The sequence below is a fragment of the Mycobacterium sp. IS-1742 genome (assembly GCF_001500125.1).
GTDB lineage: Bacteria > Actinomycetota > Actinomycetes > Mycobacteriales > Mycobacteriaceae > Mycobacterium.
On sequence record NZ_LQIV01000013.1, the window covers coordinates 56,735 to 106,433 of the forward strand.

46 protein-coding genes, 1 other RNA gene and 2 pseudogenes (1 of these 49 only partly in view) are annotated in these 49,699 nt (G+C 70.4%); 22 read left to right on the forward strand and 27 right to left on the reverse strand.

From position 1 onward, the window contains the following. A protein-coding gene (locus AU196_RS10555) for a zinc ribbon domain-containing protein (RefSeq protein ID WP_059095020.1) crosses the window boundary here: on the forward strand, positions 1 to 692 show its 3' portion. Its footprint begins 46 nt before the window's first position; the window shows 692 of its 738 coding nt (coding positions 47-738); its start codon lies beyond the left edge, outside the window; its stop codon occupies positions 690 to 692. After that, positions 689 to 1,786, forward strand: a complete 1,098-nt coding sequence (locus tag AU196_RS10560) for a bifunctional RNase H/acid phosphatase (protein ID WP_059095021.1) — start codon at positions 689 to 691, stop codon at positions 1,784 to 1,786. The genes AU196_RS10555 and AU196_RS10560 overlap by 4 nt, the downstream gene beginning before the upstream one ends. On the opposite strand, the gene AU196_RS10565 is transcribed toward AU196_RS10560, so the two are convergent. Further along, a complete protein-coding gene (locus AU196_RS10565; RefSeq protein WP_059095022.1) occupies positions 1,783 to 2,364 on the reverse strand; it encodes a helix-turn-helix domain-containing protein in 582 nt (193 codons plus the stop codon). The two genes, AU196_RS10560 and AU196_RS10565, sit on opposite strands and share 4 nt — an antisense overlap. 47 nt (positions 2,365 to 2,411) lie before the next feature. Between AU196_RS10565 and AU196_RS10570 the strand changes: the two genes are divergently transcribed. Both AU196_RS10570 and AU196_RS10575 read left to right on the forward strand, forming a co-directional pair. Next, entirely contained in the window at positions 2,412 to 3,350 is a 939-nt protein-coding gene (locus AU196_RS10570; RefSeq protein ID WP_059095023.1) for an NAD(P)/FAD-dependent oxidoreductase, read from the forward strand. Further along, a complete protein-coding gene (locus AU196_RS10575; RefSeq protein ID WP_059095024.1) occupies positions 3,343 to 3,960 on the forward strand; it encodes an SAM-dependent methyltransferase in 618 nt (205 codons plus the stop codon). Before AU196_RS10570 ends, AU196_RS10575 begins: the two co-directional genes overlap by 8 nt. Here the strand turns inward: AU196_RS10575 and AU196_RS10580 are convergent. The 3 genes from AU196_RS10580 to AU196_RS10590 form a co-directional block, all read right to left on the reverse strand. Next, on the reverse strand, positions 3,938 to 4,603 hold the full coding sequence (locus tag AU196_RS10580; RefSeq protein WP_197415752.1) for a dihydrofolate reductase family protein: 666 nt from the start codon (positions 4,601 to 4,603) through the stop codon (positions 3,938 to 3,940). The two genes, AU196_RS10575 and AU196_RS10580, sit on opposite strands and share 23 nt — an antisense overlap. Positions 4,604 to 4,713: 110 nt before the next feature. Then, positions 4,714 to 5,142 carry a VOC family protein gene (locus tag AU196_RS10585; protein ID WP_082695671.1) on the reverse strand — a complete coding sequence of 143 codons (429 nt, stop codon included), beginning with the start codon at positions 5,140 to 5,142 and terminating at the stop codon, positions 4,714 to 4,716. Between the two features lie 10 nt (positions 5,143 to 5,152). Further along, positions 5,153 to 5,605: a helix-turn-helix domain-containing protein gene (locus tag AU196_RS10590; protein ID WP_059095026.1), complete on the reverse strand. Its 453-nt coding sequence runs from the start codon at positions 5,603 to 5,605 to the stop codon at positions 5,153 to 5,155. Positions 5,606 to 5,634: 29 nt separating this feature from the next. Here AU196_RS10590 and rnpB point away from each other — a divergent pair. Beyond that, positions 5,635 to 6,038: RNase P RNA component class A (rnpB, locus tag AU196_RS10795), an RNA gene on the forward strand. Positions 6,039 to 6,042: 4 nt separating this feature from the next. Here the strand turns inward: rnpB and AU196_RS10595 are convergent. Continuing rightward, positions 6,043 to 7,536: a CYTH and CHAD domain-containing protein gene (locus tag AU196_RS10595; protein WP_059095069.1), complete on the reverse strand. Its 1,494-nt coding sequence runs from the start codon at positions 7,534 to 7,536 to the stop codon at positions 6,043 to 6,045. Between the two features lie 85 nt (positions 7,537 to 7,621). On the opposite strand from AU196_RS10595, the gene AU196_RS10600 reads away from it, so the two are divergent. Beyond that, positions 7,622 to 8,401: an enoyl-CoA hydratase/isomerase family protein gene (locus AU196_RS10600; RefSeq protein WP_059095027.1), complete on the forward strand. Its 780-nt coding sequence runs from the start codon at positions 7,622 to 7,624 to the stop codon at positions 8,399 to 8,401. Positions 8,402 to 8,404: 3 nt separating this feature from the next. On the opposite strand, the gene panB is transcribed toward AU196_RS10600, so the two are convergent. Continuing rightward, positions 8,405 to 9,253, reverse strand: a complete 849-nt coding sequence (panB, locus tag AU196_RS10605; RefSeq protein WP_059095028.1) for a 3-methyl-2-oxobutanoate hydroxymethyltransferase — start codon at positions 9,251 to 9,253, stop codon at positions 8,405 to 8,407. Positions 9,254 to 9,407: 154 nt separating this feature from the next. Between panB and AU196_RS10610 the strand changes: the two genes are divergently transcribed. The 6 genes from AU196_RS10610 to AU196_RS10635 all read left to right on the forward strand — a co-directional run bounded on the left by AU196_RS10610 (position 9,408) and on the right by AU196_RS10635 (position 19,227). Then, positions 9,408 to 10,799, forward strand: coding sequence for a WS/DGAT/MGAT family O-acyltransferase (locus tag AU196_RS10610; RefSeq protein ID WP_059095029.1), 1,392 nt, complete (start codon positions 9,408 to 9,410; stop codon positions 10,797 to 10,799). Positions 10,800 to 10,848: 49 nt separating this feature from the next. Continuing rightward, positions 10,849 to 12,366: an alpha/beta hydrolase gene (locus AU196_RS10615; RefSeq protein WP_197415753.1), complete on the forward strand. Its 1,518-nt coding sequence runs from the start codon at positions 10,849 to 10,851 to the stop codon at positions 12,364 to 12,366. Positions 12,367 to 12,431: 65 nt separating this feature from the next. Next, positions 12,432 to 13,958, forward strand: coding sequence for an alpha/beta hydrolase (locus AU196_RS10620; RefSeq protein WP_059095070.1), 1,527 nt, complete (start codon positions 12,432 to 12,434; stop codon positions 13,956 to 13,958). A gap of 64 nt (positions 13,959 to 14,022) precedes the next feature. After that, the gene (gene glnA / locus AU196_RS10625) at positions 14,023 to 15,363 is read left to right on the forward strand and encodes a type I glutamate--ammonia ligase (RefSeq protein WP_059095031.1); all 1,341 of its coding nucleotides are present in this window, start codon (positions 14,023 to 14,025) and stop codon (positions 15,361 to 15,363) included. Between the two features lie 24 nt (positions 15,364 to 15,387). After that, a complete protein-coding gene (locus tag AU196_RS10630) occupies positions 15,388 to 18,360 on the forward strand; it encodes a bifunctional [glutamine synthetase] adenylyltransferase/[glutamine synthetase]-adenylyl-L-tyrosine phosphorylase (RefSeq protein ID WP_059095032.1) in 2,973 nt (990 codons plus the stop codon). A 6-nt stretch (positions 18,361 to 18,366) separates the two neighbouring features. After that, on the forward strand, positions 18,367 to 19,227 hold the full coding sequence (locus AU196_RS10635; RefSeq protein WP_059095033.1) for a TIGR03619 family F420-dependent LLM class oxidoreductase: 861 nt from the start codon (positions 18,367 to 18,369) through the stop codon (positions 19,225 to 19,227). An 11-nt stretch (positions 19,228 to 19,238) separates the two neighbouring features. On the opposite strand, the gene AU196_RS10640 is transcribed toward AU196_RS10635, so the two are convergent. The 6 genes from AU196_RS10640 to glnA (AU196_RS10665) form a co-directional block, all read right to left on the reverse strand. Next, on the reverse strand, positions 19,239 to 19,619 hold the full coding sequence (locus AU196_RS10640; RefSeq protein ID WP_059095034.1) for an STAS domain-containing protein: 381 nt from the start codon (positions 19,617 to 19,619) through the stop codon (positions 19,239 to 19,241). Next, entirely contained in the window at positions 19,616 to 20,677 is a 1,062-nt protein-coding gene (locus tag AU196_RS10645; protein ID WP_059095035.1) for a cobalamin B12-binding domain-containing protein, read from the reverse strand. The genes AU196_RS10640 and AU196_RS10645 overlap by 4 nt, the downstream gene beginning before the upstream one ends. Beyond that, positions 20,674 to 22,320, reverse strand: a complete 1,647-nt coding sequence (locus AU196_RS10650; protein WP_059095036.1) for a PP2C family protein-serine/threonine phosphatase — start codon at positions 22,318 to 22,320, stop codon at positions 20,674 to 20,676. Before AU196_RS10650 ends, AU196_RS10645 begins: the two co-directional genes overlap by 4 nt. A gap of 102 nt (positions 22,321 to 22,422) precedes the next feature. Beyond that, entirely contained in the window at positions 22,423 to 22,992 is a 570-nt protein-coding gene (locus AU196_RS10655) for a DoxX family protein (RefSeq protein ID WP_059095037.1), read from the reverse strand. A gap of 32 nt (positions 22,993 to 23,024) precedes the next feature. After that, the gene (dtd, locus tag AU196_RS10660; protein ID WP_059095038.1) at positions 23,025 to 23,456 is read right to left on the reverse strand and encodes a D-aminoacyl-tRNA deacylase; all 432 of its coding nucleotides are present in this window, start codon (positions 23,454 to 23,456) and stop codon (positions 23,025 to 23,027) included. 65 nt (positions 23,457 to 23,521) lie between these two features. Next, positions 23,522 to 24,958, reverse strand: coding sequence for a type I glutamate--ammonia ligase (glnA, locus tag AU196_RS10665; protein ID WP_059095039.1), 1,437 nt, complete (start codon positions 24,956 to 24,958; stop codon positions 23,522 to 23,524). 148 nt (positions 24,959 to 25,106) lie between these two features. Between glnA (AU196_RS10665) and AU196_RS10670 the strand changes: the two genes are divergently transcribed. Further along, the gene (locus AU196_RS10670) at positions 25,107 to 25,589 is read left to right on the forward strand and encodes an RDD family protein (protein ID WP_059095040.1); all 483 of its coding nucleotides are present in this window, start codon (positions 25,107 to 25,109) and stop codon (positions 25,587 to 25,589) included. Between the two features lie 39 nt (positions 25,590 to 25,628). Here AU196_RS10670 and AU196_RS10675 read toward each other — a convergent pair. The 7 genes and pseudogenes from AU196_RS10675 to sucB all read right to left on the reverse strand — a co-directional run bounded on the left by AU196_RS10675 (position 25,629) and on the right by sucB (position 33,653). After that, positions 25,629 to 26,481: pseudogene (locus AU196_RS10675) on the reverse strand (putative endonuclease domain-containing protein). Positions 26,482 to 26,581: 100 nt separating this feature from the next. Next, positions 26,582 to 28,393, reverse strand: a complete 1,812-nt coding sequence (locus AU196_RS10680) for an amidohydrolase (protein WP_197415754.1) — start codon at positions 28,391 to 28,393, stop codon at positions 26,582 to 26,584. 52 nt (positions 28,394 to 28,445) lie between these two features. Next, on the reverse strand, positions 28,446 to 29,198 hold the full coding sequence (locus AU196_RS10685; RefSeq protein WP_059095042.1) for a DUF4191 domain-containing protein: 753 nt from the start codon (positions 29,196 to 29,198) through the stop codon (positions 28,446 to 28,448). Between the two features lie 4 nt (positions 29,199 to 29,202). Then, entirely contained in the window at positions 29,203 to 30,120 is a 918-nt protein-coding gene (gene lipA / locus AU196_RS10690) for a lipoyl synthase (protein WP_502687250.1), read from the reverse strand. 23 nt (positions 30,121 to 30,143) lie between these two features. After that, the gene (gene lipB, locus AU196_RS10695; RefSeq protein WP_059095044.1) at positions 30,144 to 30,827 is read right to left on the reverse strand and encodes a lipoyl(octanoyl) transferase LipB; all 684 of its coding nucleotides are present in this window, start codon (positions 30,825 to 30,827) and stop codon (positions 30,144 to 30,146) included. A 17-nt stretch (positions 30,828 to 30,844) separates the two neighbouring features. Further along, positions 30,845 to 31,753 carry a TIGR01777 family oxidoreductase gene (locus AU196_RS10700; protein WP_059095045.1) on the reverse strand — a complete coding sequence of 303 codons (909 nt, stop codon included), beginning with the start codon at positions 31,751 to 31,753 and terminating at the stop codon, positions 30,845 to 30,847. A gap of 4 nt (positions 31,754 to 31,757) precedes the next feature. Beyond that, positions 31,758 to 33,653, reverse strand: a complete 1,896-nt coding sequence (gene sucB, locus AU196_RS10705) for a 2-oxoglutarate dehydrogenase, E2 component, dihydrolipoamide succinyltransferase (protein ID WP_059095046.1) — start codon at positions 33,651 to 33,653, stop codon at positions 31,758 to 31,760. 148 nt (positions 33,654 to 33,801) lie between these two features. Here sucB and AU196_RS10710 point away from each other — a divergent pair, with 148 nt between their 5' ends. Together AU196_RS10710 and AU196_RS10715 are read left to right on the forward strand one after the other, a co-directional pair. Continuing rightward, positions 33,802 to 34,152 (forward strand): hypothetical protein, encoded by a 351-nt coding sequence (locus AU196_RS10710; protein WP_059095047.1) that lies wholly within the window; start codon positions 33,802 to 33,804, stop codon positions 34,150 to 34,152. 7 nt (positions 34,153 to 34,159) lie between these two features. Then, positions 34,160 to 35,938: an SDR family oxidoreductase gene (locus AU196_RS10715; RefSeq protein ID WP_059095048.1), complete on the forward strand. Its 1,779-nt coding sequence runs from the start codon at positions 34,160 to 34,162 to the stop codon at positions 35,936 to 35,938. Positions 35,939 to 35,957: 19 nt separating this feature from the next. Here the strand turns inward: AU196_RS10715 and AU196_RS10720 are convergent, their stop codons facing one another. Continuing rightward, positions 35,958 to 37,475 carry a leucyl aminopeptidase gene (locus AU196_RS10720; RefSeq protein ID WP_059095049.1) on the reverse strand — a complete coding sequence of 506 codons (1,518 nt, stop codon included), beginning with the start codon at positions 37,473 to 37,475 and terminating at the stop codon, positions 35,958 to 35,960. Positions 37,476 to 37,500: 25 nt separating this feature from the next. On the opposite strand from AU196_RS10720, the gene gcvT reads away from it, so the two are divergent. Together gcvT and AU196_RS10730 are read left to right on the forward strand one after the other, a co-directional pair. Then, entirely contained in the window at positions 37,501 to 38,595 is a 1,095-nt protein-coding gene (gene gcvT / locus AU196_RS10725) for a glycine cleavage system aminomethyltransferase GcvT (RefSeq protein WP_059095050.1), read from the forward strand. A gap of 23 nt (positions 38,596 to 38,618) precedes the next feature. Further along, positions 38,619 to 39,725 carry a branched-chain amino acid aminotransferase gene (locus AU196_RS10730; protein ID WP_059095051.1) on the forward strand — a complete coding sequence of 369 codons (1,107 nt, stop codon included), beginning with the start codon at positions 38,619 to 38,621 and terminating at the stop codon, positions 39,723 to 39,725. On the opposite strand, the gene AU196_RS10735 is transcribed toward AU196_RS10730, so the two are convergent. From AU196_RS10735 to AU196_RS10755, 5 genes are all read right to left on the reverse strand, one after another. Further along, a complete protein-coding gene (locus AU196_RS10735; RefSeq protein WP_059095052.1) occupies positions 39,722 to 40,009 on the reverse strand; it encodes a CDGP domain-containing protein in 288 nt (95 codons plus the stop codon). The two genes, AU196_RS10730 and AU196_RS10735, sit on opposite strands and share 4 nt — an antisense overlap. Positions 40,010 to 40,106: 97 nt before the next feature. Next, positions 40,107 to 40,853, reverse strand: coding sequence for an adenosylcobinamide-GDP ribazoletransferase (locus AU196_RS10740; RefSeq protein ID WP_059095053.1), 747 nt, complete (start codon positions 40,851 to 40,853; stop codon positions 40,107 to 40,109). Beyond that, positions 40,850 to 41,902 carry a nicotinate-nucleotide--dimethylbenzimidazole phosphoribosyltransferase gene (gene cobT, locus AU196_RS10745; protein ID WP_059095054.1) on the reverse strand — a complete coding sequence of 351 codons (1,053 nt, stop codon included), beginning with the start codon at positions 41,900 to 41,902 and terminating at the stop codon, positions 40,850 to 40,852. The genes AU196_RS10740 and cobT overlap by 4 nt, the downstream gene beginning before the upstream one ends. Further along, positions 41,899 to 42,429: a bifunctional adenosylcobinamide kinase/adenosylcobinamide-phosphate guanylyltransferase gene (locus AU196_RS10750; protein WP_059095055.1), complete on the reverse strand. Its 531-nt coding sequence runs from the start codon at positions 42,427 to 42,429 to the stop codon at positions 41,899 to 41,901. Before AU196_RS10750 ends, cobT begins: the two co-directional genes overlap by 4 nt. Positions 42,430 to 42,443: 14 nt before the next feature. Beyond that, positions 42,444 to 43,133, reverse strand: coding sequence for a DUF3043 domain-containing protein (locus AU196_RS10755; protein WP_059095071.1), 690 nt, complete (start codon positions 43,131 to 43,133; stop codon positions 42,444 to 42,446). Positions 43,134 to 43,285: 152 nt separating this feature from the next. Here AU196_RS10755 and AU196_RS10760 point away from each other — a divergent pair, with 152 nt between their 5' ends. Next, positions 43,286 to 43,648, forward strand: a complete 363-nt coding sequence (locus AU196_RS10760) for a HesB/IscA family protein (RefSeq protein WP_011560685.1) — start codon at positions 43,286 to 43,288, stop codon at positions 43,646 to 43,648. Between the two features lie 4 nt (positions 43,649 to 43,652). On the opposite strand, the gene AU196_RS10765 is transcribed toward AU196_RS10760, so the two are convergent. Further along, positions 43,653 to 44,291 (reverse strand): Rv0361 family membrane protein, encoded by a 639-nt coding sequence (locus tag AU196_RS10765; protein WP_059095056.1) that lies wholly within the window; start codon positions 44,289 to 44,291, stop codon positions 43,653 to 43,655. Positions 44,292 to 44,490: 199 nt separating this feature from the next. Here AU196_RS10765 and AU196_RS10770 point away from each other — a divergent pair, with 199 nt between their 5' ends. Beyond that, complete coding sequence (locus AU196_RS10770) at positions 44,491 to 45,465, forward strand: carbohydrate kinase family protein (RefSeq protein WP_059095057.1); 975 nt, start codon at positions 44,491 to 44,493, stop codon at positions 45,463 to 45,465. A gap of 10 nt (positions 45,466 to 45,475) precedes the next feature. Here AU196_RS10770 and asnB read toward each other — a convergent pair whose 3' ends face one another. After that, positions 45,476 to 47,443: an asparagine synthase (glutamine-hydrolyzing) gene (gene asnB / locus AU196_RS10775; protein ID WP_059095058.1), complete on the reverse strand. Its 1,968-nt coding sequence runs from the start codon at positions 47,441 to 47,443 to the stop codon at positions 45,476 to 45,478. Positions 47,444 to 47,601: 158 nt separating this feature from the next. Between asnB and ctaC the strand changes: the two genes are divergently transcribed. From ctaC to AU196_RS10790, 3 genes and pseudogenes are all read left to right on the forward strand, one after another. Further along, entirely contained in the window at positions 47,602 to 48,660 is a 1,059-nt protein-coding gene (gene ctaC, locus AU196_RS10780; RefSeq protein ID WP_059095059.1) for an aa3-type cytochrome oxidase subunit II, read from the forward strand. Positions 48,661 to 48,669: 9 nt separating this feature from the next. Continuing rightward, the gene (locus AU196_RS10785; RefSeq protein WP_059095060.1) at positions 48,670 to 49,089 is read left to right on the forward strand and encodes a cytochrome c oxidase subunit 4; all 420 of its coding nucleotides are present in this window, start codon (positions 48,670 to 48,672) and stop codon (positions 49,087 to 49,089) included. A 170-nt stretch (positions 49,090 to 49,259) separates the two neighbouring features. Further along, a pseudogene (locus AU196_RS10790) lies at positions 49,260 to 49,699 on the forward strand (hypothetical protein); the annotation flags it as partial.

The following is a 49,699-nucleotide window of genomic DNA, read 5'->3' on the forward strand; positions in this document are numbered from 1 at the left end:
AGGTCGACGCCGGGTTGGCGCGGGTCGAGCACCGGGTGCGCAAGTTACCCGAACAGGAGGAGCTGGACCGGGTCCGCGTCGAGCACACCGCGGCCAACGACCGCGTGGCCGCACTCGGTATCGCGATGGAGGACCTCGACGAACAGGTGGCCAAGTTCGAGTCCGAGATCGACGCCGTGCGGCAGCGCGAGGACCGCGACCGGGCGCTGCTGCAGGGCGGCGGTGTCGGCGCCAAGCAGGTGGGGGAGTTGCAGCACGAACTCGAGACGCTCGAACGCCGCCAGGCGAGCCTGGAGGACTCGCTGCTGGAGGTGATGGAGCGCCGCGAGGAGTTGGCCGCGCAGCGGGCGACGGAAGCTGCGCGTGTCGACGAACTGCACACCACGCTGACCGCCGCCCAGCACGCGGTCGCCGATGCGGTCGCCGAATTGGACCGTGCGCGCCAGGAGCACCTCACCCGGCGCGAGGAGCTGCTGGGGTCCCTGCAGGCCGACCTCGTCGACCTCTACGAACGCCAGCGCGCCCGCGGCGGTGCGGGCGCGGGGCAGTTGCAGGGCCGCCGGTGCGGCGCCTGCCGGCTCGAGATCGACCGCGGGGAGATGGCCCGGATCTCGGCCGCGCCCGACGACGAGGTGCTGCGCTGTCCGGAGTGCAACGCGATCCTCGTGCGCGCGGAGGGATTCAAGAAGTGAAGGTGTTCGTCGAGGCCGACGGCGGATCGCGCGGCAACCCAGGACCGGCGGGGTACGGCTCGGTGGTGTGGTCGGAGGACCGCTCCTCGATCCTCGCCGAGGCCAAACAGTCGATCGGCCGGGCCACCAACAACGTCGCCGAGTACCGCGGGCTGATCGCCGGCCTCGAGGAAGCCGCGAACGTGGGCGCCACCGAGGTCGCGGTGTCGATGGACTCCAAACTCGTCGTCGAGCAGATGGCGGGCCGGTGGCGGGTCAAACACCCCGACCTGGTCCCGCTGCACCAGCAGGCTCGGACGCTGACGGAGCGGTTCGACCGCGTGACCTACCAGTGGATTCCGCGGGCCCGCAACGCGCACGCCGACCGGCTGGCCAACGAGGCGATGGACGCCGCCGCGGGTATCGAGTCCGCGCCGCGCGCGACCGATCCCGCCGCACGCACCGAGGCGCCCACGTCGCCGGCCGGGTGGACCGGTGCCCGCGGCGAGCCGACAAGGTTCCTGCTGCTGCGGCACGGCCAGACCGAACTGTCGGTGGAGCGCCGGTACTCCGGGCGGGGCAATCCGGCGCTGACCGAGCTGGGCCGCCGCCAGGCCGACGCCGCGGCCGCCTACCTCGCCACGCAGGGCGGTGTCGACGCCGTGATCAGCTCTCCGCTGCAGCGGGCCTACGACACCGCCGCCGCGGCGGCCAAGACGCTCGGGCTCGACGTCGCCGTCGACGAGGACCTCATCGAGACCGACTTCGGGCAGTGGGAGGGGCTGACGTTCGGCGAGGCCGCCCAGCGGGATCCGGAGTTGCACGGCCGCTGGCTGCGCGACACCAGCGTCGACCCACCGGGCGGGGAGAGCTTCGACACCGTCGCGCACCGGGTGCGCCGGGCGCGCAACCGCATCATCGCCGACCACGGCGCCGCGACGGTGCTGGTGGTCTCCCACGTGACGCCGATCAAGACGATGCTGCGGCTGGCGCTCAACGCCGGTGAGGGCATCCTGTACCGGCTGCACCTCGACCTCGCCTCGCTGAGCATCGCCGAGTTCTACCCCGACGGCGGGTCATCGGTGCGGCTGGTCAACCAGACCGCCTATCTCTAGGTGTGCAGGTGGACCCGTTCACCGTGGGGACCGAAGATGACGATGGCCTCGACCGGGCCGTCGACCACCCCGAACCAGTGCGGTGTCCACGTCGAGAACTCCACGGCCTCACCGGGTTCGACGATGAAGTCGCGGTCGCCGAGGATCAGCCGCAGCCGTCCGGACAGCACGTACATCCAGTCCTGACCCTCGTGCACCGGTAGGTCCTCGGGCGGTTTGCGCCGGCGGGCGCTGACCCGGACCTTGAACGCGTGCAGACCGCTCGGCGACCCCTGGCGGGTCAGCGGCCAGTACGTGACACCGTGGCGGGTGTGCGAATCCGAGCGCACCCGGGGATCTTCGGCCTCCGGCGCGCGCAGCAGTTCGTCGGTGGTGACCGCCAGCGCGGCGGCCAACCGGGGGAGATGGTCGAGTGCCAACCGTCGCTTGCCGGATTCCAGACGGCTCAGCGTCGACACGTCGATGGCAGACCTGGCCGCCACCTCCTCCAGGGTGAACCCACGCTGGCGGCGCAACTCCCGCGACCGCTTCCGCACCCGCTGGTCGACACTGTCCTCGGATGCCTGATTTGCCTGCATGGCAAATCAGCTTGCCACTGGGACCGGATGCGCGGCAACCTCGACGCATGGACGAGGTCTGGGATTGTGTGATCGTCGGCGGCGGCGCCGCCGGGCTGAGCGCCGCACTGGTGCTGGGCCGGGCGCGCCGGCGCACCCTCGTGGTGGATGCCGGCGAACCGAGTAACGCTGTGGCGCACGGGATCGGTGGGCTGCTCGGCCACGACGGGCGGCGGCCCGCCGAGCTGTACGCCGCCGGCAGGAGCGAACTGGTGAAGTATCCGCAGGTGGAATTGCGGGCCGGGACGGTGACCGACGTGCGGCGCGGGGAGGTCTTCACCGTCGAACTGTCCGACGGCACCGTCGCGGCCGCGCGGCGCATCGTGCTCGCCACCGGCATGCGGTACCGCCTGCCCGAGATTCCCGGTCTGGCACCGCTGTGGGGCGACGCGGTGTTCCACTGCCCGTTCTGTCACGGCTGGGAGGTGCGTGACGCCCCGGTCGGCGTGTTGGCCGACGGCGCCCGTGCGGTGCACGCCGCGCTGCTCATGCGCGGCTGGACCGACGACATCGTGCTGCTCACCGGGGATCCCGGCGACGGGCGCGCGGTGCTGGAGGCTGCCGGCGTCCGGATCGACGGACGGCCGGTCGCCGAGGTGCGGGCCGCCGGAGACGGTCTGGAGGTCGTCTTCGCCGACGGCGCGGTGCTGAACCGCCGGGCCCTGATGGTGGCCGCATGGACGGATCAAAGATCCGCGCTGGCGGAACGGCTTGGTGTGCGGTTCGGTGACCCGAATCCGCTTTCGGCCGAGGCGGTCTGGGTCGACGAGTTCGGCCGGACGTCGGTGCCCGGGGTCTTCGCCGCGGGAGACGTCACGGTGCAGCTGCCCCAGGTGGCCGCGGCGGTCGCGGCCGGCTCGAAGGTGGCCGCGGCGGTGGTGCAGAGCCTGTTGGGAGACGAGTTCGGATTGCCGGTTCCGGCATGGAAGGAGGACGTGAGTGTCTGAGACGGTTGAGTTCTGGGAGCAGCACTACGGCGCGAAGAACCGGGTGTGGAGCGGCCGGGTCAACGCGCGGCTCGCGGAGATCGTCGAACCGCTGGCGCCGGGGCGCGCACTCGACCTGGGCTGCGGGGAGGGTGCGGACGCGATCTGGCTGGCCCGGCACGGATGGCAGGTGGTGGGCGTCGACGTGTCGCACACCGCGCTCGAGCGGGCCGCGCAGGACGCCGCGGTCGCCGGGGTCGCCGACCGCGTCCGGTTCGAGCAGCACGATCTCGCGGAGACCTTCCCCGAGGGGCGGTTCGGCCTGGTGTCGGCCCAGTTCTTCCACTCCCCGCTCGACGTGGACCGCACCGGGGCGCTGCGCCGCGCGGCCGACGCCGTGGCGGCCGATGGTCTGCTGCTGATCGTGGATCACGGGTCGACGCCGCCGTGGGGATGGAAGAACGGCCACGAACACCACCTCCCGTCCGCGGAGGAGACGCTGGCCGCGCTGTCGGCCGATCCGGCGGATTGGGAACGGCTTCGCGTGGAGGCCGTCGAACGGGAGGCGACGGGGCCGGAGGGTCAGGTGGCCACGATCTCGGACAACGTCATCCTGCTGCGGCGTCGCTGACCGGCCGCCAGAACAGGTGGTGGGTCACCCCGCTCGGGCTCGGTACGACCTCGTGGCAGTAGCGGTCCTCCAACTCCTCGGGTGACTGCCACAGGCGCGTTCCCCGCCCGATGCGCACGTCGGACACCGCGACGTGCAGCGTGTCCACGAGACCCGCGTCGAGGAACTGCCGGATCACGGTCGCCCCGCCGCCCAGCCGGACGTCGCGACCCTGCGCGGCTTCACGCGCCCGGGCCAGGACCGTCGCCGGGTCGCCGCCGACGAAGTGGAACGTGGTGTCCGATAACGTGAACGACGGGCGCGGATGGTGGGTCATGACGAACACGGGGGTGTGGAACGGCGGCTCGTCACCCCACCAGCCCTGCCATTCGTGGTCCTGCCACGGGCCGCGCTGGGGGCCGAATTTGTTGCGGCCCATGATTTCGGCGCCGATGTTGTGGGTGAAGTCGCGGGTGAAGTAGTCGTCGAGCCCGCGGCTACCGCCGGGGTCGGTGCGGTTGGGCCAGCTGGCCGTGGCGCCGGCCCATGCGAACATGTCCGCGGGGTCGGCATGGCCGAAGGGGCGGTCGAGGCTCTGGCCCTCACCGGCGCCGAAGCCGTCGCTGGAGACGCTGAAGTTCTGGACTCTCAGGAGTGGGGTCACGTCAGTCAGACTGGCAGAGGAGCTGGAATTCATCGCCCGACTGCACGGTTGTTGCACGCAAACATCGACAAGGCGGGTCAACAACCGTGCACTCGGCGAACCGTCGGTGCCTAGGTGACCGGCACGTCGGCGAGCTGCGTCAGCCGCACGCTGTTGCCCGACGGATCCCGGAATCCCGAGTCGATGCCGTACGGCATCTGATGCGGCGTCTCGGTGAACTCGACACCGCGGGCGGACAACTCCTCGTATGTGCGCCGGCAGTCATCGGTGGTCAGGAACACCGTTCCGGCGAAACCCTTCGCGGTCAGGTCGAGCACCTGCTGCCGGGTGGCGTCGTCCATCACGGGTGGGCCGGGGACGGCCATCAGGACGATCGAGACGTCGTCCTGTCCGGGCGGACCGACGGTCAGCCACCGAAAGGCACCCTCGGCCTCGGGCAGCGAAACATCCTGGCGCACTTCCATGCCGACCTTCGAGGTCCAGAATTCGAGCGCGGCTTGCTGGTCATGAACCCACAGATGGGCGGTTGCGATCTTCATGGGGCCGACGCTACGACCGGACGGGTGCCGCCGTCTTCTCCCCGTGTGCTGTTTTCACCCGGCTGTCGGCGGGCGGGCGGGTGTCGCGTTTGAGGATGCACGTCGGCACGCGGGCGTACGCGGCCGCCGGGGGCAGGCTGGCCCGGTAGGCCGCCGGCGGCAGACCGTAGACCCGGGCGAAGCTGGTGGTGAACGACCCGACGCTCTGCAGACCGACCATCGCGCACACGTCGGCCACCGAGCGGTCGGTGTGGCGCAGCAGCGCCGCGGCGCGTTCGAGCCGGCGGGTCTGCAGGTACTCGCGCGGCGACTCGCCGAAGGTGCGGGTGAACATGCGGCTGAAGTGCGCCCGGGACAGACCCGCGGCCGCAGCGAGGTCGTCGACGGTGATCGGCTCGGCGTACCGGGCGTCGACGAGGTCACGGGCCCGTTGCAGATAACGGGCCGGCGGCACCTGCGGCATGCATACAAGGGTACGGTGATCTGCGCGGACGAGTTGGCCGGGCGGCCGCGGACCGGAGACGGTTCGAGGAAAGTCCGGACTTCACAGAGCAGGGTGATTGCTAACGGCAATCCGAGGTGACTCGCGGGACAGTGCCACAGAAAACAGACCGCCACCGCCGAGCTTTCGGGCACTGCGGTGGTAAGGGTGAAACGGTGCGGTAAGAGCGCACCAGCATCCCGGGTGACCGGGGTGGCTCGGTAAACCCCACCCGAAGCAAGGCCAAGCAGGCCGCACCCGGTGCGGCTGCGCAGGCGCCCGAGGGCTGCTCGCCCGAGCCTGCGGGTAGGCCGCTCGAGGCACCCGGCAACGGAGTGTCCAGATGGATGGTCGCCGCCGCCCCGTCAGCAATGACGGAGCGGAACAGAATCCGGCTTACAGGCCAGCTCGTCCGCCCGTCATCCGCCCTTCTTGCCGGCCTTGCGCACGGCCTTGTCGAGCTTGCGCAGGGCGTCGTCGACCTGGGAGCGCGCCTGGTCGGCGGCCTCGCACTCCAACCGGTACAGCAACCCGTAGGTGAAGGCGTCCTCGCCGGCGGCATGGGCCGCCTCGGCCTCGTGGAGCAGATGCGTGCGGCTGACCACGCTGTCCTGGTGGTCGCCGAGCAGCGACTGGATCGCCTTCGCCCGTTCCGACACCTTGCCCTTGCCGGTGGCCGCGGCGGTGTAGCGAAGCCGTTTGGCGCCCTTGCGGATCCGGTGCAGCGCCTCGTCCCGTTCGGTGTCGACCGCCGCGGCGGCCTTCTTCGCCGCTTTGCGCACCCGCTTGTAGGCGGAGTCGATCGTGGTCGGCTGCGGCTTCTCACCGGAGTCCGTGGCCGGCGGTTCGGCGGCCACCAGTCCCTCGAGCGCGTCGAGCAGGCGGAAGTAGCGCTGCGAACGCATCGCGATCACCGACCTCCGCCACCCCGACTGGTAGCGCCGCCTGGCGCCTTCCACGAGCCGCTCCCGCACCGGTCCGCGCACCAGTTCGGGTTCCAGTCCGTCGAGCGCCTCGGCGTACCGTTCGGCGAGCACCTCGGCGTCGCGGGCCACCCCGAGTACGGCAGCGAGCTGGCGCAGTTCGTCGAGCACCCATGCGTCGTCGGAGATACCGAACACGCCCTCCGCGGACTGCAGCAGGCTGCGGATCTTGCGTGTCGTCACCCGCATCTGGTGCACCGAGTCCTCGACGTCGGCGCGCACCGCACGGTCCCACTCCACCAGCTGCTCGACCTGTTCGGCCACGGCCCGGTGCACCGGATCCTCGGTCCGCGTCTTCACCTCGTCGTCGGCCTGCCCGGTGTCGAGCACCCGGCCCAGCTTCGACCCGTGTCCGGCGGGTGAGGCCCCGGCGTCGAGCAGCCGGTTGGTCAACCGGTCGAGCAGCTTCGCGTCACCCTCGCCGGTGAGCTCCACCTCCCATTCGCGCCACCGCTGCTCCTCGCCGCCCTCGGCGGACGCCGTCACGTGGTCGTCGCAGAACTCGGCCACCGCGTCACCTTCCGACCCGTGCAGCAGGTCGACGGTTCGCCGCGTGCTGATCCTCGCGACGGGTGCGAGCGGACGGTCCCGGACGATCGCCAGCACCACATCGCGCAGGTCCTCGGGGACCTCGTGCTCGTCACCGTCGAGCGGCGCGCGGACCTCGGTGCGCGCGTCGGGCCCGGCGGGCAGTTTGAGGTGCCAGCCGGCGTCCGTCCCACCGGTGCGGCGCCGCAAGGTGATCCGGTGCGCGGCGAGGTCACGTCCGGGTGTGTCGAAGTAGACGGCGTCGAGTTGCTGGACGGGCAGCCGCTCCACGCGCGTGACCGCGCTGAGCCCGTCGAAGGACGGGGAGACGGTCTCGTCGACCACATCGAACTTCCGCTCCACCTCCGTGTACCGGGAGGTCTTGGGCGTCTTGGCTGCCATGTCCACCTTCGCTCGTCCGTGGGGGACACAAGCCTGCCACACCGAGGTGAACGAGCCGTGTGACGCCGATCGCTACAGTCCTCCTGTGAGCGAATACCAGGCAATCACGTTCGAGCAGTCGGGTCCGGTGACCCGGATCGTGTTGAACCGCCCGGAGGCGGCGAACGGCATGAACGACACCATGACCGCTGAACTGGCCGACGCCGCGGCCCGTTGCGACACCCCGGCCACCAAGGCCGTGGTGCTCACCGGGGCCGGCCGATTCTTCTGCGCCGGAGGCGATCTCAAGGCCTTCGCCGCGGCGCCGTCGAGGGGCCGCTTCATCAAGGGCGTCGCCGACGATCTGCACCGGGCGATCTCGACGTTCGCCCGGATGGACGCCGTTCTGGTCACCGCCGTCAACGGCGCCGCCGCGGGCGCCGGGTTCAGCATCGCCGTGGCCGGCGACCTGGTGCTCGCCGCCGAGTCGGCCTCGTTCACGATGGCCTACACCAAGGTCGGACTGAGCCCGGACGGCAGTGCGTCATATCACCTGCCGCGCCTGGTCGGCGTGCGCCGCGCACAGGAATTGATGCTGACCAACCGCACCCTGTCGGCCGCGGAGGCGCTCGACTGGGGCCTGGTCACCGACGTCGTACCCGACGCCGACCTGGGGGAGCGCGCGACCGCAACGGCCGAACGGTTGGCCGGCGGTTCGGCGCCGTCGCACGGTGCGGTCAAGACGCTGCTGCTGGCGTCACTGAAGAACGGTCTCGAAGAGCAGATGGAACTCGAGGGCCGACTCATCGCGCAGCGCGCCGACTCCGCCGACGGCATCGAAGGCGTCGACGCGTTCCTGGGTAAGCGCCGCGCGGAGTTCGCGTGACGTCTAGAAGCTGTGCTCCTCGGCCGGGAACGTCCCGGCCGCCACCTCGTCGGCGTATTGCGTTGCGGCGCGGCGCAGTTCGCCGCCGACATCGCCGAACCGCTTGACGAACTTCGCCGTCCGGCCCGCGGTCAGGCCGGCCATGTCCTGCCAGACCAGCACCTGCGCATCGCAGTTCGGCCCGGCGCCGATGCCGATGGTCGGGATGGTCAGCTTGCCGGTGATCTGGGTGGCCAGTTCAGCCGGCACCATCTCCATCACCACCGAGAACGCTCCGGCCTCCGCGACCGCGATCGCATCGGCGATGGTCTGGTCGGCGGCATCGCCACGGCCCTGGACCTTGAAGCCGCCCAGGCCGTTGACGCTCTGCGGGGTGAAACCGATGTGCGCCATCACCGGGATGCCCGCCGCGGACAGCGTCGCGATCTGCGCGGCGACGCGCTCGCCGCCTTCGAGTTTGACCGCGTGCGCCCCGGTCTCCTTGAGGAAGCGGGTGGCGGTCGCCAATGCCTGCGCCGGGCCGGATTCGTAACTGCCGAACGGCAGGTCGGCGACCACCAGCGCGTGGGGTGCGCCCCGTACGACGCCGCGCACCAACGGGATCAACTCGTCGATCGTGATCGGCACCGTGGTGTCGTAGCCGTAGACGACGTTGGCGGCCGAGTCGCCCACCAGCAGTACCGGGATCCCGGCGTCGTCGAACGCGCGGGCGGTCGAGAAGTCGTAGGCGGTGAGCATCGCCCACTTGTGGCCTTCGGCCTTCCACTTCTGCAGGTGGGTGGTGCGGACCTTGACCCGCGGCTTGGCGGTGGGCTGATCGCTCGCAGCGCCGTAGACAGTCTGCTCAGACATCGTTGTCCCTCGTGATGGTCGGGTCGATCCTCGAGGCCCGTCCGGGTCCCCGGGTTCGTCTGACGCACCAAGTCTGCCACTCCGGCACGCGGAGGTGAACACGGTGTTAAGTGGATTTGCTCACACCGTTGCCGCCGACACCTACGCTGGATGAATGCAACGGCTCAGCGGGCTCGACGCCAGCTTCCTCTACCTCGAAACCGCTCAGCAGCTCCTCCACGTGTGCTCGGTCCTCGAGCTCGACACCACGACGATGCCGGGCGGCTACACGTTCGCCGCGCTGCGCGGCGCGCTGGCCAAGCGCATCGAGTCGATGCCCCAGTTCCGCGAGAAGCTCGCCGACAGCCGGTTCAACCTCGACCACCCGGTGTGGGTGGAGGACAAGGACTTCGACATCGACCGGCACCTGCACCGCATCGGGTTGCCCGCACCGGGCGGCCGGGAGGAGCTGGCGGAGATCCTCGGCCACATCGCCTCCCAGCCGCTCGACCGTTCGCGGCCGCTGTGGGAGAAGTGGGTCGTCGAGGGCATCGACGGCACCGACGCCCGGGGTGGGGGGCCGCTCGTCGTGCTGACCAAGGTGCACCACGCCGCCGTCGACGGCGTCACCGGCGCCAGCCTGATGTCACAGCTGTGCAGCACCGAACCCGACGCCCCCGACCCCGAACCGGTCGCCGGGGTCGGCGGCGGCAACCAGTTGGAGATCGCGGTCAACGGCGCGGTCAGATTCGCCACCCGCCCGCTCCGGTTGGCCAACGCGCTGCCCGCGACGGTGAACACCGTGCTCGACACCGTGAAGCGGGCGCGCGCGGGATTGTCGATGGCCCCACCCTTCGTGGCGCCGCAGACGCCGTTCAACGCCAACGTCACCAGCCACCGCAACATCGCGTTCGCTCAGCTCGAGCTCGACGACGTCAAAGCGGTCAAGAACCACTTCGGCGTCAAGCTCAACGACGTGGTGATGGCGCTGGTCTCCGGCGTGCTGCGCAAGTTCCTGCAGGATCGGGGCCAGTTGCCCGACAGCACGCTGATCGCCGCGGTGCCGGTGTCGGTGCATGACAAATCCGACCGGCCCGGCCGCAACCAGGTGTCGGCGATGTTCTCCCGTCTCGAGACCCACATCGAGGACCCGGTCGAACGGATCAAGGCCATCTCGGAAGCAAATTCCGTTGCCAAACAACACAACTCCGCGATCGGCGCCACCCTGCTGCAGGACTGGACGACGTTCGCGGCGCCCGCGGTGTTCGGGACGGCGATGCGCGTCTACGCTGCCAGCCGGCTGTCCGGCGCGCGCCCGGTGCTCAACCTGGTGGTGTCGAACGTGCCCGGCCCCCAGGTGCCGCTGTACTACCTCGGCAGTGAGGTCAAGGCGATGTACCCGATGGGGCCGATCTTCCACGGCTCCGGGCTCAACATCACGGTGATGTCGCTCAACGGCAAACTCGACGTAGGAATCGTGTCGTGCCCGGAGTTGCTGCCCGACCTGTGGAAGCTGGCCGACGACTTCGGCCCGGCGCTGCGGGAGCTGCTCGACGCGACCCGGTGAAACCGCCGCTCGCCAGGGCCGGCGGTGGTTCATGGCAGCATGTGGTGCCATGAGGCTTCGGATCGGGGTCGCGGCGACCGTCATCGCACTGCCGCTCGTCGCGGGGTGCAGCAACCTGGTCGACGGTCGCGCGGTCGTCGCGGTCCCGCGGCCGGGGACACCGATCCAGTGGGCGCCGTGTCAGGCAGGCGCACCGTCGGACGAATCGCGCATCCCGGCCGGTGCGGAATGCGGTCTGCTGTCGGTGCCGGTCGATTACGCGCGGCCCGACGGCGACGTGGCGCGGTTGGCGATGATCCGGTTCAAGGCAACCGGCGACAAGATCGGCTCGATGGTGATCAACCCCGGCGGGCCGGGGGAGTCGGGTGTCGAGGCCGCCGCGTCGATGTTGTCGACGGTGCCGCAGTCGGTGCGGGAGCGTTTCGACGTCGTCGGGTTCGACCCGCGCGGCGTCGCGTCGTCGACGCCCGCGGTCTGGTGCAACTCCGACGCCGACAATGACCGGATCCGCGCCGACCCGCAGGTCGACTACACCCCGGAGGGTGTCGAGCACATCGAGAGTGAGACGAAGGCGTTCATCGAGCGCTGCGTCGACAAGTCGGGCAAGGACTTCCTGGCCAACATCGGCACCGTCAACGTCGCCAAGGACCTCGACGCGATCCGGGCCGCGCTCGGCGACGAGAAGTTGACCTACCTGGGCTACTCCTACGGCACCCGGATCGGCGCGGCCTACGCCGAGCAGTTCCCGGAGAACGTGCGGGCGATGATCCTCGACGGCGCCGTCGACCCCAACGCCGACCCGCTGCAGGCCGACATCCGGCAGGCCGCCGCGTTCCAGACCGCGTTCAACGACTACGCCGCCGACTGCGCGAAGCGGCCGGACTGTCCGCTGGGCACCGATCCGGCCAAGGCCGTCGAGGTCTACAAGAGCCTGGTCGACCCGCTGGTCGAATCGCCGGCGGAGACCGACGACCCCCGCGGCCTGAGCTACAGCGACGCCATCGTCGGCACCATCCAGACGCTGTACTCGCCGAGCCTGTGGCGCTACCTCACCCAGGGGCTCACCGAGCTGGAAGCCGGGCGCGGTGACACGATGCTGGCGCTTGCCGACCTCTACATGCGCCGAGATGCCCAGGGCCACTACAACAATTCGACCGATGCCCGGGTCGCGGTCAACTGTGTCGACCGGCCGCCGGTGACCGACCGCGACAAGATCGTCGACCAGGACCGCAAGCTGCGCGAGGTCGCGCCGTTCATGAGCTACGGCGACTTCACCGGACACGCCCCGCTGAGCACGTGCGCGTTCTGGCCCGTCCCCCCGACCAGCGAGCCGCACGAACTCGACGTCGACGGGCTTCCGCCGGTGCTGGTCGTGTCCACCACCAACGACCCGGCCACCCCGTACCAGGCCGGCGTCGACCTCGCCCGCCAACTCGGCGGCACCATGCTGACCTTCGAGGGCACCCAGCACACCGTGGTGTTCCAGGGCAACGCCTGCGTCGACGAGATCGCCGCCCGGTACCTGATCGACGTCGTGGTCCCGCCGCCGGACACCCGGTGCCGCTGACCGGCGATCACAGCCCGGTCACCGTTTGCCTGCGGGCGACCCTTCAGCCCACCGGCCGTGCGACCATGATCGCCATGTGGCGGGTAGGGCGGGGCGCGATGCTGGCTGCGTTGGCGCTCGTCGTCGCGGGCGTCGTCGCGGGCCCGGTGTCCGCCACCCCGGAGGGCGACGCCACCCAGCGCTTCGGTCAGCCGCCGGTGTGGGGGACGTGCCAGCAGTGGGTCGACGCGGCGCGGATCCCCACCGCCCAGTGCGGGACCGTGTCGGTCCCGGTGAACTACGACCGGCCCGACGGCCCCCAGGCCCAGCTCGCGGTGATCCGGATACCGGCCACCGGCGACCGCATCGGCGCGTTGATGGTCAATCCCGGCGGGCCGGGCGCCTCCGCGGTGGACACCGTCCGGGGGATGGGCGCCGCGCTCGCCGACACCGAGATCGGCAGGCGCTTCGACCTGGTGGGCTTCGACCCGCGCGGCGTCGGGCACTCCACGCCGCAGCTGCGCTGCCGCACCGACGCCGAGTTCGACGCCTACCGCCGCGAACCGATGGTCGACTACAGCCCCGCGGGGGTCGCCCAGATCGAGGGAATCCACCGACGGCTCGCCCAGCAGTGCCTGGACCGGATGGGCGCCGACTTCCTGGCCAACGTGGGCACCGCGAACGCCGCGCGCGACATGGACGTGGTGCGGGCGGCGCTCGGGGAGAACCAGCTCAACTATCTCGGCTTCTCCTACGGCACCGAACTCGGCTCCGCCTACGCCGAGCGTTTCCCGGACCGGGTGCGCGCGATGGTGCTCGACGGCGCCGTCGACCCCAGCCTCGACCCGATCGACGAATCGGCCGCGCAGCAGGCCGGATTCCAGCGCGCCTTCGACGGTTACGCGGCCGACTGCGCCAAGGCGGCGGGCTGCCCGCTGGGCACCGACCCCACCCAGTTCGTGGCCCGCTACCACCAACTGGTCGATCCGCTGGTGTCTCGTCCGGCCGCCACCGCCGACCCGCGCGGGCTCAGCTACCAGGATGCGATCACCGGTACCGGCAACGCGCTGTACAGCCCGCGGTTCTGGCCGTATCTGACCAGCGGGCTGCTCGGCCTGCAGCGCGGCACCGATCCCGGCGACCTGCTGACGCTTGCCGACGAGTACCAGCGCCGGGACGCCGCGGGCCACTACGCCAACCGCCAGGACGCCTTCATGGCGATCCGCTGTGTGGACGCGCCGTATCCGACCGATCCGGCCGCGTGGGTGCAGGCCGACCGCCGGTTCCGCGAGGCGGCGCCGTTCCTGTCCTACGGGCAGTTCACCGGTTACGCGCCCCGCGATGTGTGCGCGCTGTGGCCGGTTCCGGCCACCTCGGCGCCGCGGCGGGCCGTCGGCCCGGGCCCCGGCAAGGTCGTGGTCGTGTCCACCACCGGCGACCCGGCCACCCCGTACGAGGCCGGCGTCGCGCTGGCCCGGCAGATGGGCGCGTCGCTGATCTCGTTCGAGGGCAAGCAGCACACCGTGGTCTTCAACGGCGATGCCTGCGTCGATACCGCGGTGGTGCGGTTCCTGGTCGACGGGGTCGTACCGCCGAACGGTGTGCGGTGCTAGCCGGGAATCCACTCGGAGCAGCGCCGTAACACAGAATTAACAGCTGGAACCTACGCTCGCGGTCATGGATCGCCAGAAGGAATTCGTGCTCCGCACGCTGGAGGAACGCGACATCCGCTTCGTCCGGCTGTGGTTCACGGACGTCCTCGGTTACCTCAAGTCCGTGGCGATCGCGCCCGCGGAACTCGAGGGCGCCTTCGAGGAGGGCATCGGCTTCGACGGCTCGTCGATCGAGGGCTTCGCGCGCGTCTCCGAAGCCGATATGGTCGCCCGCCCCGATCCGTCCACCTTCCAGGTGCTGCCCTGGGCCGACGGCTCGGGCAAGCACCACTCGGCCCGGATGTTCTGCGACATCACGATGCCCGACGGTTCGCCGTCGTGGGCCGACTCGCGCCACGTGCTGCGCCGTCAGCTCGGCAAGGCCAGCGACCTCGGGTTCTCCTGCTACGTGCACCCCGAGATCGAGTTCTTCCTCCTCAAGCCCGGCCCGAACGACGGCACTCCGCCCGTTCCGGCCGACAACGGCGGGTACTTCGACCAGGCCGTGCACGATTCGGCTCCGAACTTCCGCAGGCACGCCATCGACGCGCTCGAGCAGATGGGCATCTCGGTCGAGTTCAGCCACCACGAGGGCGCACCCGGCCAGCAGGAGATCGACCTGCGCTACGCCGACGCCCTGTCGATGGCCGACAACGTGATGACGTTCCGCTACGTCGTCAAGGAGGTCGCGCTCGGCGACGGTGTGCGGGCCTCGTTCATGCCCAAACCGTTCGCCGAGTATCCCGGGTCGGCGATGCACACCCACATGAGCCTGTTCGAGGGCGACACCAACGCCTTCCACAGCCCCGATGACCCGCTGCAGCTGTCCGACGTCGCCAAGTCGTTCATCGCGGGCATCCTCGAGCACGCCTGCGAGATCAGCGCCGTCACCAACCAGTGGGTGAACTCCTACAAGCGTCTGGTGCACGGCGGTGAGGCGCCCACAGCGGCGTCCTGGGGCGCGGCCAACCGCTCGGCGCTCGTGCGGGTGCCGATGTACACCCCGCGCAAGGCGTCGTCGCGCCGCGTCGAGGTGCGCAGCCCTGATTCGGCGTGCAACCCGTACCTGACGTTCGCGGTGCTGTTGGCCGCCGGGCTGCGCGGGGTCGAGAAGGGCTATGTGCTCGCACCGCAGGCCGAGGACAACGTGTGGAGCCTGACGCCCGAGGAGCGCCGCGCCATGGGCTACAAGGAGCTGCCCAGCAGCCTCGGCGTCGCGCTCGGCGAGATGGAGAACTCCGAATTGGTCGCCGAGGCGTTGGGGGAGCACGTCTTCGACTACTTCCTGCGCAACAAGCGCGCGGAGTGGGAGACCTACCGCAGCCACGTCACGCCGTACGAGTTGCAGGCCTACCTGTCGCTGTGACCCCGGCGCGGTAACGTCAGCAGCGTGGCGAGACCGTCGACCGAACGCTCGAAGCTGCCCAGCACCGGGCGCCTCGGATTGGTGGACAGGCAGGCCACCGCCCACCTGGACCGGCTGGGCTGGAACACCGACCGGCACGTCGAACTGCTGTGGTCGCTCTCGCGCGCACCGGATGCCGACAGCGCACTGCACACGATGGTCCGCCTCGCCGATGCGCTCGGCGACGGCTGGGACGCGCTCAATAAGGCGCTGCTGACCGACAAACCCTTGCGCGGACGGCTCTTCGCGGTGCTGGGCTCGTCGCTCGCGCTCGGCGACCACCTCGTCGCGCACCCGGGGAACTGGGAACTGCTCGCCGGCAAGGTCGCGCTGCCGACCGCCGAGGCGCTGCGCGAGGAGTTCGTCGCGATGGCCGAATCGGTCGACGCCGCGGCCGCGATGGTGCCGCTGCGCACGCTGTACCGCGACCGGCTGCTGGTGCTCGCGGCCCTCGACGTGGCGCCCACCGTCGAGAACGAACCCGTGCTGCCGTTCTCGACGGTCGGCGAACACCTGTCGGATCTGGCCGACGCCGCGCTCGCCGGTGCGCTCGAGGTCGCGATGCGCACGGTGTGCGGCGACGGCGACCGGCCCCGCATCGCCATCATCGCGATGGGCAAATGCGGTGCGCGCGAACTGAACTACGTCAGCGACGTCGACGTCATCTTTGTCGTGGGGGAGGCCGCCGAGTCCGACATCCGGACCACCACCCGGGTGGCCGGGGAGATGATGCGGTTCGCCGCCGACGCCTTCTTCGAGGTCGACGCGGCGTTGCGCCCCGAGGGCAAGCACGGCCAGCTGGTCCGCACGCTCGATTCCCACGTTGCCTACTACCAGCGCTGGGCCAAGACGTGGGAATTCCAGGCGTTGATGAAGGCGCGACCCGCCGCCGGTGACGCCGAATTGGGCCGCGAGTACATCGAGGCGCTGACACCGATGGTCTGGACAGCCTGTGAGCGTGAGGATTTCGTGCCCGAGGTGCAGGCCATGCGGCGGCGGGTCGAGGAACTGGTGCCCGCCGGGGTGCGGGCGCGGGAACTGAAGCTCGGCACGGGCGGCCTGCGCGACGTGGAGTTCGCCGTCCAGCTGCTGCAGCTCGTGCACGGGCGCAACGACGAGTCGCTGCACGTCGCGTCGACCGTCGACGCGCTGGCCGCGCTGGGGGCGGGCGGTTACGTCGGCCGCGACGACGCCGCCAACCTGACCGCGTCCTACGAGTTCCTGCGGCTGCTCGAACACCGGCTGCAGCTGCAGCGGCTCAAACGAACCCACATGCTGCCCGAGACCGACGACGACGAGGCGCTGCGCTGGCTGGCGCGGGCCGCGCACGTTCGTCCCGACGGTCAGCGCGACGCCCTCGGTGTGTTGCGCGAGGAGCTCAAACGGCAGAGCCTGCGGGTGTCGCGGCTGCACGCCAAGCTGTTCTACCAACCGCTGCTGGAGTCGGTGGGCCAGCCCGCGCTGGGCATCGAACCCGGTATGAGCACCGCCGCGGCCGAACGTCAGCTCGCCGCACTGGGTTACGAGGGCCCGCAGAGCGCGCTGACGCATCTGGCCGCACTGACCGGGGAGGGCGGACGGCGCGGCCGCGTCCAGCGGGTGTTGCTGCCGACGCTGCTCGACTGGCTTTCCGACACCCCCGACCCGGACGCGGGCCTGCTGTCGTACCGCCGCATCAGCGAGGCGCTGGCCGAACAGCGCTGGTATCTCGGCACCCTGCGCGACGAGGGGGCCGTCGCCAAACGGTTGATGCGGGTGCTGGGCACGTCGGCCTACGTGCCGGACCTGCTGATGCGCGCCCCCGAGGTCATCCAGCTCTACGCGGACGGACCCAACGGCCCGAAACTGCTCGACACCGAACCCGAGGCGATGGCCAGGGGGCTGGTGGCGTCGGCGGGCAGGCACGCCGACCCGGTGCGCGCCATCGCCGCCGCGCGCACCCTGCGCCGCCGCGAACTCGCACGTATCGCCTCGGCAGATCTGCTGGGCATGCTCGACGTGACCGAGGTGTGCCGGGCGCTGACCGCACTGTGGGTCGCCGTGCTGCAGGCCGCGCTGGACGCGGTGATGCGGGCCAACGCCCCCGAGGGTGGCCCGCCCGCGCGCATCGCGGTGATCGGTATGGGCCGGCTCGGCGGCCAGGAGCTGGGATACGGCTCCGACGCCGACGTGATGTTCGTCTGCGAACCGTGCAGCGGCGCCGAGGAATCCACCGCGGTGCGGTGGGCGACCGGCATCGCCGAGCGGGTGCGCTCCCTGCTGGGCACCCCGAGCGCGGACCCGCCGCTGGAGGTCGACACGGGGCTGCGGCCCGAAGGGCGCAACGGACCGCTGGTGCGCACGCTGGCGTCCTACGAGGCGTACTACACCCAGTGGGCGCAGCCGTGGGAGGTGCAGGCGCTGCTGCGCGCGCACCGCGTCGCAGGCGATCTCGAACTCGGTGAACGGTTCCTGCTCATGATCGACAAGACGCGCTATCCGGCCGGCGGGGTGTCGGCGCAGGCCGTGCAGGAGATCCGGCGGATCAAGGCCCGTGTCGACGCCGAGCGGCTGCCGCGCGGCGCGGACCCCAACACCCACACCAAACTCGGCCGCGGCGGGCTCGCCGACATCGAATGGACCGTGCAGCTGATGCAGCTGCGGTTCGCGCACAAGGTGCCCGCCCTGCACTGCACCTCGACGCTGCAGGCGCTCGACGCGATCGGCGCCGCCGAACTCATCGCCGAAGGCGACATCGACCTGCTGCGGCAGGCCTGGCTGACGGCGACGCGAGCGCGCAACGCGCTGGTGCTGGTGCGCGGGAAACCGACCGACCAGCTGCCCGGCCCCGGCCGGATGCTCAACGCGGTGGCGGTGGCCGCGGGCTGGGACAACGACGACGGCGGCGAGTTCCTGGACAACTACCTACGGGTGACGCGGCGTGCGAAGACGGTGGTGCGCAAGGTGTTCGGTGGCTGAGGTCCGATGAAGTACTACATCAGCCCGGCGTTCGTCGACACCAGCGAGATCGTCGACATCGCCCGTGCCGCAGACGAACTCGGCTACGACGGTCTCGGTATCCCGGACCACGTCGTCAACCTCGAGACGCTCCGGACGCCGTATCCGTACACCAGGGACGGACAACGGCGCTGGCAGCCGTTCACCCACTGGCCCGACCCGTGGGTGCTCGTCGGCGCCCTCGCGCAGGTCACCACCCGGTTGCGGTTCGTCACCACGGTGTACGTGCCCGCGATGCGCGACCCGTACTCGGCGGCCAAGGCCATCGGCACCGCGGCCTACCTGGCCGGCGGGCGGGTGGAACTCGGCATCGGGGTCGGCTGGTGCGAGGACGAGTTCCGGTTGATGGGGCAGCGGTTCGACCGCAGGGGCCGGCGCACCGACGAGATGCTCGACCTGTTCCGGGCGCTGTGGCAGCCGGGCTGGACCGAGTTCGACGGCGAGTTCTACCCGACCCCGCGGCTGGAGATGGAGCCCACACCGCCGCCCATCCCGATCTACGTCGGCGGCCTCAGCGACGTCGCGCTGCGCCGCGCCGCGCGCAACGACGGCTGGATCGGCGATCTGATCACCACCGACCGGGCCATCGCCGCGGCGCAGCGGCTCCACGAACTGCGCACTGCCGCCGGGAGATCCGTCGAGGACTTCACGATCCTCACGCCGCTGACCGACGCGCTGGTGCGGGCCGACTACGACCGCGCCGAGGCCGCGGGCATCACGCACATCCTCACCATGCCGTGGATGTTCTACACCGGCGCCGACGCGACGCTGGCGGAGAAGATCGACGGGATGAAGCGGTTCCGCAAGGACCTCGGACTGGACGGGTGACCGGGGCGCGCTCAGCCGATCTCGGTCTCGCCCCGCTCGCCGTCCGGCTTGTCCGCCGGTGCGGGCACCGCGTTCGCGCTCCGTCCGGTGACGTACTCGAGGATCCCGGTGACGTCGAGGACCCGCTCGAAGTAGCTCGGCCGGTTGTCGAGGTGCAGTTCGACGCCGGCGCCCGAGGTGCGGCGCTCGATCAACAGCAACCCCGACAGACCCGCTGAGTCGCAGAACCCCAGGTCGGCGCAGTCGAGGCGCAGTGTGCGGAGTCCGGGGTCGGCCTCGAGCAGCCGCGATGCCGTGTCGACGAACTCACCGGTCGTCTCGGAGTCGAGCTCACCGGCGATGTGCACGGTGGCCGAGCGGCGGGCGGCGTCGAAAGAGCAGGTCAGCTTCATGCGATGGTTTCCATGTCGGTCGGGTGGCCCAGGGCGATCGATGCTGCGGTCAGGAGACGCTGGGTGCGGGGGAACTCCACCAGTTGAGCCCGCAGGGATTCCAGCGCCGGGTGAAGTGAGGTTGCGGGCACGCCGCGAGCGACGAGGATGTCGGCGGTCCAGGTCAGGAAACCGGTGAACAGTTCGTCGTCGTCGATGTAGAGCGCGGTGGCGAGGAAGTCCACGATGTGGGCGATGTCCTCGGTGGTGTGCTGGCGCTGCCGTTCGCTGTAGGTCCGCATTGCCGGGAAGCCGTTCTCCAGGTCGACCACGGTCGCCTTGACCAGTTGTGGCGCGGTGCGGCTGACCATCGTGTACTCCTGGTCGCCCAGATGCGGCAGGTCGTCGATGGGTTGGTGTGACGTGGGTCGGTGTCCCCGGTCGACGCCGCGGCTGAGGCACTCGGCCGCCGCCCGGGCGTCGGGGCCCCAGGCGTCGGCGCCCAGCCGGCGGGCGTAACGCCCGTCCGGCCCGAATGCGGCGCCACCGGCGATGACCGGGACGCCCGCGGCCTGGCACGCGGTGATCGCGGCGTGGGCAGTGGGCAGCCGGGTCGGAATGGAACACGACAGCGCCACGGCGACGGGTCCGGTCTGGTGCAGGTGGGCGATGAGGTGCGGGGTGGGCACCTGCGCGCCCAGGAAATCGACCTGCCAACCGCGCAGCCGCAGCACCTCGGCGAGCAGACGCGCGGGCAGTGCGTGCCACTCGCCGTCGACACACGCCACCGTGACCCGGCCGCTCCTCGTGGTCGGTGCGCTGGCCGGGTGATGTGCGAGTGCGGCGATCACCCGGTCGTTGATGGCCGTGGCGGCGTGTTCCTCGGCGACGGTGATCCGGTTGGCGGCCCACTCGGTTCCGACGCGGTGCTGGACCGGGGCGATGACCTCGAGCAGCACGTCCTCGGCGCTCACACCCGTGTCGATCGCAGCGAAAACCGTTGCGGCCGCAGCGTATTCATCTCTATCGAGGACGGCGTTCCACAGTCGCTCGCGCAGGCTCGCGTGGTCGGCGCTCACGCGGTGTACCTGCCCGCGGTGTGGCCGTCGACCGCGCTGAGGTGCGTCCGGCGCGGAGCGGTGATCGCGACGACGGCGATGTCGTCGTGCTCGCGGCGACTGACCCACTGCGTCGTGAGCATCATGATCCGCTCGACCACGGCCTCGGCCGGCATCCCCGCGCACTGTTCCAGGGCGGCCGCGAGGCGCTGCTCGCCGAACATGTCGGTGCCGAGCGGGCCGCCCCAGGCCTCGGTGACGCCGTCGGTGTACAGCACGCACGTCTCGCCGGGCGCCAGGGTCGTCTCGAATGTGCGGGTCTGGATCTTCTCCAGCACACCCACCAACTGACCGCGGGTGTCGGCCTCCTCGACCCGCCCGTCGCAGCGCACGATCAACGGCGCGCAGTGCCCGGCGCTGGTCAGCCGCAGCGCCACCTGTCCGTCGCGGCGTGCCACCGACGCCAGGACCAGGGTGGCGAAGCGGGTGTGGTCGGTCGAGAGCAGGGCGCTGTTGAGCAGTCCGAGTACCCCGCGGTGGTCCTGCGCCAGCGGCGCGAGGGCCTGCAGGGTGTTGCGGATCTTGCCGGTGAGGACCGCGGCCTCCAAACCCTTGCCGCACACGTCGCCGAGGACGACGAGGGTGTCGTCCTCCGGGGTGGCCCCCGGGTGCACGTCGTAGAAGTCGCCGCCGACGACCTGATGGTCCTCGGAGGCGCGATAGCCGCCCGCCAGTTCGAAGCCGTGAAGGCGGCGCAGCTGAGGGGGGACGAGATCGCGCATGAGCGTGCGGGTGATCTTGGACTGTTCGGCGTAGAGCCCCGCCGCCGACAGCGCCGCTCCGGCACGCGCGGCGAACAGCCGCGCGGACAGCTCCTCGTCGTCGCCGAAGACCGACGCCCGCCGCAGCAGCACCAGCGCCCCGGCCGGGACGCCGAGGCCGGGAAGCGGGGTGATCAGCACCGACCCCACCGGTTCGCCGAACGTCGACGGGATGAGCCACTCGGGCAGCGACGCCGGATCGAGCCAGCGTGAGGGCACGGGCGGGAAGCCGCGCAGCGCCTCACTCAGTCCCGCCACCACCGCGGGGTCGGTCTCGACCGTGCGCTGTTCCACCCCGCCGCGGTCACCGCAGACGACGGGCAACCGGTTGCCGGCGACCGGAGAGACGACCGCCGCCGCGTCGGCGAGATGCCGCGTCGCCAGCTGGACGGTCGCCGACATGCAGCGATCGACGTTGAGTGTGGCCATCAGCACCGCCGAGGCCTCGTCGAGGAAGGCGGTGCGCGCCTGCTCGCGGGAAAGCGCCTCCTGGGTGTCGGTGAGCTCGCGGTCGGCGTCCTCGATCAACCACCAGGCGATCTCACCGTCGAGCACGGTGGGTCGGGCCTCGAGGCGTGCGCCGTTCCAGGCGCCGGACACGGCCGGCGCGTCGAAGTCGTGCGTGGCGAGTCGCTGTGCGAGCCGGCGGTGCGCCTGAGCCAACCACGGGGGTGTGACCTCGTCCACGTCCGCGCCCGGCACGGCCGACGGCAGAAGCGCCTGCGTGGACGGGCTCACCGCGCGGACGGTGCCGGCCGCGGTCACCACGACCACCGGGTGGGGGACGGAGGACCACGCGGTGCCGAGACCCGTGGCGACGCCGATGGGACCGTCCCCACCCATGCAGCCTCCTCAATGGGGGCCACCGCATGTGCAACGGCATCTTCACGTCGCAGACATGAAGGCCCCTCGGCGACGCTACCGTGCCTCGCGGTGGAGGGCCAGCTAGTAGCGGGGCCGACGGAACCGGCTCAGCAGGCCGCCACGGCGCACGGGCTGACCGGTGGTGTAGCCGGCCGGTGCGGCAGTTCCGGGCGCGTTGCGGGTGCCGTAGCCGGTGGGGGCGGCGGTACCCGTGACCACACCACCGGTCGCGACGCCCCGGCTGCGCCGACGGGCGTCGACGGACCAGACGCCTGCGCCCAGCCCGGCCAGCGCCAGGAACGCGAAGCAGTACAGCAGCGCGGGCTCGCCGCCGTTGCCGCCCACCCCCTGGTCGTAGGGCCAGAAACCGTTGGGCAGGTGCTGCCACAGATAGGCCACCGCCATCTCGCCGGAGGCGATGAACGCCGCGATCCGGGTGAACAGCCCGATGGTGATGAGGATCCCGGCGACGAACTCGATCAGACCGGCCCACCAGGAGGGCCAGGTGCCGACCGGGACGGACTGGCCGAGCGGCCAACCGAACAGCTTCATGGTGCCGTGCAGGGTGAAGGCCAGTCCGAAGACGATCCGGAACAGGCTCAGGAGCGGAGAGGAGTAGTTCGCCAAGCGTGTGTCGAATGTGGTCGCCATGGGGTGACACTACGCGCAGACGTGCGGGATTTTCACAGCTCGAGCAGCACTGTTACCGGACCGTCGTTGACCAGTTCCACTTTCATGTGCGCCCCGAAAACTCCTGTTCGCACGGGAGCCCCGAGCCCTCGCAGCGCCTCGCAGAACGCCGTCACCAACGGTTCGGCGACCGGTCCGGGCGCCGCGGCGTTCCACGACGGCCGTCGCCCCTTGACGGTGTTGGCGTAGAGGGTGAACTGGCTGACGACCAGGATCGGGGCGCCGATGTCGGCGGCCGAGCGCTCACCGTCGAGAATCCGCAGCTGCCACAGCTTCTCGGCGAGTTTGCGTGCGATGTCGGCGTCGTCGGTGTGAGTGACGCCGACCAGCGCCACGAGTCCCTGCGACAGCGGCCGGATCTCGCCCACCACCTCGCCGTCGACGACGACGCTCGCCGAGCAGACCCGCTGCACCAGTACCCGCATGTCTCCATCCAAGCGAAAGGGCCGGGCGGCATGCACGCCACCCGGCCCTTGCCGACGCCTGAGGTCTAGACGTCGAAGTACAGCGCGACCTCGTACGGGTGAGGACGGATCTGGATCGGCAGGATCTCGTTCTCCCGCTTGTAGGAGATCCAGGTCTCGATCAGGTCCTCGGTGAACACGCCGCCCTCGGTGAGGTACTCGTGGTCCTCCTCGAGCTTGTCGATCACCGCCGAGAGCGAGGTCGGGGCCTGCGGGATGCTGGCGGCCTCGTCCGGCGGCAGCTCGTAGAGGTCCTTGTCGACCGGGGCCTGCGGCTCGATCTTGCGCTTGATGCCGTCGATGCCGGCCATCAGCATCGCCGCGAACGCCAGGTACGGGTTGCCCGAGCTGTCCGGGCAGCGGAACTCGAGGCGCTTGGCCTTCGGGTTGTTGCCGGTGATCGGGATACGCACGCACGCCGAGCGGTTGCGCTGGCTGTACACCAGGTTGATCGGCGCCTCATAGCCCGGCACCAGACGCTTGTAGGAGTTCACCGTGGGGTTGGTGAACGCCAGCAGCGACGGGGCGTGGTGCAGGATGCCGCCGATGTAGTGGCGGGCGGTGTCGGACAGACCCGCGTAGCCGGACTCATCGTGGAACAGCGGCTGGCCGTCCTTCCACAGCGACTGGTGGGCGTGCATACCGGAACCGTTGTCGCCGAACAGCGGCTTGGGCATGAAGGTGACGGTCTTGCCCTCCTGCCACGCGGTGTTCTTGATGATGTACTTGAACAGCAGCACGTCATCGGCCGCGTGCAGCAGCGTGTTGAATTTGTAGTTGATCTCGGCCTGGCCGGCGGTGCCCACCTCGTGGTGGCCGCGCTCGAGGGTGAACCCGGCGTTGATCAGGTTGGTGGCCATCTTGTCGCGCAGGTCGACGTAGTGGTCGTAGGGCGCGACGGGGAAGTAGCCGCCCTTGGGCCGCACCTTGTAGCCGCGGTTGGGGCTGCCGTCCGCCTCGAACGGCTCACCGCTGTTCCACCAGCCCGACTCGGAGTCGACCTCGTAGAAGGTGCCGTTCATCTTCGAGTCGAAGCTGACCGAGTCGAAGATGTAGAACTCGGCCTCGGCGCCGAAGAAGCAAGTGTCGGCGATACCGGTGCTGATCAGGTAGTTCTCGGCCTTGCGCGCCACGTTGCGGGGGTCGCGGGAGTAGGCCTCGCGGGTGAACGGATCGTGCACGAAGAAGTTCATGTTGAGCGTCTTGGCGTGCCGGAACGGGTCGATGCGCGCGGTCTCGGGGTCGGGCAGCAGCATCATGTCCGACTCGTGGATCGACTGGAAGCCGCGGACAGACGAGCCGTCGAACGCCAGACCGTCTTCGAAGACGCTCTCGTCGAAGGCCGAAGCCGGGATCGAGAAGTGCTGGACGACGCCGGGCAGATCGCAGAACCGAATGTCGACGTATTCGACCGATTCGTCCTTGATCAACTTGATGATGTCGTCGGCCGTCTTATCTGCCACTCTAGTTTTCTCCTTTACTGGTAACCCGCGCGTTGACGCTAGGGACACGATGTTGCACGGTCGTCAACCGCATGTTGCGCCGAAGTTACGGCGGAGCATCACACCCGGGTTCGAGGCGAGCGCCTGGGGTCCGCCTATCCTTTCAAGTATGGCCCGCGCGCTCGGGTCCTGGCTGTCCGGTCCGGAATCGAACCGCGGACCCGGCGGCCCGGGCCGACCACCGAATGAATACCCGGGTCAGCGGCTCGGGGCGCCCGACCAGGGGCCCGGATCGATGGCGCGGTTCGGCCGCCGGGTCGCGGCGATGCTCGTCGACTGGTTCATCGCCTATGGGCTGGCCGCACTCGCGATGACGCTCGGCCTGATCTCGGTGGGCGCGATGTCGACGGTGATCCTCGTCATCTGGTTCGTCCTCGGGGCGGTGTCGGTGCGCCTGTTCAGCTTCACCCCCGGCCAATTCGCCCTCGGGCTGACGGTCGTGTCGATGGACGACCGGGAACACGTGGGTCTGGGCCGGGCCCTGGTCCGCGGGCTGATGATCGCGTTGGTGATCCCGGCCCTGTTCACCGACGAAGACCTGCGCGGCCTGCACGATCTGGCGACCAAGACGGCGGTCGTCCGCCGAACGTGAGCTTGTGTTCGACCTGCGGCCGTAATCTCGCACACGAGCTCACGTTCGACCAGCAGCGGCCAGCGCAGCCTCCGTGCGACCGATGATGACCGCCGACCGGTAGCGCAGCATCTCGGCGTTGACGTGGACGATGCGCCAGCCCAGTGCGGCGAGCCTGGCGCGCCGCTCGAGATCGCGGTCGCGGACGCGGGGATCGGTCCAGTGCTGCGGCCCGTCGTATTCGACGCCCACCCTTCCACCGCGGATAGCCCATGTCGATCCGGGCCACGAAGTCGTCGTGGTCGTACACCTCGATCTGCGTATGGGTCGGCCGCATCCCGGCTTCGGTGAGGATCAGCCGCGTCCGGGTCTCCTGCGGGGACTCCGCTCCGGCATCCGAGAGCACCAGGGCTCGGCGAAGCTGCGCGACGCCTCGGGCACCCCGATGACGTCCGACGAGTTCATGGACCTCGTCAACACTCTGGCGCGTCGCGTGCCTGAGCGCATCGAGGCGCACCACTGCGGCCGTCATGCCCTTGCGACGGCCGAGGTCGAACGCCGTCCGCGCGGGTGTCGTGGCGGGTATGCCTCGCACGACGCAGATCTCGTCGTCGGCCAGGGTGTCGCTGTGCAGCAGGATGCCGCTGGTCCGGTGCCGACTCGCCTGGTTGAGCTCGGCCGGCAGCGTCGCGTCGATCCACTTCGTCCCATGTAGCGCCGCGGCGGACAAACCCGCGGCGGTGGCCCGCCGACCCGACCAGAGCCACGCGCCGACTGCCTTGTCGACCGCCGTCACCACCTGCCCCTTCGGCACGTAGACGTTGCGGAACAGCGAGTCGTGGCGGGTCGCCAACTGGTATCGGTTGACGACTCCGGCCGCCAGCGCCTCGGTGCCGAGGAAGGGCCACTGCACCCCGATAAGACGGCTCGCCCGCCCGCGCCGGTTCCGCCCGATCGAACGTGAGCTCGTGCGCGAAGATCCGCGCAGAACTCAAGCACGAGCTCACGTTCGGCTAGCTCTCGTGCCGGACCTGGCCGTCCATCATCGTCATCACGACGGTGGCCCGGTGGATGTCGTGCGGGTCGATGTCGAGGATGTTGCGGTCGAGCACGATCAGATCGGCCCGCTTGCCGACCTCCACCGAACCGACCTTGTCGTCGAGCCGTAACTGGTACGCCGCGCCGAGCGTGTTGGCGTGGATGGCCTCGGCCACGGACAACCGCTGGTCGGCGGGTTCGAGCACGGGCGCGTCGGGTTCGCCGATCAGCTGCCGGGTGACCCCGACCTGAATCGAGTCGAGTGGTTTGTACGTCGAGAAGTACCCGGCCGCCGGCCAGTCGGTGCCCAGCGAGATGCGGCCACCCGACTCGAGCACCGCCTGCGGGCGGTACATCAGGTCCTTGCGCGGCGACCCGTAACGGGCGCCCATGTTCTCGAGCGTGTCGGGATCGGCCGACATCCAGTTGGCCGAGAACTGCGCGGTGACGCCGAGCGCGCCGAAGCGGGGGTTGTCGGTGTCCTCGACGAACACGAGGTGGGCGATGGCATGCCTGCGGTCGCGCGGGGGATTGGCGGCGATCGCACGTTCGATGCCGTCGAGCGCGACACGGGCGGTGCGCTCTCCGCACGCGTGCACGTGCACGTCGAACCCGGCGGCGTCGACCGCACCGATGAGCTGATGCCACTGCTCCTCGGTGAACGGCGACCCTCCGGTCGAGTCGGGTTTGTCCGCGTACGGCTCGACCAGCCAGGCGGTGTAGCCGCCCTGCGTGCCGTCGCCGACGATCTTGACCACGTCGACCGACACCAGGTCCCCGGACACCCGCCTGCGGACCTCGTCGAGCGCGGCCACCGCACCGTCGACCGGCGCCGACCGCACCGAATACGATGCGACGACGCGGAACGGCAGGTCGCCGCGCTTCTCCACATCGGTGTAGAGGCGCAGCAGCGCGGCCTGGTCGTCCCCGATCGGCGGCACCCCGGCGTCGAACACCGAGGTGATCCCGGCCGCCGACGCCTTCGGCAGCCAGCCCTCCATCAGTTCGCCCATGGTGTCGGGCGAGATCGGCTCGACGGCGTCGACCAGCCCGAGCACGGCGTTCACCTCGAGGATGTAGCCGGTGGGGTCACCGTTTCCGTCGCGCGCGTAATAGCTGAACCCCGGGATCGGGTCGGAGGTGTCGCGGCCGACGCCCGCCATCTCCAGGGCCTTGCTGTTGGCCCACAGACTGTGGCCGTCGATCGCGAAGAAGAACCCCGGCCGGTCGGGCAGGATGCGGTCCAGCTCCGCGCGCGTGGGTCCTTCAGGCCCGAACATGTCCACGCGCCAACCGAATCCGCGGACCGCCCCGTCCGGGTTGGCCTTCGCGTACGACTCGATCGCGCTCAGCGCATCGGCCAGTGTCGGCACCTGCAGATCGACACCCGAGGTGAGGAATGCGCCGAGGAAAGGGTGAGTGTGGCCCTCGACGAAGCCCGGCATCAGCAACTTGCCGCCGAGGTCGACGACGCGGGTCGCCGGCCCGGCGAGCGCCATCGCGCCCGCCTCGTCGCCGACGTGGGTGATGGTGTCGCCCGTGACGGCGACAGCCTGTGCCCACGGGGCCGGGCCGGCGACGGTGTAGACCGCGCCGTTGCGGAACACGAAGTCCGCGTGCTGCTTTCCCGCGCCGGGGGAGGTCGCCGGGCCGGGGGACTGCGACGGGGAACACGCACTCGCCGCGGTCGCCGCCGCTATCGTCGCGGCGGCGCGCAGCACCGTCCGACGGGTGGCCCGGCCACCGAACGAGACGAAATGGGGCGCCCACTCACACGCAGTACACACCCGCGGAAGTATGGCGGGCGAGCGCCGGTCCTGCTCTGCGGCGCGCCGCCGGCTAGCGGCGGCGCACGGTGCGCTGCACCCCGCGCATCTTGGCCTGCGCCGGCATCGGGCCCTTCGGCATCGCGGCGGGGCCGATCTTGGTGCCCAGGGCGGCCAACCGCGACTCCAGCGCGTCCATCTGCTTGACGGTGATGTTGGCGGGCAGCTTGTTGAGGTGGCGTTCGAGCTTGGACAGCGGCACCTCACCCTCCCCGTTGCCGACGACGACGTCGTAGATCGGGGTGTCGCCGATGAGCCGTGCGGTGCGCTTCTTCTCCTGGGCGAGCAGCGGCTTGACGCGGCCGGGTGACCCCTCGCCGACGAAGATCACGCCCGGGCGGCCGATCACCCGGTGCACCGCGTCGAAGTTGCCGGTCGCCGCCACCCCCGGGGTCACCCGCCACCGTCCGCGCAGATTGTCCAGCGCCCACGCGGCGGCACCGGTCTGGCCCTCGGCCTTGCGGTACACCGACTTCTGCGCCCGACGGCCGAAGATGATGAACGCGACCAGCGCGCCGAGCACGATGCCCAGCGGGATCAGCGTGTACATCGTGAACCCGCCGGCCAGGACACCGATCGCGACCGACGCCCCGACGATCACGACGAACGCGCCGATCATGTACGGCAGCAGCCGCTTGTCCTCTTTGCGCTGGATCTGGAACGCCTGCCAGAGCTGACTGCGCCGCTGTTTGGACGCGGCCTTGCGGGCGGCCTTCGCCTCGGCCTTGGCGGCCTTGGTGGCGGCGGTGTTGCGGGTCTTGGCCATGCCCTCAGGATACGGGTGGCGTCGCGGCCGGTTTCAGCCGCGCAGCCTGCGCGTACAGCCGCCCCGCCCGGTACGACGACCGCACCAGCGGACCGGCCAGCACCCCGGCGAACCCCAGACCCTCGGCGAACTCCGCGAACTCGACGAACTCCTCGGGCTTCACCCACCGCTCCACCGGGTGGTGGCGCGGCGACGGCCGCAGGTACTGCGTGATCGTGATGATGTCGCAGCCCGCCTCGTGCAGATCGGCCAGTGCGGTGCGCACCTCCTCGGGCGTCTCGCCCATGCCGAGGATCAGATTGCTCTTGGTGACCAGGCCGTCGTCGCGGGCCGCGGTCAACACCGCGAGGCTGCGGTCGTACCGGAAGGCCGGGCGAATCCGCTTGAAGATGCGCGGAACCGTTTCGACGTTGTGCGCCAACACCTCTGGGCGTGACTCGAAAACCTGCGCCAGCAGCTCCGGGACACCGTTGAAGTCGGGGATCAGCAACTCGACGCCGGTGTTGGGGTTGAGCCGCTTGATCTCGCGCACCGTCTCGGCGTAGAGCCACGCACCGCCGTCGGGCAGGTCGTCGCGGGCGACGCCGGTGACCGTCGAGTACCGCAGACCCATGGCCTGCACGCTCTCGGCGACCCGGCGCGGTTCGTCGCGGTCGAGTTCCGTCGGCTTGCCGGTGTCGATCTGGCAGAAGTCGCAGCGGCGCGTGCACTGCTCGCCGCCGATCAGGAACGTGGCCTCCCGGTCCTCCCAGCACTCGAAGATGTTGGGGCATCCGGCTTCTTCGCAGACGGTGTGCAGGCCCTCGCGCTTGACCAGTGACTTGAGCTCTTTGTACTCCGGGCCCATCTTCGCGCGCGTCTTGATCCACGGGGGTTTGCGCTCGATGGGCGTCTGCGCGTTGCGGACCTCGAGGCGCAGCATCTTGCGGCCGTCAGGCGTGACTGTCACTGTGTCGATCCTACGCCGGACACGACCAGCAGGCCGTCGAGCGCGTCGCACACCTGCCCGGCGACCGCGTCGGTGACCTCCGCGACGGTGACCCGGCGGCCCAGTTCGGCGGTCAGCGACGTCACGCCGGCGTCGGCGATGCCGCACGGCACGATCGCCGAGAACGCCGACAACTCGCAATCGCAGTTCAGCGCGAACCCGTGCAGCGTGGTGCCGCGCGAGACCCGGATGCCGATCGCGCCGATCTTGCGGGCCGGCCGCAGACCGTCACCGGGCAGCCACACCCCCGAGCGGCCGTCGACCCGCCCGGCGTCGAGCCCGAGGTCGGCGCACACCCTGATCAGCGCTTCCTCGATGCGGCGCACGAAGTTCACCACGTCGAGCGGTTCGGCCAGCCCGACGATCGGGTAGCCGACCAGCTGGCCGGGGCCGTGCCAGGTGATCTTGCCGCCGCGGTCGGTGTCCACCACGGGTGTGCCGTCCACCGGCCGCTCGTGGGGCTCGGTGCGCTTTCCCGCGGTGTACACCGACGGATGCTGCAGCAGCAGAAGGGTGTCGGGGCCGCCGGCCACCCGGGCGTCGACCAGCCGGCGCTGCTGCTCCCATGCGTCGAGGTAGTCGACGGTGCCCAGGCGCCGCACCTCGACGGGACGGGTCGACGACCTGATCGAAATCGCCATGGACTCGACGCTACTCGTCAGGCGTCCCGCGGGCCGGTGGCGTAGTCGAGTGCCTCGCCGACGGTGTTGTGGTGGAACGTGAACCCGGCCCGCTCCAGCGCCGCGGGGATCGCCCGCTGACCACCGAGCAGCCCCTCGTCGGCGAACTCGCCGAGCACCGTGCGCAGCGCGAAGCCCGGTACCAGCAGCGGGGTGGGCCGGTTGACCGCGCGGCCCAGCGCCGTGGTGAACTCCGCATTGGTGACGGGGGCGGGCCCGGTCAGGTTCAGCGGCCCCGACAGGTCCTCGTGCGCGACGGCGAACAGCACCGCGCGCACCTGGTCCTCGAGGCTGATCCACGGCATGTATTGCCTGCCGTTGCCCAGCCGGGCGCCCAGCCCCAGGCTGAACAGTGGCCTGAGCCGGCTCAACAATCCGCCGGACGGCGAGAGCACCAGACCCGTGCGCAGCAGCACCACCCGGGCGCCGTCGTCGGCGGCCGCCGCCGTCCCGGCCTCCCAGTCCACGCACAGCTGCGCGAGGAACCCCTCGCCCGCGGGTGCCGACTCGTCGGTGACCCGGTCGCGGGTGTCGCCGTAGTAGCCGACTGCGCTGGCGTTGATCAGCACCGGAACCCCGGCGTCGGCCACCGCGTTGGCCAGCACCTCGGTGGGGGCGATGCGGCTGTCGCGCAGGCTCTGTTTGAACGCGCCCGACCAGCGGCGTTGCCCCACGTTGACGCCGCACAGGTTGATCACGGCATCCACACCGTGCAGCGCGTCCGCGTCGAAGTCACCGCTGTCCGGGTTCCAGAACAGCTCGTCGGCGTTCGACGGGGGCCGGCGCACGATCCGCACGACGCGGCGGTCCATCGCGCGCAGCGCCGACACCAACGCCGAGCCGATCAGGCCCGAGGACCCCGCTATCGCGATCACGCGGTCGGACACCGGGTTAGAGCCCCAGGTCGGCCTCGAACGAACCCTCTTCGAGCCGGCGCTTGATGGTGGTCAGGAAGCGACCGGCGTCGGCACCGTCGATGAGCCGGTGGTCGTAGGTCAGCGGCAGGTAGCAGATCGACCGCACGCCGATCAGCTCGTTGCCGTACTCGTCGACGATCACCCGCGGCCGTTTGACGATGGCGCCGGTGCCCAGCATCGCCGCCTGCGGCGGCACCAGGATCGGGGTGTCGAACAGTGCGCCCTGGCTCCCGATGTTGGTGATCGTGAACGTGCCGCCGGACAGTTCGTCCGGTTTGAGGTCACCGGAGCGGGCGCGCGCCGCGATGTCGGCGATCGCCCGGGCCAGGCCCGCCAGCGACAGGTCGCCGGCGTTCTTGATCACCGGCGACAGCAGACCCTGCTCGGTGTCGACCGCGAAACCGAGGTGCTCGGCGTCGTAGTAGGTGATCTCCTTGGTGTCCTCGTTGTAGCTGGCGTTGACGTTCGGATGATGTTTGAGCGCGTCGATGACTGCCCTGGCGATGAACGGCAGGTACGTCAGGTTGACGCCCTCGCGCTCGGCGAAGTCGTTCTTCGCCTTGGCCCGCAGCGCCACGATCTTGGTCATGTCGACCTCGTGGGTCTGCGTCAACTGCGCTGTCGCCTGCAGGGATTCGCGCGTCTTCTTCGCGGTCAGCTGGCGGATCCGGTTGGCCTTCTGCGTGGTGCCGCGCAGGTGGGCCAGCGGCGCCTCGGAGGCGTTCGCGTCCGCGGGCGCCATCGCCGCGGCCGGCGCCTTGCCGGGTGCCTCGGCGGCGTCCTCGGTGCCGGACTTCGGCTTCTTGTCGGCCTCGGCCGCCGCGAGGACGTCCTGCTTGCGGATGCGCCCGCCGACGCCGGTGCCCTTGACCGCGGCCAGGTCGACGTCGTGCTCGGCGGCCAGCTTGCGCACCAGCGGCGTGACGTAGGGGCCGCTGCCGTCCGACGGCTCCGGCTCCTTCTCGGGCTCGGGCTCCTTCTTCGGCGCCGGCTTGGACTCCTGCTTCGGTTCGGGCTTCGAATCCTGTTTCGGCTTCGAATCCTGCTTGGACTCCTGCTCGGGCTCCGGTTCGGGTTCCTTCTCGGCCTCCGGCTCGGGTTCCTTCTCGGCCTCCGGCTCCTTCTCGGGCTCGGGCTCCTTCTCGGGTTCGGGTTCGGGTTCGGGTTCCTCGCCCCCCGCCTCATCGGCGTCGCCGATCTTGGCCAACTCACCGCCGACCTCGACGGTGTCGTCCTCCTCGGCGATGATCTCGAGCAGCGTGCCCGCGACCGGCGAAGGGATCTCGGTGTCCACCTTGTCGGTCGACACCTCCAGCAGCGGCTCATCGACCTCGACGCTGTCGCCGACCTTCTTGAGCCACCGGGTGACCGTGCCCTCGGTGACCGATTCTCCGAGCTCGGGCATCTTCACCGGCGTCGCCGAACCCGAGGACTTCGTCTTCGACTCCTTCTTCGGCTCGGGTTCGGGTTCTTCGTCGGCGTCGGCGTCGTCGTCCTCGGAGTCCTCGGCGGCGGGCTCGTCGTCCTCGGCCGGCTGCTCCTCCTCGTCCGCCTCGTCCTCCGACTGGTCCTCGGACTCGTCCCCGGAGGAGTCGTCGGACGAGTCGTCGGACGACTCATCGGAATCCCCGTCGCCGTCGCCGATCACGGCCAGTTCCCCGCCCACCTCGACGGTGTCGTCCTCCTGCGCCACGATCTTCTGCAGCACACCGGAGGCCGGCGACGGGATCTCGGTGTCGACCTTGTCCGTGGAGACCTCGAGTAGAGGTTCGTCCTGTTCGACCGTGTCACCCTCTTGCTTGAGCCACCGGGTGACGGTGCCTTCGGTGACGCTCTCACCGAGGGCGGGCATCTGAACAGAGACGGCCATGTGTGTTGGCTCCTTCGTACGATCAGTCGCAGGGGTGGGCGAACTCACAACCCATCCTTCCACGTCCGGCCCCGGCTTTCGCCGAGAGACTCGACAGCAGATTGCTCTGGCACTATCGAGAGGGGTCTGACGAGAGCCGAGGGAGACGGTGGGACTGTTCGACAAGTGGCGCGGGCGTCGCTCCGCGCGCGCGGACGGCGGTGACCCCGCGGCCGACCTGAGGTACCTGCGGCAGTGGGTGGCCGAACACCGCGGCGTCGAGGCCTACGTCGAACCGAAGACCACCGTCACCGACGTCACGGTGGTGCTCGTCGCCGCCGACGGTGAGTGGACGCGGCGGCGCGCCGGGGGAGACGCAGGTGCGCGGCGGCTGTCCGAGCGGCTCAAGATCCCGGTCTACGACGTCCAGAAGGTCGGCTACCCGCAGCGCATGCGCGACTATGACGCCCGACGGCGTATCGAACGCAAACGCGCCGCCCGCCGCGAACTCGAAGGGTGACGCCCCCATGTCCGAACGCCTGACCCGACCCACCCCCCGCTTCGTCGACAGCACCGACGGGGTCCGCGTCGCCGTCTACGAGGAGGGCGACCCCGACGGGCCCACGCTGATCCTCGTGCACGGCTGGCCGGACTCGCACGTGGTGTGGGACAGCGTCGTCGCGCGACTCGCCGACCGGTTCCACGTCGTGCGCTACGACAATCGCGGAGTGAGCCCGACCTCGGCGCCGAAACGCGCGTCGGCCTACACCACCGCCCGGTACGCCGACGACTTCGCCGCGGTCGCCGACGCGGTCGCACCGGGCAGGCCGGTGCACGTGGTCGCCCACGACTGGGGGTCGACCGGCATGTGGGAGTACCTGTCGCGACCCGAGGCCTCCGAGCGCGTCGCGTCGTTCACCTCGCTGTCGGGTCCGAGCGTCGACCACGTCTACCGCTACGTCCTCGACGGACTCAAGCGGCCCCACCGGATCCGGCGCCTCGGCCGGGCACTGAACCAGTTCACGCGGCTGAGCTACATGATTTTGCTGTCGGTTCCGGTGGTGGGCCCGGTGTTCGTGCGCACCTTCATCGCCGAGGGCCTGCGGCAGTTCCAGAGGGTGGGCGAGGGCATCCCCGCCGAGAAGCTCCTGCATTCGGCCACCTACCGCGCCGACGCCGCCCGCAGCGTGAAGGTGTACCGCGCCAACTACTTCCGTTCGCTGCTGAACAAGCGCACCCCCCGGGTCGTCGACGTGCCCGTCCAGCTGATCGTCAACACCGGGGATGCGTTCATCCGCCCGTTCGTCTACGACGAGATCTCGCCGTGGGTGCCGCGGCTGTGGCGGCGCGAACTGCGCGCCGGCCACTGGTCGCCGATGTCGCACGCACCCGTGATCGCCAGGGCGGTCACCGAACTCGTCGACCACGTCGACGGTGGTCCGGCCCCCAGGGAGCTGAGCCGGGCCCGCGTCGGCGTCCCGCGCGAACACTTCTCGGACATGCTGGTCTCGGTGACCGGGGCGGGCAGCGGCATCGGCCGCGAAACCGCGCTGGCGTTCGCGCGCGAAGGCGCCGAACTGGTGGTCAGCGACATCGACGAGGCCCGCGCGAAGGAGACGGCGGCCGCGATCGACGCCGCGGGTGGCGTCGCGCACCCCTACCGGCTCGACGTGTCCGACGCCGACGCGGTCGAACGGTTCGCCGACGAGGTCTGTGCCGCCCACGGGGTTCCCGACATTGTGGTCAACAACGCCGGGGTCGGGCAGGCCGGCCGCTTCCTGGACACGCCGCGCGACCAGTGGGACCGGGTGCTCGACGTCAACCTCGGCGGGGTGGTCAACGGCTGCCGCGCATTCGCGCCCCGCCTGGTCGAGCGCGGCACCGGTGGGCACATCGTGAACGTCGCCTCGATGGCGTCGTACGCGCCGCTGCAGTCGCTCAACGCCTACTGCACCAGTAAGGCCGCGGTGTACATGTTCTCCGACTGTCTGCGCGCCGAACTCGACGAGGCCGGGATCGGGCTCACGACGATCTGCCCGAGCACCGTCAACACGAACATCGTGCGCGACACCCGGATCCACGCCCCGGCCGACCGCACCGGCGACGTCGCCGGCCGTCGCGGCCAGCTGCAGAAGATGTTCGCGATGCGCCGCTACGGCCCCGACAAGGCGGCCAAGGCGATCGTCGCCGCGGTCAAGGCGAACAAGGCGATCAGGCCGGTGATGCCGGAGGCGTACTTCGTCTACGGCGTGTCCCGGGTCCTGCCGCAGGCGCTGCGCAGCACCGCCCGGGGCCGGGTGCTCTAGCCTTCCGGCTCAGGCCCGATCAGCCGCTCGCGGCTATGTCCTCCAGGACCGCGAACATCGTGCGCGTCGGCACCCCGGTGCCGCCCTTGGGGGTGTACCCCCACGGGCCGCCGGAGTTGTAGGCCGGGGCCGCCACGTCGATGTGCGCCCATTCGACGCCGTCGGCGACGAATTCCCGCAGGTAGGTGCCCGCGACCAGCATGCCCGCGTAGCGCGAACCGCTGACGTTGGCCAGGTCGGCGACCGTCGACTTGAGGTCGTCCTTGAGTTCCTCGGGAAGCGGCATCGCCCAGGCGTTCTCGCCGACCTGCTGCGACAGCGTCGCCACCCGATCGCGGAACGCGTCGCTGCCCATGACGCCGGGCGTACGCGAACCGAGGGCCACCGTCTGGGCGCCGGTCAGCGTCGACGTCTCGATCAGGTAGTCCGGATCGTCCTCACACGCCCGCACGATCGCGTCGGCCAGGATCAACCTGCCCTCGGCGTCGGTGTTGAGCACCTCCACCGTGGTGCCGCCGTACTGGGTGAGCACGTCGCCGGGCCGCTGCGCGGTCGCCGACGGCATGTTCTCGGCCATCGGGACGGTCGCGATCACGTCGAGTGGCAGCTGCTGCTTGGCCGCGAGCACGACGGTCGCGATCACCGCGGCCGCCCCGCCCATGTCGGAGGTCATGTGGTGCATGTTGGCGGCCGGCTTGATCGAGATGCCGCCGGTGTCGAAGGTGATGCCCTTGCCGACCAGCGCGACTTTCTTGCCTTTGCCACGTTTGGCGCCCTTGTGCGTCAGCCGCACCAGGCGCGGCGGCCGCGACGACCCCTTGCCGACCCCGACGATGCCGCCATAGCCCGCTTTGGCCAGCGCCTTGTCGTCGAGGATCTCGACGGTCAGCCCGGCGGCCTCGCCGAGGGCCTTGGCGCGCTGGGCGAACTCGTCGGGATACAGGTGGCTGGGCGGGGTGTTGACGAAGTCGCGGGCCGTCGCGACGGCGGTGGCGACGTCGGTGGCGCGCTGCGCGGCGTCGCCGGCGCGGCGCTTGGGTTCCTGGGTCAGCGCGGTGATCGCGCGCAGACCGCCGTGCTTGGGGGCGGTCTTGTCACTGCGGAACTCGGTGAACCGGTAGGAGCCCAGGATCAGGCCCTCGATCGCCGCCTCCAGGTCCAGTGCGGACAACGTGGTCAGCACCGCCGCCACCTTGTCGAGGGACCGGGCCGCGGCACCGGCCGCCCGCCGCACGGTGTCGGCGGGCCACGCGTCGCGGTCCTTGCCCACGCCGACGGTCAGCACGCTGGCCACCGACAACGACGACACCACCAGGCGGTGCGTCTGGCCCTCGCCGCCGGTGGCGCCCAGCGCCTTGAGCGAGGCCTCGATCTCGTTGACGGCGTCCCCGTCGAGGAACGGGGCCGCGGCCAGGACGACGGCGGTGTCGTCACGGGTGACGACGGGCACGACGAGCACGGCCTCACCCACACCGCGACGCGGGATGGACGAACTGACGGTGACGATGGGGGCCTGGTAGCCGGGATCGGAACTCACGAGAATCCACCCTAAGGTGTCAGGCGTGAGTGAACCCCTGCACGGCCCCCTGGAAGACCGGCACCGCGAACTGGGAGCGACGTTCGCCGAGTTCGGCGGCTGGCTGATGCCGGTGTCCTACGCGGGCACGGTCGGCGAGCACACCGCGACCCGCACCACGGTCGGGTTGTTCGACGTCAGCCACCTCGGCAAGGCGCTGGTGCGGGGACCCGGCGCGGCGGCGTACGTCAACGCCGCGCTGACCAACGACCTCAACCGCATCGGGCCGGGCAAAGCGCAATACACGTTGTGCTGCAACGACTCCGGCGGAGTCATCGACGACCTGATCGCCTACTACGTCTCCGACGACGAGATCTTCCTGGTCCCGAACGCGGCGAACACCGCCGCCGTGGTGGCCGCGCTCGCCGAACGGGCGCCCTACGGTGTGACGGTCACCGACCAGCACCGCTCGTTCGCGGTGCTGGCGGTGCAGGGGCCGAAGTCCGCCGAGGTGCTCGGCGCGCTGGGTCTGCCCGCCGACATGGACTACATGGGCTATGTCGACGCGGATCTCAACGGCACGGCCGTGCGGGTGTGCCGCACCGGCTACACCGGGGAGCAGGGCTACGAACTGCTGCCTGCGTGGGACGACGCGCCCGTCGTGTTCGACGCGCTGGTGTCCGCGGTGCGCGAAGCCGGTGGTGAACCGGCCGGGCTCGGCGCACGCGACACCCTGCGCACCGAGATGGGCTATCCGCTGCACGGTCACGAACTGTCGCCGGAGATCTCCCCGCTGCAGGCACGCTGCGGGTGGGCGGTGGGGTGGCGCAAGGACGCCTTCTGGGGCCGCGACGCGCTGCTCGCCGAGAAGGAGGCGGGTCCCAGGAGGCTGCTGCGCGGGCTGCGCGCGGTCGGGCGCGGGGTGCTGCGGCCGGACCTGACCGTGTTCGACGGCGACACCGCCGTCGGCGTGACCACGTCGGGGACGTTCTCGCCGAGCCTGAAGGTCGGCATCGCGCTCGCGCTGGTCGACACCGCCCACGACATCGCCGACGGCGCCCGCGTCGAGGTCGACGTCCGCAACCGACGGGTCGAGTGCGAGGTGGTGCGTCCGCCGTTCGTGACGGCGAAAACCCGCTAGCCACCGGAGATACAATTCCTTCCATGACTGACGGCCCCCTCGAGTTCACCGTTCACCGCAACGCGGAACCGGCGACCGACGGGGTACGTGCCGAGATCCTCGCCAACCCCGGCTTCGGCCGTTTTCACACCGACCACATGGTGTCGATCGACTACACCACCGACGCCGGCTGGCACAACGCCCGCGTGCTGCCCTACGGCCCGATCGAGCTGGATCCGTCGGCGCTGGTGCTGCACTACGCGCAGGAGATCTTCGAAGGGCTCAAGGCCTACCGGTGGGCCGACGGGTCGGTGGTGTCGTTCCGCCCGGAGTCCAACGCCGCGCGGTTGCGGTCCTCGGCCCGCCGACTCGCCATCCCGGAACTGCCCGAAGAGGTGTTCCTCGAATCGCTGCGCCAGCTCATCGCGATCGACGAACAGTGGGTGCCGCCCGCCGGAGGCGAGGAGTCGCTGTACCTGCGGCCGTTCGTGATCGCGACCGAACCGGGCCTCGGTGTGCGGCCCGCCAACGAGTACCGCTACCTGCTGATCGGATCACCGGCCGGGGCGTACTTCCCGCGCGGCATCAAACCGGTCAGCGTGTGGCTGTCCCACGAATACGTGCGGGCCAGTCCCGGGGGCACCGGCGCGGCGAAGTTCGGCGGCAACTATGCGGCGTCGCTTCTCGCGCAGGCCCAGGCCGCGGAGAACGGCTGCGACCAGGTGGTGTGGCTCGACGCGATCGAACGCCGCTACGTCGAGGAGATGGGCGGGATGAACCTGTTCTTCGTCTTCGGCAGCGGTGGTTCGGCACGGCTGGTGACGCCCGAGCTGAGCGGTTCGCTGCTACCGGGGATCACGCGAGACTCGTTGCTGCAGTTGGCAACCGATGCCGGCTTCGCCGTCGAGGAGCGCAAGATCGACGTCGACGAGTGGCAGAAGAAGGCCGCCGCGGGCGAAATCAGCGAGGTGTTCGCGTGCGGCACCGCCGCGGTCATCACCCCGGTCAGCCACGTCAAGCACAACGACGGCGAGTTCACCATCGCCGACGGTGAGCCCGGCGAGGTGACGATGGCGCTGCGCGACACGCTGACCGGTATCCAGCGCGGCACCTTCGCCGACACCCACGGCTGGATGGTCAAGCTCAACTAGCCGATGCGCACCGGTGGGTCGGCGAAGGCGGGGTCCGCCGGGCGTTGACCGGGTCCCATCGGGCCGCAGTGCTTGACGGGCACCAGGTGGGAACTCAAGCCGCTGGGAACCCAGCGGGCGACTCCGACGCACCGTTCCCAGGTGCCGTCCGGACGGATGGGCCCATCGCACTTGCTGATGAAGCCCCCGCCGTAGAGACACCCGGCGGCGGCCGGGGGCGCCGTCCCGATCAGCCCTGCGGCCATGAGCAGGGCGGCGAACGCTCCGACGATGCAGCGCTTCACGATGGTCTCCCGTCGCCGCGTGGGTAGCCACCAACGACGCTACCGCGCGAGAGACCGGATCGTGCCGGGATCGGCCACACCGCGGAACCCCGACGCCTCACCTGATCACCAGACCCAGCGCCACCACCGTCGTCGTCACCTCGATCGCCGCACCCAGCACGTCGCCGGTGACCCCGCCGAAGCGGCGCACGCAGTGCCGCACCAGCACCGCGGCCAGCCCCACCCCGATCAGCACCGCCAGCGGGCCCTGCCAGAGCCGCTCGGTGGCCGGGACCGCGAGTGCCGCAACGGCGACGAGCCACACCAGGACCACCGCCGCCGGCTGGGTGCCCGCCACCCGACCGCCCAGCGCACTGCCCTCGGCCGCGGGTGTCCCACGCCGGCAGGCCACCAGCGCGGCGACCCGGCCCGCGGTCACCGCCACGACCACCGCCGCGACACCCGGCCACCCTTGCGGCAGCATCGAGAACGCCAACGCCTGCACGCCCACCGCGACCACGATCGACGCCGCGCCGAACGCGCCCGCCGACCCGTCGCGCATCACGCGCAGTGCGCGCTCGGGCGGGCCGTAGCACCCCAGCCCGTCGACCGTGTCGGACAGTCCGTCGATGTGCATACCGCGGGTGGCCAGCAGCAGCGCGGCGACCGCCAGCAGGCCGGCCAGCGCACTGTGCGGCCCGAACGCCCAGGACCCCGCCCACAGCACCGCGGCGGCGACTACGCCGAGCGCGATCCCGACGCCCGGCAGCGCCGTCAGCACCCCACGACCCAGCGTCCCGGTGCGGCCCGCAGGGAGGGGCAGCACCGTTCCGAAGGCGAAAGCCCCTGCCAGCGAACGGATCACGACGAGACGCCGGCCTCGTCGAACGTGGCCATACCGGCCAGCGCCGCCACCGCGGCGCGCACCACGGGCAGCGCGACGGCGGCACCGGTGCCCTCGCCGAGCCGCATGCCCAGGTCGAGGATCGGGGTCAGGCCGAGGCTGTCGAGGGCCAGCGTGTGGCCGGGTTCGGGGGACCGGTGTCCGGCCTGCCACCACTGCCGCGCACCCGGCGCGAGCCGGTCGGCCACCAGCGCGGCCGCGGTCACCACCAGGCCGTCGAGCAGCACCGGGGTGCGACGCACGGCGGCCTGAGCGCAGAACCCGGCCATCGCCGCCAGATCGGCCCCTCCGCAGATCCGCAGCAGCGCAACCGGATCCGCCGCCGCCGTCCGCGCCCGGTACATGGCGTCGCGGACCGCCGCGGTCTTGCGCGCCCAGCCGGCGTCATCGATACCGGTCCCGCGCCCGACCACCACCACCGGTTCGGAGTTGGTCAGTACGGCGATCAAAGCCGTTGCGGCCGTAGTGTTCCCGATGCCCATGTCACCGGCGATCAACAGGTCCGCGCCGGAGTCCACCTCGTCGTCGGCGATCCGGCGGCCCGCCGCCAGCGCCGCCTCGGTCTCCTCGTCGCTCAGCGCGTCCTCGACCGCGATGTTGCCGCTGCCGCGCCGCACCTTGTCCGCGCCGATCGCCTGAGTCAGCGGTTCGTCGCAGTTCACCGCGACGTCGACGACCCGCACCCCGGCGCCCGCCACCTCGGCCAGTGCGTTGATCGCCGCTCCGCCCGCCGAGATGTTGGCGACCATCTGCGCGGTGACCTCGGCCGGATACGCCGACACCCCGGCGGCCGCGACACCGTGGTCACCGGCGAACACCACCACGCGCGAGCGGCTGAATTGTCGAGGCGGGCACACACCCTGGCAACCCGACACCCACACCGAGAGCTCCTCGAGCCGGCCGAGCGCTCCCGCCGGCTTGGTGAGCCGGCCCTGACGCGCCCGTGCCTCGGCCGCGGCGCCCGCGTCCGGCGGCACCACATCGGCGAATCCGGTGACGGCGAAGTTCACGACGGCTCCTTCACGGTGATCGGTTGACCCGCGACCACCAGCACCACCCGCTCGCACGTCGCGGCCAACCGCTGGTTGAGCGCGCCGAGTTCGTCGGCGAACCGGCGTCCGGCGGCCGTCGCGGGCACCACCGTCAACCCGACCTCGGGGCTGACCAGGGCAAGGGGAGCGGCGAATGTGGCCACCGCCGCCACCAACGCGTCGATCCCGGCCGTCGGCGAACCCCCGTTCCAGGCGTCGCAGCGGTCCATCTCCGCGGTGAGCCATCCGCCGATGTCGTCGACCAGGGTCGCGACGCCGGGACCGTCACGCAGGGCGCCGGGAACGTCGGCGGTCTCGGTGGTCACCCACGCGCCCGGCCGGCGCAGGCGGTGTGCGGCGACGCGGGCGGCCCATTCGACGTCGGCGCCCGGCGACGCGCCGGTGGCGACATAGCGGACGGGGCCGTTCTGCGCCGCCGCGGCGATCTCGGTTTCGGCCCACTGCGACTTACCCGAGCGGATGCCGCCGAGAACGAGCGTGCGCACCGTCGCCGGTCGACTCAGGCGACTTTGGCGCCGCGCTCGACCTGCGGACGCGGTGCCCGCATCCGGCGCAGCTGCGACGCGCGGCTGGCGGCGTAGAAACCGAGCTTCCACCCGGACTCGGTGTTCCCCGGGAACTTCTCGTCGACCAGGCGATTGACCTTCCGGCCGACCACGAACCCGTCGATGATCATGATCAGCACCAATACGAGCATGGCCGGCGACAGCAGCCGCTGCACCTCGATCGACGGCACCGCGAGCATCACGAAGATCAGCGCGAGGGCGGCGGGCATGAACAGGCCGAGCACGTTGCGCCGCGCATCGACCACGTCGCGCGCGAAGCGCCGGACCGGCCCCTTGTCGCGGGGGAGCAGGTAGCCGTCGTCGCCGGCCATCATCTTCTCGCGGCGTTCGGCCATCGAGGCGCGCCGTTCCAGCTTCTCGGCCTTGCGCTCTTCCTTGCTGAGCTTGGGCCCGCGCAGCTCCTTGCGGCGGCGGCGCGCTTCGGCGGCGGTCAGTGGGGCGGGTGCCACCGGACCCCGTCGCTTGGCGGCGTCGCGTTTCGGCGTGGGCCTGCCCTTGGGGGCGGTCCTGCGCTCCCTGGTGTCGGGCTCGGCAGCGGCGGCGGGCGCGGTCACCGCAGCGTTCTCGGGGTGCTCGCCGTCTTTTTTCCGGCTCGAGTCGTTCTTCCGGCCCAGCAGCTTCACATCCACCAGGTTACTTGCCGGCCGACGGGCCCCGGCCGGGCGGGAGTCACCTCGGGAATAGCGTGAAAGCAAGGTACCGTTGAGGTAGTGGACCGCCGGCGATCGTCGGCGTGTGCCCCGTGAACCAGCAGCAGGGATGCAAAGGGAGAGCAATGACTGTTCAGGACGAGTCGGCGACCGCCACCGCAACCCACGGTGTGCTCCTCACCGAAGCCGCGGCCGCCAAGGCGAAGGCCCTGCTCGACCAGGAGGGCCGCGACGACCTGGCGCTGCGCATCGCCGTGCAGCCGGGTGGCTGCGCCGGCCTGCGCTACAACCTGTTCTTCGACGACCGGGCCCTCGACGGCGATCTGACCGCGGAATTCGGTGGCGTCAACCTGACCGTCGACCGGATGAGCGCCCCCTACGTGCAGGGCGCCACGATCGACTTCGTCGACACCATCGAGAAGCAGGGCTTCACGATCGACAACCCGAACGCCACGGGCTCGTGCGCCTGCGGCGACTCCTTCAACTGATCGGCTAGTACTGGCTGCCGGTGCGCAGCAGATACGAGCAGACCAGCACTTCGTTGTCCCGGATGAGCAACTGCGCGACTGCCTGCTCCTCCTCATTGGGGGGTTGCTGGCCGCGGGCTGACCCGCGAGCCGGCGCCACCCGCATGGTGAACAGCACCTGGGCCTGATTGGCCGACCACGGCACGATCGTGTCGATGGACGTCACCTCAGCGCGGCTGAACTGTTTGCGGAACGCATCGCCGGCCAGACCGGCCAGCGCCAGGTCCGACCGCTTCTCCTTCACGGCGTCGAACAGGCCGCACAGCGCATGCCGGGCGATCTGCTCGTCGTCGCCGTTCGACAGCGCGTCGAGATACCCCTGGATGGCCGTGCGTGCGGACGCGTCGCTGAGCGGCCCGGCGGCCCGCGGTGCGCCGTCGTCGCGGGTCGCGACGATCACCACCGCGACCAGGGCGGCCACCAGCACCGCCACGGCCACCGCCCACAGGAGACGTTTACGGCCCTGCTTCGGATACTGCACCGGCGGGGGCAACATGCCCGGATAGGCCGAGGGCACCGGACCCGGATAAGGTTGCGGTGCGGCCTGATGCGGCGGAAGCGGTTGCTGGGGATAGGACTCCGGATAGGGGTACGGGCCAGCCATCGAGAACGTCGCTCCAAAGGGATTGTGATGTGAGGTCAGATCGCCTGTCTACAGTGACATCGCGGCGATCCGCGCGGGCACTGTACGCAGGTTAGCGCACAGGCGGTGTGCCGCCCCGGGGACGACAGGGTTCGGGGCGGGGTGCCGGGTCCGGCCGCTAAGGTCGGGTAGTCCAGACGAATTCGAAGGGTGACACGTCGTGACCATTGCGGTGACCGGGTCCATTGCGACCGACCATCTGATGCGATTCCCGGGCCGCTTCGCCGACCAGCTGCTCGCCGAACACCTGCAGAAGGTGTCGTTGAGCTTCCTCGTCGACGACCTGGTCATCCACCGTGGCGGCGTCGCGGGCAACATGGCCTACGCGATGGGCATCCTGGGCGGGCAGCCGACGCTGGTCGGCGCCGTCGGCAAGGATTTCGACGACTACCGGGGCTGGCTGACCGCCCACGGCGTGGACTGCGACAGCGTCCTGGTCTCGGAGACGGCCTACACCGCCCGCTTCGTCTGCACCACCGACGAGGACATGGCGCAGCTGGCGTCGTTCTACCCGGGCGCGATGTCCGAATCCCGCAACATCAAGCTCGCCGACGTCGTCGCCCGCACCGGCACGCCGGATCTGGTGATCATCGGCGCCAACGACCCGGACGCGATGTTCCTGCTCACCGAGGAGTGCCGCGCACTGGGGCTGCCGTTCGCCGCCGACCCCAGCCAGCAGTTGGCCCGCCTGTCGGGTGAGGAGATCCGCAAGCTCATCGACGGGGCCACCTATCTGTTCACCAACGACTACGAGTGGGATCTGCTGCTGCAGAAGTCCGGCTGGTCGGAAGCCGAGGTGATGCGGCAGATCCAGCTGCGGGTCACCACGCTCGGCGAGAAGGGCGTCGACCTCGTCGGACGCGACGGCACGTTCGTCCACGTCGACGTGGTCCCCGAGACGCACAAAGAGGATCCCACCGGCATCGGCGACGCGTTCCGAGCCGGCTTCCTCACCGGCCGCAGCGCCGGGCTGAGCCTCGAGCGGGCCGCTCAACTGGCCTCGCTGGTCGCGACGCTGGTACTCGAGGCGCCGGGCCCGCAGGAGTGGAAGTGGGACAGGGACGCCGGTGTGGCGCGCCTGTCGGACGCCTACGGCGCGGACGCCGCCGAGGAGATCGCCTCGGCGCTGGCGTGACAGCGCCCGCCTAGAGCTGCACGGGGTAGTGCGGCTCGCTGATCTGCGGGCTGACGCTGCCCTCGATGAAGATCGCGTGCCACAGCATGAAGATCAGCACGGTCCACAACCGGCGGCTGTGGTCGCTGACGCCGGTGCGGTGCTCGTCGAGCATCCCGCGCACGGCGTCGGCGTCGATGAGATCTCCGGTCTGTGACGCCGCGACCGTCTCGTAGGCCCACTCCAGCAGCTCCCCGGACCGCAACCAGTGCCGGATCGGCACCGGGAATCCGAGTTTCGGCCGGTTGAGTACGTGTGCGGGGACCACCGGTTCCAGCGCGCGCCGCAAGGCGAACTTCGTGGTGGCCCGGGTGATCTTCTGCTCCAGCGGCAGCCGCGACGCGACCGCGAACACCTCGGGATCGAGGAACGGCACCCGGAGTTCGAGCGAGTTGGCCATCGTCATCTTGTCGGCCTTGACCAGGATGTCGCCGCGCAGCCAGGTGAACAGGTCGATGTGCTGCATGCGCGCGACCGGGTCCCAGCCGTCCGACTCGCGGTACAGCGCCGAGGTAACGTCGGTGTGGGTCCAGTCCGGGGAGAAGCGCCGCAGCACCGCGCGCAGATGCTCGTCGGAGAAGCTGCGGGCATTGCCGTAGTAGCGCTCCTCGAGGGTCTGCGAACCGCGGTGCAGCAGGCTCTTCCCGCGCATCCCCTCGGGCAGCGGCGCCGACGCCCGGCGCAACGAGCGGCGCACCGGCCGGGGCAGGTAGTCGAACGCGCGCAGCGACAGCGGCTCGCGGTAGATGGTGTACCCGCCGAACAGCTCGTCGGCGCCCTCCCCGGAGAGCACCACCTTGACGTGCTTACGCGCCTCGCGGGCGATGAAGTACAGCGGCACCAGCGCCGGATCGGCCACCGGTTCGTCGAGATACCAGACGATCGCCGGCAGCGCCTCGACGAACTCCGCCTGGCTGACCACCTTGGTGACGTGGCGGGCGCCGATCGCCTCCGCCGACGCCACCGCCACGTCGACCTCGGAGAAACCCTCCCGCTCGAATCCGGTGGTGAACGTGATCAGCCGGGGGTTGTGGCGCATCGCCAGCGCGGCGATCGCGGTCGAATCGATCCCGCCGGACAGGAAGGCCCCGACGGTGACGTCCGCGCGCATGTGCTTGGCGACCGAATCCTCGAGCACCGCGGTGATCTCGTCGTAGCGGGCCTGGTCGACGCCGCCCGCCGAACCAGGCGCGGAAGCGGCGCGAAAAGGAACAGCGTCGAAGCGGGGGGTGAAGTAGCGGGTCACCGACGGCTGCTGACCCGGCCGCATCCGCAGATAGCTGCCGGACTCCAGCCGGCGCACACCGCGGTGCAGCGTCTCGGGCTCGGGGACGTACTGCAGCACGGTGTAGTGCTGCACGGCCCGCTCGTCCAGGCCGGTGTCGAAGCCGAGTTCGTCGGCGACGGCGAGCAGACACTTCTTCTCGCTGCCGACCGCGGTGCCGCCGGGACCGGTCGCGATGTAGAGCGGTTTGATCCCGAACGGGTCCCGCGCGCAGAACAGTTCCCCCTCGACGGTGTCCCACAGCGCGAACGCGAACATGCCGCGCAGCCGCGACAGCGCCGCCGGGCCCCAATGGTGGTAGGCGGCGACGATCGCCTCGCCGTCCCCGTCGGTGCTGAACTCCGCCCCGAACTCCGAGCGCAGGAGCTCGCGGAGCTCGAGATAGTTGTAGATCTCGCCGTTGAACACCAGGACATAGCGCAGGGGCGCCTCGGGAGGGCCCCAGCGCAGCGGTTGGTGACTGTGCGCGATGTCGATGATCGACAGCCGGTTGAAGCCCAGCACGATGCCCGGATCCGCTTCGTCGTCCGACCAGGTTCCCGGTTCGTCGGGCCCCCGGTGACGCATCAGCTCAGCAGCCCCCGAAACCGCGCCGACCAGCGCGGGGGAGGGCTGCGCGGACGGGTCTTTCAGGAACGCCAGCAGTCCGCACACGGCGCCAAGTATGCCCAATGCCCCGGCGGCGGGGCGCGACGGCACACAAAGGTCGGGTGTGTCGAGACCGGCGCTCGGGCGTGGTCTACGCTGCGTAGTATTCAACGGTGGCATGGACCGCACAGCGGTCGGCTTAGCGGACTCTAGGAGGCGCCAACGTGACCCCTCGCGGGCTGAAGGCGGTGGCACGAAAAGCCGCACTGGTGGTGGTTCTGGGTGCCACCGCACTGGTGCTCAGTGGCTGCAGCTGGTCGGAGGTGCTCGGGCTGGGCTGGCCGAAGGGCATCACGCCCGAGGCGCATCTGAACCGTGAACTGTGGATCGGTTCGATGATCGCCGCGCTGGTCGTCGGCGGCATCGTCTACTTCCTCATCTTCTGGGTGAGCGCCTTCCACCGTAAGAAAGCGTCCGACACGGAACTGCCGCGCCAGTTCGGCTACAACATGCCGCTGGAGCTGGTGCTCACGGTCATCCCGTTCCTGATCATCTCGGTGCTGTTCTACTTCACCGTCGTGGTCCAGGAGCAGATGCTGGCCAAGGAGGACAACCCCGAGGTCGTCATCGACGTGACGGCGTTCCAGTGGAACTGGAAATTCGGCTACAACAAGGTCAACTTCGCCGACGGGACGATGAACTACGACGGGGCCGACCAGGAGCGCAACGCCGCCGTCGCCTCGAGCCCCAGCGAAGAGGGCGCCGGCGCCGTGGGTGAGCCGGAGGAGGCCCACACCGAGCACGGTGCGATCGCCGGACAGAACCCCGAGGACCGCAGCTACCTGGCGTTCGACGAGATCGAGACGCTGGGCACCAGCGACGAGATCCCGATCCTGGTGCTGCCGTCCGAGAAGCGCGTCGAGTTCCGGATCGCCTCAGCGGACGTCGCGCACGCCTTCTGGGTGCCGGAGTTCCTGTTCAAGCGGGACGTCTACCCGAACCCCGAGCAGAACAACTCCGACAACGTCTTCCAGATCAGCGAGATCACCGAGACCGGAGCGTTCGTGGGTCGGTGCGCGGAGCTCTGCGGGACCTACCACGCGATGATGAACTTCGAGGTACGCGTCGTGCCGCCGAACGACTTCAAGGCGTACCTGAACCAGCGCATGGCGGGGAAGACGAACGCCGAGGCGCTGATCGCCATCAACCAGCCACCCACCGCCGTCACGACCAAGCCGTTCGACACGCGGCGCGGTGAGATGGCCCCGCAAGCGAGCAGGTAGGACTTCTCGATGCACATCGAAGCCAGGTTGTTCGAGTTCCTCACGGCGTTCTTCGCCCTCTCGGCCGTCGTGTACGCCACGCTGACCGCGATGTTCGGTGAGGGCGGCGTGGAGTGGGCGGGTACCACCGCGCTGGTGCTGACCACCGGCCTGACCCTGATCGTCGGCACGTTCTTCCGGTTCGTCGCCCGGCGCCTGGACACCCGGCCCGAGGACTACGAGGACGCCGAGATCAGCGACGGCGCCGGGGAACTCGGCTTCTTCGCGCCGCACAGCTGGTGGCCCATCATGATCGCGCTGTCCTTCTCCACCGCCGCGGTGGGCGCCGCGCTGTGGCTGCCGTGGCTGATCGTCGCCGGCATCGTGTTCGTGCTCACCTCGGCCGCCGGCCTGGTCTTCGAGTACCACTGGGGCCCCGAGAAGCACTGATCGCTCGCTTCGCACGGGCCGAAAGATCACGAATCGGGCAATACTTGACCGGCGAACCGTGCTGTGGCGGTCGCCGGTCACCCGTCGTTGGGTAGTGTTTGCCGGGGCGCGGTGAGCCGTTACGGCCGCATGCCCGCGCCGGTGACGCAGTCGAGAAGGAATAGGCGTAGATGAGCGGGCCGAACCCCCCAGGGCCGGACTCGCCGGGACCGGACCAGCCCGAGCGGGAGGGTGGTCGGCACTCGGCCCCCGACGACGCGACCGAGCAGGTCGGCGCGGCCGAGGAACCGGCCGCAGCCACGGGTGAGACGGAGTTCTACTCCCAGGCGTACTCCGCCCCCGAATCGGAGCAGTTCAGCAGCGGGCCCTACGTGCCCGCGGACCCGGCGCTGTACGACTACGACAGCTACGAGCCGGGATCCGACGTCGGCGAGGAGCAGGCCCCGCCGCGCTGGCCGTGGGTCGTCGGTGTCACCGCGATCATCGCGGCGGTCTCGCTGGTGGTGTCGGTGGCGCTGCTGGTGACCAAGACCGACACCGATCAGCTGGCCACCCCGGCGACCACCACGACGACACCCCCGCCGGTGCAGGACGAGATCACCACCACGAC

What these genes read in the sequence shown, in the direction of transcription:
- AU196_RS10565 (WP_059095022.1), bottom strand. Translation starts at nt 2,364, where the DNA reads ATGCAGGCAAATCAGGCATCCGAGGACAGTGTCGACCAGCGGGTGCGG.
- AU196_RS10570 (WP_059095023.1), top strand. Translation starts at nt 2,412, where the DNA reads ATGGACGAGGTCTGGGATTGTGTGATCGTCGGCGGCGGCGCCGCCGGG.
- AU196_RS10585 (WP_082695671.1), bottom strand. Translation starts at nt 5,142, where the DNA reads ATGAAGATCGCAACCGCCCATCTGTGGGTTCATGACCAGCAAGCCGCG.
- AU196_RS10590 (WP_059095026.1), bottom strand. Translation starts at nt 5,605, where the DNA reads ATGCCGCAGGTGCCGCCGGCCCGTTATCTGCAACGGGCCCGTGACCTC.
- AU196_RS10595 (WP_059095069.1), bottom strand. Translation starts at nt 7,536, where the DNA reads ATGGCAGCCAAGACGCCCAAGACCTCCCGGTACACGGAGGTGGAGCGG.
- panB (WP_059095028.1), bottom strand. Translation starts at nt 9,253, where the DNA reads ATGTCTGAGCAGACTGTCTACGGCGCTGCGAGCGATCAGCCCACCGCC.
- AU196_RS10610 (WP_059095029.1), top strand. Translation starts at nt 9,408, where the DNA reads ATGCAACGGCTCAGCGGGCTCGACGCCAGCTTCCTCTACCTCGAAACC.
- AU196_RS10615 (WP_197415753.1), top strand. Translation starts at nt 10,849, where the DNA reads ATGAGGCTTCGGATCGGGGTCGCGGCGACCGTCATCGCACTGCCGCTC.
- AU196_RS10620 (WP_059095070.1), top strand. Translation starts at nt 12,432, where the DNA reads ATGATCGCCATGTGGCGGGTAGGGCGGGGCGCGATGCTGGCTGCGTTG.
- glnA (WP_059095031.1), top strand. Translation starts at nt 14,023, where the DNA reads ATGGATCGCCAGAAGGAATTCGTGCTCCGCACGCTGGAGGAACGCGAC.
- AU196_RS10635 (WP_059095033.1), top strand. Translation starts at nt 18,367, where the DNA reads ATGAAGTACTACATCAGCCCGGCGTTCGTCGACACCAGCGAGATCGTC.
- AU196_RS10640 (WP_059095034.1), bottom strand. Translation starts at nt 19,619, where the DNA reads ATGAAGCTGACCTGCTCTTTCGACGCCGCCCGCCGCTCGGCCACCGTG.
- AU196_RS10650 (WP_059095036.1), bottom strand. Translation starts at nt 22,320, where the DNA reads ATGGGTGGGGACGGTCCCATCGGCGTCGCCACGGGTCTCGGCACCGCG.
- AU196_RS10655 (WP_059095037.1), bottom strand. Translation starts at nt 22,992, where the DNA reads ATGGCGACCACATTCGACACACGCTTGGCGAACTACTCCTCTCCGCTC.
- dtd (WP_059095038.1), bottom strand. Translation starts at nt 23,456, where the DNA reads ATGCGGGTACTGGTGCAGCGGGTCTGCTCGGCGAGCGTCGTCGTCGAC.
- AU196_RS10670 (WP_059095040.1), top strand. Translation starts at nt 25,107, where the DNA reads ATGGCCCGCGCGCTCGGGTCCTGGCTGTCCGGTCCGGAATCGAACCGC.
- AU196_RS10685 (WP_059095042.1), bottom strand. Translation starts at nt 29,198, where the DNA reads ATGGCCAAGACCCGCAACACCGCCGCCACCAAGGCCGCCAAGGCCGAG.
- lipA (WP_502687250.1), bottom strand. Translation starts at nt 30,120, where the DNA reads ATGCTGCGCCTCGAGGTCCGCAACGCGCAGACGCCCATCGAGCGCAAA.
- lipB (WP_059095044.1), bottom strand. Translation starts at nt 30,827, where the DNA reads ATGGCGATTTCGATCAGGTCGTCGACCCGTCCCGTCGAGGTGCGGCGC.
- sucB (WP_059095046.1), bottom strand. Translation starts at nt 33,653, where the DNA reads ATGGCCGTCTCTGTTCAGATGCCCGCCCTCGGTGAGAGCGTCACCGAA.
- AU196_RS10715 (WP_059095048.1), top strand. Translation starts at nt 34,160, where the DNA reads ATGTCCGAACGCCTGACCCGACCCACCCCCCGCTTCGTCGACAGCACC.
- AU196_RS10730 (WP_059095051.1), top strand. Translation starts at nt 38,619, where the DNA reads ATGACTGACGGCCCCCTCGAGTTCACCGTTCACCGCAACGCGGAACCG.
- AU196_RS10760 (WP_011560685.1), top strand. Translation starts at nt 43,286, where the DNA reads ATGACTGTTCAGGACGAGTCGGCGACCGCCACCGCAACCCACGGTGTG.
- AU196_RS10765 (WP_059095056.1), bottom strand. Translation starts at nt 44,291, where the DNA reads ATGGCTGGCCCGTACCCCTATCCGGAGTCCTATCCCCAGCAACCGCTT.
- AU196_RS10785 (WP_059095060.1), top strand. Translation starts at nt 48,670, where the DNA reads ATGCACATCGAAGCCAGGTTGTTCGAGTTCCTCACGGCGTTCTTCGCC.